Origin of the sequence: Pseudoalteromonas sp. G4, from assembly GCF_028875915.1 — a bacterium.
GTDB lineage: Bacteria > Pseudomonadota > Gammaproteobacteria > Enterobacterales > Alteromonadaceae > Pseudoalteromonas.
This window is the reverse complement of sequence record NZ_JAPEHW010000021.1, coordinates 1-48,469: the sequence shown is the minus strand read 5'-3', so window position 1 is coordinate 48,469 and position 48,469 is coordinate 1. Positions and strand designations below refer to the sequence as shown.

Here is a 48,469-nt window from a genome sequence, read left to right as displayed (position 1 = left end):
GCTCACAACGTTATGGCGGAAGAAAAGTCAGCTGCTGAAGCTGAAATGGAAGTTATTCAGGTTAAAGGTATTCGCGCAAGTACAGTTAAAGCAATTAACGTAAAGCGTTTCGCACCTTCACAAGTTGACGGCATTGCGTCAGAAGACATCGGTAAACTACCAGATGTAACAATTTCAGACTCACTACAACGTATTACTGGTGTACAAGTTGAACGTACAGCTGGTGAAGGTGGTCCGGTACAAATCCGTGGTTTACCTCAAGTAGACAGCACGCTTAACGGCGAAGTATTTTTAAGTGCAACAACTATTGATTCATCAGGCGCTGATTTTGGTGATTTACCAGCTCAGCTTTTCTCTGGTGTTGATGTTTATAAAACAAGTGAATCTAAGCGTTCAGCTGCAGGTATTTCTGGTTCAATCGACCTTAAAACACGTCGTCCATTCGATATGAGCGAAGGTTGGACAACTAACGTTAGCGCCGATGTAACACAGGGCTCTATCAGTGACGAAACTGATCCTAACCTAAACGGTTTAATTAGCTACAACGCTGAGAAATGGGGTGTTTTATTCTCAGCTGTAACGCAAGAAGCAACGCTTGCAACAGACTACAATGGTTACTTTGATACGTCAGAAAATGGCGGTATCGGTGCGGCAAACAACAACTTTACTTGGGGTCAAAACCCACAAGGCAATGACATCCATCACGTTGTACCACAAGGTTTTGCGGCATTTAATAAACAAGAAAAACGTGAGCGTCAAGGTTATCAGTTTGCTTTCCAAGCTGATTTAAGTGAAGGCTTTGAACTCGTATTTGAAGCATTCTACACTGACCAAGAGCGTTTTAATGAGCGTCAAGGCCTTTCTCAAAACAACCGTTGGTATACCTTTAACGATTATGCATACCCTACAGAATCAGGCTGGACAGGCGATACTTTCAAAGATAAAGATGGTAATCCATGGGGTGCAGTAAACGACTTCTACCTGAAGCCATGGCGCTTACAAACCTTCACTCAGGTGAATAATAACTACGAAACGTCGACCAACTTAAATTTAGAACTTAACTTTAATAACGGTGGCCCACTTTCAGGTCAAGTACGTGTAACGCGAGCTAAAGCCGACGCAAGCATGCGTCACGGCTACGGTGAAGGTGATTTACTAAGTATCGACCAAGGCACTTTAGTTACAGGTCCTGGTCAGTTTGCGCCTGCTGAATACTGTTCAGGTCAAGATGCTGTTGGTGACCAAGGCGGTTGTTACGCACAGTTTTCGCCAGGCGGTATTGAAAGCGATTCATTCTTACTGCGTTACGATGCACGCGGCGAATCACCAGTATTTAGTGGTTTTGATCAGATGGTTAACGGTGGTCAGGGCTTAATGAGCATTGCTGATTACATGGGCAGCCTAGATTCATACCATATCGGTGCATTCTCATCAGAAGGCAATACCGATGATGAAGGTGAAATCAATACATTCAGCACGAAATGGAATTATCAATTTGACGATATGCCTTTCGTAACCAGTGTTGATTTCGGTGTACGCTACATGGAGCGTAAGGTAGATCACGACCAATTCACATATACCTCTGAGTTTGGTGATGGCTGTGATATCGCACAGTGGAAAGCAGTTGACCAATACCACACAACATCTACATGTGAAGGTAATCCTGCTGCAGGTGAATACCTAACAGAAGATGTAGGTGATTTAACTGCAGGTACTTGGGTGCCTTATACATTACTTAACCCAACTCGCCTTGACACACATACTACAGTTAGCCAAATTTCTAACTTCGGTAGCGTGAAAGGCATTCCGACAATGTGGGCAATTGATCCGTCTAACTTCCGTGACCCACGTCAGTTCCACTTAGATACTTTCGGTAACGTACAACGTGTTGAAAATGCCGGTGCATCATACGATGTGAAATTAAGTGAGTTTAGCTATTTTGCACAAGCTAACTTTGAATGGGAAATGATCCGCGGTAACTTTGGTATGAAGGTTGTTGAAACAGACCTTTATGTTAAGCAAAACCTTGCTGGTTCAAACTTACCTCACTCAGGCTTAGGTCCAGATATTGGTGACGTGGTAACTGAACGAAGCTACACAGACTACCTACCTTCACTAAACGTTTCAGCTGATATTACAGAAGAAGTGATTGTACGTGGTGCATACTCTAAGAATATGCAATCACTTGACCTAGCTAGCTGGGGCGGTGGTAAAACAGTTGGTAAAGCAATTAACGGTGAGTGTGACTGTTTACGCGTTGTAAATGGTAACCTAACAGGTAACCCTGCTCTTAACCCATGGCGCTCAGATAACTACTCACTTTCAGCTGAGTGGTATAACGGCGACGCGTCTATGATGTTCTTAGCACTATATAAAATCGAAATTGAAAGCTTCACAGAAAGCGGTACAGTTTGGATTGATGAGCCAGATGATGATGGTATCAGCCGTGGTCCATGGCCTTTCAGTACGCAAGTACAAGGTGAAGGTGGTGATGTAAGCGGTTTAGAAGTAGGTATTCGCGCAGCAATGAGTGACTACACTGATATCGCATTCCTTAATAACTTTGGTATTGATGCTAACTACACATATAGTGACAGCTCACAGCAAAATAAAGACGTAAATGGCGACGACTTACCATTCGTTGGTATGTCAAAAGACACTTACAACTTTGTACTTTGGTATGAGCAAGAAGAGTTTTCAACGCGTTTAGCATGGAATTCACGTAGCCCGCGCTTAATCACACAAGGTTCAAGTGCAGTAGGCGGACAGTCACTATACCAAGATACATATACACAACTTGATTTCAGTGCGACTTACCACGCAACTGATTATCTAGATATTTACTTACACGGTTCGAACATTACTGAAGAAGTTCAACAAACTTATCTTGAATTCTCTTCACAAAAAGCGTTCCGTAACGAGTATGAATCGCGTTGGACCCTTGGTGTTAGGGCAACATTTTAATCCTTAGAATTATTAGGATTTAGGTTGAATTAACACTTTCTGCCCAAGACTGCCGTCATTTGGCGGCAGTCTTTTCTTTTGGTTTCATCACGATACAATGCAAATACCCATTTGATTAACTAATTGCTTATTTACTTAATCAAGTTACTTAATCAAATTGGTATTGAAGTAATAGCCTAGAGTGTGAAACATGACAGAAACAACAAAAACAATAAATTCCATCGTCATAGTCGGCGGCGGCACATCTGGCTGGATGACAGCTGCAGCCCTTGCTAATCACGCCCCGCTAAAACACTGTAAAATCACCCTGATAGAATCAAGCAAACTTGGCACGATAGGTGTGGGTGAAGCCACCATTCCAACCCTACGTCGCTTTTATCAAAACTTAGGTCTTAGCGATATTGAGGTATTAAAAGCTACCAAAGGCAGTTGCAAGCTTGGCATTGAATTTCAAGGTTGGGCAGGTGAGAATTCCCGCTTTATTCACCCGTTTGGCATTTACGGGCAAAGTACGCCCACTACCCCATTTCATCATTATTGGTTACGCGCAGAGCGTGCTGGTGCGCACAGCGATTTAACCGATTACTCCCTTGGCGTACAAATGGCAAAGCACAACAAATTTGTGCCACCCAAAATTAAACCACAAAACCAATTAGAAATTTTTGATTGGGCACTGCATTTTGATGCCAGCTTGTTTGCCAAACTGATGTTCGATTATTCAACCAATAAAGGTGTTACACATATTGATAACACCATTTGCAGCATTGAAAATCATCCTGATGGCAGTATTAGCCAATTACAATTTGAAGATGGTTCAAGCATCGCCGCCGATTTATTTATTGATTGTTCTGGCTTTAAGGCAATGTTAATTGGTGAAAACCAAGCTGTTGATTATGAAAATTGGAGCCATTGGCTATTAAATGACAGCGCTGTTGCAGTGCAAACAAGCGCAACGGCTGAGCCCATCACCCGCACCCTCGCTATCGCTAAAAAAGGGGGTTGGCAATGGCGTATTCCACTTCAACACCGTGTTGGTAATGGTTATGTTTATAGCAGCAAATACCTCTCCCATGAAGAAGCAAAGCAAAGTTTGCTTGCGTCTATCGATGGCGACATTTTACAGCCAGCGCGTAAGTTTAGTTTTACTCCAGGAAGGCGTAAAACAGCGTGGCACAACAACTGTGTCGCAATTGGCTTGAGCTCAGGCTTTTTAGAGCCATTAGAGAGCACCAGCATTGCACTTGTGGAAACGGCAATCGAAAAACTATTACTAACCTTCACGAGTAATCAATATTCAGTAAACGATGTCGCTAAATTTAATGATGTGAATGCACAAGAATATGAGCGCGTTCGCGACTTTATTATTTTGCATTATAAGTTAAACGGCCGCAGCGACAGCCCAATGTGGCAGTATTACCGCGATATGGCAATTCCGGCTTCACTTGAAGAAAAAATGCTGACCTTTGCCAAAACCGGCGAACTAAAACGCTTGCCTTGGGAAATGTTTGGCCCTGATAGTTGGTTGGCAATCTATCATGGCTTAAATTTCTTACCTGAAAGCTATCAAGCAAGCGCCGATAATATGCCGCTCAATTACTTAAACGAGCATTTAGCTAAAATGCGTGAAATGGTTTCAAGCCAAGTTAAAAATGCGCCTACCCACAGCGATTTCTTAGAAAAGCATTGTGGCTATCAACCCATTAAACAACAGGAAGCAGTATGCAGTTAACACAAAATCCCATTGAAAAGTTTGTGATTGTTGGTGGCGGCACTGCGGGTTGGCTCGCTGCAGCAACACTTGGCAATATTTTTAAAGACAGTCACACCCAAGTTGAGCTGATCGAATCAGACGAAGTCAATATTATTGGTGTTGGCGAAGCCACTATTCCACCGCTCATTGATACCCTTGAAAGCCTCGGCATTGATCTAGTGGAATTTATAAAAGCCACTCAAGCCAGTTTTAAATGGGGTATTCAGTTTGAAAACTGGTATCAAGAATCGCATAGCTATTTTCACCCTTTTGGTGAAGTTGGCCAAAAGATTGATGGTCACGAGTTTTACCAATGTTGGCTAAAACAAAAAGCCGAAGGCGACAGCACACCATTAATGGCCTATTCGCCAGAGGCGGTATTATCTGAAAAAAATCACTTTTTTGTACCGCATCAGGCAATGAATACACCGCTTGCTGGCGCCCGCTTTGCACTGCACCTTGATGCTGTTCTTGCAGGGCAATATTTGCGTAAATTTTCAGAAAATGTTGGTGTAAAACGCACTGTCGGCCACGTCGAATCAATCAGCAAAACCCTTGACGGCAATATTGCCTCTGTCACATTAAAATCAGGCAAGACAATAAGCGGCGACTTTTTTATTGATTGTACAGGCTTTAAGGGCTTACTGATTGGTAATGCACTTAATACCGAATACCAAGATTGGTCGGAACATTTACCCTGTAACCGCGCGGTTGCAGTACAAACCAAACTCACAGGCGATACCAAACCCTATACCGTTTCGCGCGGCCAAAAAGCGGGATGGAGCTGGCATATTCCGCTACAACACCGCACAGGTAATGGTTATGTATTTTGCGATAAATACATCTCAGATGAAGAAGCGATTAAAACTTTGCTCGAGAATGTTGACGGCGAGCCGCTAACCGAGCCAAGAGTAATCCCCTTTGTTACCGGTGTGCGCGATAAAGTATGGAATAAAAACTGCCTATCACTTGGCCTTGCACAGGGTTTCTTAGAGCCGCTTGAATCTACTGCAATTCATTTAGTGTCTAAATCACTGGCGCTGTTTGTGCGCATGTTTCCAACTAAAACAGCAAACCCAGTATTACAAAATGAATTTAACCGACGCATTATTGGTGATTACGAAGAAATCCGCGATTTTCTAGTGCTGCACTACTGCACCACGCAACGTGACGACTCAGCGTTTTGGCGTGATTGGCAACAAAAACCTATTCCAGCAAGTCTATCTGAGCGTATCGCATTTTTTAAACAAAGTGGTGGTCTAATTCCTGGTGTTGAAGAGCTGTTTCAACCCACCAGCTGGTATGCGGTGTTTGATGGTATGGGTGTGATCCCCAATGGCTACAACCCGACCCTAGATGCCCTTAACAGTGAAACGCTGGCAAAGAGTCTTATGGCTGGCAGAAATGCACTAGACAAGTGCGCGGAAACGCAGCCAACCCATGATGCGTTTTTACAGAAGTACTGCCCTGCCGATGAGGCGATTTTTAACTAAATCGCCCTTTGCTTTTATAACAAGCTCAGTTAAAGTGGCAGAAATTGTTTCACAACCTGTTGGAAAAGGCTTTTATATCATGCGCTTATTAACGGTTATTTTGTTTTTATTATTATCAAATACAGTATTTGCATCGCCAGATACGTTTATTTTATTACGTCACGCCGAGAAAAAAGAAGGGCCAAACCCAAGCCTAACCGAAGCAGGCCAAGCACGTGCAGAGCGCCTTGTAACACTATTGAAGGACTATGATATTAAGCATATTTTTAGCTCTAATTATAATCGTACATTAGAAACAGCTAAGCCCCTTAGCGACAAGCTTGCTATTACCGTAACGCATTACAATCCACGCCAACTCAGTGCATTGGCAACGCAACTTAAAACATTAAAAGGCACTATCGTTATTGTGGGTCATAGCAACACAACCCCTGAAATGGTTAAGCTACTAAGTGGTCTGAACGTCAGTGTTTCGGAATCAGAATTCCACAAAGTGTTTGTTGTGAAAGGAAAATCAGTAACAGAATTAAGCTCGAACTGAGATTAGCTACAACAATAAATGTGTTTACAATTCATCACAAAATCAACACATTATTAAAGGGCGGTAACTTCAAAATAAAACTTCATATAAGTATGATGACTTCCCTTTTAAAATAACAATTACACTTATATGGATATTCATTTAAACAAATCTTGTTTGCTTGTCGTAGCCGCACTCAGCTTAGTTGGTTGCGGTGGGGGCAGTAGCTCAAAACCAGATACAAACACCAATAACGATAATACGGTTCAAAATATCGCACCTATCGTATCACTTACTAATCAAACTGTTATTGAGAAGTCTGAAGTCACCATTTCAGCTTCAGCTTCTGATACAGATGGCACAATTCAGTCTTACCAATGGCAACAAACCAGCGGTATTAATGTTGAATTATCAAATACTACCAGCAATCACCTGACATTTTCTGCGCCATCGATTGTAGAAAATACAGAATTAACGTTTAAGGTAACGGTTACAGATGATGATGGCGCACAAACATCTGAAAGTATGACGCTCACCGTTGAACCTAATATCATTGCTAGCTTTACCCTCTCTGGTCAAGTCACAACAGGTAAAACAATAGCAAATGCTAATATTACGGCGCAATTAGGTGATCTGCAATTTACTACCCAGTCAAATGAAGTGGGCAGTTATCAACTCAACATTAATGTTGATGATGACTACCAAGAGCAGTTGTTGACGTTATCAGCAACAGGTCCTAGCACCAACAGTGTTATCAAATTAGTTTCTGAACTTGGAAATATAGATGATGTTGTTGAACTTGCAGAAAGTCACGAAAACAGGTTATCAGCTAATGAGCATATAGGCTTAAAACTTAGTCATTTTAGTACCGTAGTTGCGGCTTTAATGGTACAGCAAAACAATGATCAAGCAGTTGTTAGTGTTGAACAATATCAAACAGCACTTAATAACCTCAATATCGATATTTTAAAAACCTATGCTGCGATGATGAAATATCTCATTGATAATATAAGTGATCTACCAGCTGAGCTGATGCCGGAGAATTTTGAGAATACCTATCAACTTTTTTCTAATAAACAGGCTATTACACAGTTATTTTATGCATTTAATAATTATCAAAGCACCTTATTGGGTAACCTAGAATCTGAACTTTTAGCGGATAAAGAAACTATTGGAAAGCGTGTAAGCCTTGAAATGGGTTCTCCTTACTATTTAGCTATAGGAAAACTTGTACTTAATGAAAATGGTACAGGAACATTAATTACATCACTGACTAAAGAACAAAACTCTATCTCTTGGGCTGAAAATAATAAAGGGCTAAAACTACAATTTGAAGAACCACTATTTTATAAGGTTGCCTATATATATCCTAAGTACTCATATGAGCAAGTACAAGCAAATGGGTATATTAAGAGTTATAACATTAATAATGTCTATCAAGGTAATAAGCTATCAATACTTCTCATTTCACATGAAATTGAATATAAAGACATTGTCACAAACGATGTGATAGAAACTGAATATCCAGAAACTGATGCATTTTTCAATGTGGCATCTCAGAATAAGAAACTAACCAACGATGTATTAACGCCAATAAAAGCAAGCAAAGATTTCATTATAAGTATGTCTTTACCAAATAACCCTGTCCATTACAATTTACCTGACAACAATTCAGCGGTACCAATTGAAATGACTGCTGCAAAGGTGCGCTTTAATGCTGAGTCGAGCAAAACTGCAACAATTGAATCTGTTATTGATAAAGACTTTAATACCGCTGTGCATAATGCCGAGTGGTCTATTAATAATGATGGTGAACTTGAACTAATGGCTGAAAAGCTTAACGTTAAAATTGCTAAATTACAGGATAAAAGTGATGTGCAAGCAAATGTTATGACATTTACCCATGATTTAAGTGAACCTAATAAAGTGTCACCTGAAATCGGTAAAATCTATGAAATAGATACTTCATTAACATGGACAAATGAGAATGTACCAGGCATATACATTTACGAAAATAAATCTCAAGACTTAAACACTACATATGCAAGCTGGTATGAGTTAAGAGAGGATGGCACATTGTCATATTTTTCGACTTATTCGTGGGACACACCACTTGGTTATATAGATGAGTCGGATATTTACGAATCTGTTGGTTTATGGCGTATCATAAACAATCAGCTAATAATAAGGCGTTACCGTGGCAATGGAACCATCACAGGTACTAGTAACCACTGTCATTCAGAAGTCTGGGAAACAAACGTCGATAGCGAGTGTATAATGTTCATTGAGCGAAAATGGACAAGTGTTCAGCTTACAACTCACCCAGAAGAAAAACATGTGATATTACAAAATGCGCTCTACTTCGATGATCATTGGCGTTCATACATTGACCCTGAAAATAAGGTTCCCAATGATGAGCATCTGTATAGATATATTTCGCAGCTCGTAACTGAATTTACAAGGTCCAATGAAAGGCCGGTTCAATTACCTGAAAGCTATATACCTATAAAAGATCGTACTAACAGTAAAGCGACACCAGTCAAAACTAACGCTTCTCTATTCAATGAGAAGTTAGAACTTGGTTTAAATTAACCCGCTATGGGCAGTTGAATAAATCAGCTGCCCAGTTTTTCTAAAGCGGTACGCATTTCTGAGTATTTTCCAGTACTCGCTTATCCTTAAAAGAGCAAAAAGTTATTAACTCTGTTATCTAGCTCATTTCAATTTTGCTAACTAAGCGAAAAAGACTTCCTGTTATATTAAATTTAAACCATTGTTTTATTGAGTTTAAATATCATCTTTGCAAACTTCAAAATAACAAATTCAAAATTTTTTTGTTTCTTTTTTAAACCTTTTTAGACCCAACTACGACTTAATAAATAACCTAAGCGATAAATGCTTTACTTAACACATTAGGAATAGAGATATGAACACCTCAAATGCATTTGATTTATTATTTACAGCTGGTTTAACTACCTTTGTTGTTGCAAGCCTTATTACTGCGGGTATGTCGATGGCACTTGTAACTGGGACATTGATTGGTGCAACTTACTTGGTATTAAAGTAATGATTTAACAAATAGCCCAACCAATTATAGGAGCGCTTATGCAGCAAAACAGTACATTGTAAAAAAGCACTTAACTAAACAGTAAGTGCTTTTTTATAACTTTTAATAGTTCTTTTTACGTTTAATTTATTCCATACCGCGCACACCACACCTCAGCTAATAGAACCATCAAATTGGTAACAGTTACCCAAACAAAATAAAAATGTTCACAAATTAAACCATTAATAATACTAATAAAATTATTTTTGAATTGGCCTTTATCTGTTGCTAGCACTCTTTAATAAATTGCAGTAGAGTGAAAGATTATTGATATAACACGCACTTAAAATGCAAAAAGAAAAAGTTCGTTTTATGAACTCAAATGCTAAATGCTGTTGTATCAAATTCGCTGCTAAGGATGTGGTTTCGAACACTATTTAAAGCAACTGATTGCAATAATAAGAATATTAGAAATGCAGCTCTTCGTATTAAAAACAAAAACAACGCGATTGGCTGATAAATCTAAAATGTAGTAACTAAATATCGACAAAAATGTCATTCAAATACATGAATTACCAAATCAATGACGCGCTTGGACTGATTATGTGCAAGCCTAATCACGACCTTTGTATTGATGATTTATATACGCATCAACAAGAATTACTAAACGACCCAGCGTTTTCTATGGGCATTAACGCCCTTTACGATTACCGCTTGGTTAATAAAATATCTGGAAATTTAAACGCTTTGATGAAGATAGCTAACACCATGAAAGATAGGCGTGTTATCAGTAAAGCATCTTCTGTGGCAGTGATTATTGACCCGAATAATCACTCTCTAATGCAAGTATTTAAAGGTTATCAATTAATGGTTTCGAACTCGCTGGTGAAATGTGAAATTTTTTCGCCAAAACAATGTGACTTGGCACTTAAGTTTGTTGGTATTGAAAATTTACCGAGTTATTTTCATTAGAGTCTGTTGACCTTTGCTGTTCTATTTTCGTTCTGTTTGAGCGAGTTTTTATCGCGACACTCGGTGTGTGGTCTAGCAATCTAAGCGAATATCGAGCAAAGCTTCCGCATCCTGCTCTCGGCGCTTACCTGCATCCATGTAGGCAACAATTATAAAAGTACGCTCAAAAGAACCCTTCGGCAGAGCTTGATTGGGTTTTCTACTGTGTTATCTGCTGACTCACATAGAATAACTATGCCATGCAGTCTCTGCCTTGTATAAAACCCAATCAAACTGCTGCAAAAACGAAATTGAAAAGTCAACAGACCCTGACCATTGCCTTAAAAACCATTTTTAAATTTTAAATGAAAAGGGACCCAAAGATCCCTTTTCTTTTTATAAAAAGGCTCTTTTATTGACGTTGGTAGACCGATTGTCCACGACTAATGGTTTCAATTACTTGTAAATCTTTTAATGTTTCAGGCGCTACTTTAAGTGGGTTTTTGTCCAAAATGATTAAATCCGCTTGTTTACCCACTTTTAAGCTGCCTTTACTATTTTGCTCAAAGTGCTGATAAGCAGGCCAAAGCGTCATTGATTTTAAACCAGTGTAGGCACCTACGCGCTGATCAGGGCCAAGCACTTTATTGGTGCGCGTGGTACGATTTACCGTAGCATCAAGAACTCTAAACGAGCTTGGCAATGCCACAGGTGCATCATGATGACTACTGAAAATCATTCCTGCATCAAGTATTGCTTTGGTTGGTGAGATAAAATCAGCACGAGGTTCACCTAACACCGAATCGCGATGCCAATCCCCCCAATAAAAAGTGTGCATTGGGTATAAGGCCGGGAATATTCCCGCATCTTTTAGCCGTGCAATTTGATCTTGGCGAATGGTTTGACCATGAATAAGTACAGGTCGACGATCTTGCTTGCCAAGTTTAGTATTTGCTTTTTCTACTGCTGTAATAAATTGCTCAATTGCCGCATCGCCATTGGCATGGGTTAATACCTGCCAATCATTTTTAAATGCTGTTTCTACATAGTTGTAGGCAGCTTCATTTTTAAACGTTGGGTAACCTGCATAATCTTTATTTTGCCCATGAGGCGGATGAAAATAAGGCTGTGTTAACCACGCTGTTTTACCTTGAGGTGAGCCATCAAAGTTCAGTTTTACACCACCAATGCGAAAATGGTTGGTGTAAGTAGGTGCATTGTAAGGCGAGCTCATAAAGTCACTGCTTGATGCCATATCGGCGTATGCAACAACATCAATTAGTAACTCACCTTTATTTGACGCACGCTTAAGTGCTTCATAACCTTCCGTTGTTGTTCGGCCTTCTTGTGCGGTGGTGTAGCCAAATTTAGCATACATTTTTTGCGAGGCTTCAAGCATTACATCTTGCAAGTCTTTATCTATCAGTTTATTTAAACTGAATAACATCGCAAAATGCGCGTTCTCTTCAAGCACGCCGTTAGGTTCTTGGCTACCTTCAATACGACGTATTACACCACCTTGTGGGTTTTGTGATTCAGCGTTGATGCCACTTAGTTCAAGAGCTTTGCTATTTGCCACACTTAAATGACCCGAGGTATGCACAATAAGTACGGGCTTTTCAGTGCTCACCTTATCTAGGTCTTCTTTGGTGGGGTAACGGTCAAGCTGGGCATCGTCATAACCAAAACCTAAGATCCAGCCTGTTTTTTCAATAAATAAACGCTGTGTTTCGTCTTGGTCAGCGGCTTTTAAGATTTCAATAATACTGTCAACGGTATTCGCATTGCCATCTGGTGGCGGTAACACATTTGCAACTACGGCTTGTAAACCTACGCCGTAAACATGACTATGCGGGTCAAAAAAACCAGGTAATAGTGAATTACCATTTAGGTCGACTAATTCTGTTTTACCAAATTTGTGGGCTAACGCATCATCTAAATCTCCTACAAAAATGATTTTTTCACCTAACGTCGCAATTGCTTCTGCGTACTCAGGCTTTTCACCTTCCATTGTTAATATGTCACCGCCAAAGTAAATTTTATCGGCTGCAGTTACTGCCAATGGTTTTGTAACGGCTTCACTTTGTGTTGGCTTTTCTGAAAAACACCCAGTTAGTGAAAGCCCAACAGCACTTGCCATCATCCAATGCCATTTCATAATGTATTCTCCTTTACTTAATCATTTTTGAGTTAACTATTTAAAAAATTGCCTCATCGTTAGTAAAACTCATTTACCCTAAAAAAGGAACAAATTAATTAAGGTATTGTTATTACAGATCAAAAAATTAAACCAATTTATGCTGTAACAATTCAACGAACTTTCTGACCTTTGGCGATAAGTGCTTGCGGCTTGGATAAACTGCGTAAACGTGGACTTCTTTCGCTGGAAAATCAGCAAAAAGCAGAGGGTATTTAGTTGTCTATCAGAATATCAGCTTGGGTACTTTTTCTTCGCTAAACTCAAGTTGAAGTGTTCTTCCTAAAACTTTTATTTCGATTTGTTCATTATCTACTGAAATCATGCTCTTAGATACACTTTGAGGATCTAAAAACTCCGTTAAACTCCAAAATGAACTAGCTGACAAAGAAATATTTAATACAGGCGCTGGCACTTTTTTTGCGTATTGGGGGGTGACCCAGCCCTGCTCTAATCTATCTGTAGTTTCGCCTTGTTGTAAGTTGTATTCTAATAACTCGTTACTTTTTACAACAACATTTACAGATTTGCTATCAGATAATTGAACAGTATAAAAGCCTGGATGACTAGTAACTTGAGCATTTATGGGAAAGTGATAAATCAATTCATAGTTATTAAATAGGTTGCTATCCACATAATCAAAAACAAACGTTTCTTGTTCTCCTTCATTATCAAGACTTAAAATCAGTCTCGTATGTATTGAACCTTGTTGTTTTAACTGCCCCAAAGCAAAACATATTTCTTTTTTACAACCCGCATCATATAACACTGCATCATTGATAACGCTATTCATACCATTGATTACTAATGTATTGTGAGCACGCCTCGAGTTGAAGTACTCTCTATCTGAACTGTCATAAATATACGGGCCTCCTGAATCAATAAGTATTCTGTGATTGTCGCTCCACAATGTAAAGCTCATCGCATCATGGTTTCCATGGGAGAATTTTGTTTTACCAAAATCTGCGAAGATAACAGTCTCATCAATGTTATCTGGTCGTAAAATTACATACCCTTCAATTTGAGCTTTTGTCACTTCATTTAATGCCGTCCCTTCTTCTCCATTTGTTAATAAAAATGAAAGAAAACTCGACTCAATTCCAGCCCCTTTCGCATATTCTTCTAGTTTATTTAAGTATGTGGTGGTTTTATAATTTGTATTCCCAAAAGAAGGAACACTCCCATCCGGATAAGTTAGGTGACTTGCAAAATCAATCATACGTTTTAAATATGATTCAATAATTGGATCTTTATCTCCCGTTAAGTCAGCTATTAATTTATGAGCAGATGAAAATAATTTGATAGCAACTAGTTGATAACTTGCTGCCTGTTCAATAGATACACCATTTTCTGTATTCACCATATTATTAAAAAGCTCAATCATTCGTTCATGAGATCTTTCTGCGTAATCATTCTCTAATACTCTAATAGGGAAAGCATATGCATAGTTAAACAGCGACAGAGCATGGATCAGGCCGTGATTATGCCTTTCATAAATAGGTTTATCGAGGAGGTCACGTAACTCTAATGCATGTAAATCGAGAGCAGTATAAAAAATTTCTTTTTGAGCATCACTCCAACTGAATCGAAAATACTTAGTATAGAAATAAGAAATTACGTCCATTCTGAATGCTACTGTATGATCATTCCAACTCATATAACTCGAAGGGTTACTTCTTGGTGAAGTTTGAAGATAATCTAAAATAGTGTCGCTTATTATCGAAAGGTAGCGTTCATTAAAATCCTGTTCATAAGCATATTCATATGCAAATAACCAAAAAAGTGAATGATAATACAATAACCAAGAATTGTTTTTATAGGGGTCTTCATCCCAAGAAGGTTTCTCAGGTATCTGCCACTCAGGATAATTTAACCAGGACATAGCCAAAGCTCTTCGATTAACCATTGAGTCTGATGCTTGTTTGTTATACCAAGAAGATTTTCGAGGTAAATACATTGATTCTGGGTCTGGAACGTCAAAGTAGGAATAATTCAATGATAACTTTGACTCAAGAATACCCGACAAGAAAATAGTTAATGTATGCTCTTTATGATATTGATATGCACCTTCTATGCTAACTGAATAGGGTAATTCAAAAGTTTGTTTTCCTTTATCAAGTTCCAAATTTTGAACCACATGTTCAAGCTTACCATCAACACCAACGAGCCTAGTAATACTTAACGATGTGTTTTCAATAACAGGAAACAAAGTTTTAATTCTTAATGAATATTGATTTTTCTCTTTTAGTTTATTTTCATTATTGAGAAATGATACGCTCTCTAAAGCATTTACAAGATGGATTGAATGTGACGCATCTTGTGAACGGAGATTATTTTTCTTGATATAGTAAACAATGTTATCTCTTATTATTCCCCTGCTATTTGGTACATAATAATAAACATCATTTTGTAAAACTAATTCGCCAAACTCGGGGGGGGTTTCAATAACAATTTCACCACCATGAGAAATATTATCATTATCAAGAAAGTTGACAGCTATTTTTTCTTGCCAAATAGATTGCTGTACGTCATCGTTTGCGACTAAGTCTATTTTTTGATCTTCACAGGCTGAAAGAAATATTAAAAACAAAATTAAGCAAAATAAAGAGAAAGAACGAAGAATCATATTTACTCCATTAAGTACTATTCTAGTTATCAAATTCTACAACTTAGTTATCATCATAAGAACTAATTATTTTATTTTCATAAATATAACTAACAATAAATACTACGCATTATGACTCAGCTTACTTGTTAATAACTCAACAAACTTTCTGACCTTTGGCGATAAGTGCTTGCGGCTTGGATAAACTGCGTAAACGTGGACTTCTTTTGCTGGAAAATCAGCAAAAAGCACTTCAATATCGTTGTTTTCAAGAGCCTCTGCTAAAAAGAATTCCGGTAAGCGTACGATGCCATGACCATCTAACGCCATTGCTAATTCCATATGGCCGTTATTGCTGCGTACTCGTTCTTTAACGGGTACCGTAAATTCGCTGCCATTTTTATCTATAAAGTCCCATTTATCGGCTTTTTTCAAGTTGCTGTAGCAAATGCAGTGATGATTCGCGAGCTCTCGCGGGTGATGAGGCTTACCGTAACGTTCAATGTATTTTTTGCTGATCACAGTATAAGTTGGATAACTGGTTAAGCGTTTACAAATTAAAGTTGAGTCATCGAGCGCTGGCGTTGCACGAATGGCTAAATCGTACCCTTCGTTGATTAAATCAACTTTTTCATCGCTAATATTCCATTCCAAACTGACATTGGGATAAAGCGATAAATACTCAGACAATACAGGCTGTAACAACCCCTTACTTAAGCCAAGTGGGCAGCTCACTTTTAAACTGCCTTTGGGTTTTTCATCACTTGGAGAGATCGATTGCAATGCTTGCTCTGTATCATTCACCAACTGCTCGCAGTGATTGAAAAACACTTGCCCCTCTGGCGTAAGTGAAATTGAGCGTGTAGTACGGTTTAATAGGCGTACGCCTACACGCTCTTCTAACTTACTGATTACTTTACTTACATGGGAGTTTGAGTGATTCATCGCCTCAGCAGCTGCACCAAATCCACCCAGTTTTACCACTTGCACAAAGATGGGAATACCATCAAATATATTATTAGCCATATGGAAACAGTATTTTAATTTTATAAGTATTAATATCGTAAAGGAATTAATATAACCTTATATCCATCAAGTCAAGGTAACTAACTTTAATAGCATTCATGTCGGAGAGCATTATGAAATTATTAGCATTCGCAGCAACAAACAATAGCCAGTCAATCAACAAGCAACTAGTTCAATACGCATCATCATTAGTCGATGCAGAAGTTGAAATTTTAGATTTAAACGATTTTGAAATGCCAATTTACAGCCAAGATCGTGAACAGCAAGGCGGTATTCCTGAGCAAGCACAAACCTTTTACAAAAAAATCGGTGATGCAGATGCGGTTGTAATTTCATTCGCTGAGCATAACGGTTCTTACACGGCGGCGTATAAAAACCTATTCGATTGGACATCGCGCATTAATATGAAAGTTTACCAAGATAAGCCTGTTGTATTGATGGCATCATCACCAGGTCCTGGCGGTGCAAAAAGTGTATTAGGTGCAGCAACAGGTTCTGCTGGTTTCTTTGCGATGGACGTTAAAGGCAGTTTTTCATTACCAAGCTTTTTCGATAACTTTGATGTAGAAAAAGGCCAAATCACCAATGGTGAACTTGCAGATGAACTTGCAACTATTATGGCGCAGCTTGGTTAATTAATAAGATTAAACCCCCTCCTCTTTAACAGGTGCATTGCACCTGTTTTTTTATTTTTAGCATTTTTATTTCTCGGTCTTTTCTGAGCACAGGATGCCAGTTTTAATATTAACCTCAATGTTAAAAACTGTTAGGAGCAGATTTTCTCTAAACCTGAGATTATTAAACAACCATACCTTTTGCTCATTTTTTAGTTTTTACTACAAAATAGTAAAAACTATTTGCATCTTTTATTTTAAAAACCTATTTTGTAGTAAATTAAGCATTAATGGCTTTTATAGGTGGTTTGTGGGTAAAAGTGATAAATTTTTAGGTGAGTTTGAGCAAATGGTATTGCTCGCTTTATTGCAGCTAAAAGATAACGCGTATGGCGCGGCAATTCGCCAATTGTTAGACCAACAAATTGCACGCACGGTTGCCCTAGGCGCACTTTACGCCACCCTTGAACGTCTTGAAAACAAAGGCTTAGTATCATCAAAATTAGGGGAAGCCACGCCCGAGCGCGGCGGTCGCCCAAAACGTTTTTTTAAAGTGACCAATGATGGATTAAGTGCATTGCAACGGGCAAAAGACGCCATGGATACCCTTTGGCAAAACCTGCCAAACCACCCCTTTGAAGTATAATTGGTGAACACCATGACTAAACATCATAACCCACCTAAGCTTGCTGCATGGCTAATTGAGCGTTTTACTCCCAAGCACCATCAAGATGCATTATTAGGCGATTTATACGAAGAGTATTTTGAACTAAAAGAACAAAACCTTTCTATTGCTAACCGCTGGTTTTGGCTGCAAACCTACCTTAGTGGCAAGGCCGCCTTTTATTGCCTGTTAACGAATGCACATGTGATTAAGACCCTTGTTTTTAGTATCGGACTTGGTGTTTTTACCATTATAGCCCTACTAGTAATGTGGCTAAGTAGCATGGATAACGTTGATGGGTTTAGTGACGGATTTTGGCAATCACTTTTAAATGGCAATGTTCACCTTGCCTTACTTGAAGGTGCATTTTGGTCAGGCACTCCCGATTACATAATGAAAAGTACCAATGAGGGTATTTGGCAATTTATTGGTCTGTTTATTCACTTACCTGCGCTTATTCTCGCATCCGCATCACTTATTGCCATTCACTATTTAAGTAAAACTGCGAGTTTAAAATCACTTATTTTTAGTAGCGTCTCATTGGTTTTAATGCCCTATCTGTACGGGTTACTTTTACTTAATAACTATGATTATGCCGCAACCCAAACAGGCCCTATTCTCGCTAGCATGTTGCTAAGTGTGTTCTATTTAGTGTTACCCAGTTGCTATTTTATTGCCAAACGGTTTCGCACAGAGCACAGCCAAATCTGGCAATCTGATAGTTAAATAAAGCAAGAAGTATCATCATGGAAAACCACGACTTTATTGATGAAAAAGCCAAAGGTGCGCCAAATTGGATGACGACGTTTGCCGATTTAATGTCACTGCTTATGTGCTTTTTTGTGTTGCTATTATCTTATTCCGTAATGGATGTTGAAAAGTTTAAACACATCGCAGGTTCAATGAAAAAAGCCTTTGGTGTGCAATCTGAAGTGGTATTAGAAGAGATACCAAAAGGCACATCTGTTATCGCTACTGAGTTTTCACCAGGAAAGCCAGAACCAACACCTTTTGAGTCTGTAAAGCAGCTCACAACAGAACGCGAACAGCCTAATCTACAAACGCAAAAAGCGGAGAATGAAGCAGCTAAAATCAATCTCAAATTAAAAGAAACGCTCGAACACTTGCTTAAAAGCGAAATTGAAAACGAATTAATTGAACTTGAAATGCTTGGCCAACAACTGATTATTCGATTAAATGAACGCGGCAGTTTTCCCTCTGGTTCTAGTTTTTTACAGCCGCGATTCAAACCTGTTTTAACAACTATAGCCGAGCAGCTTGCTCGTATTCCGGGGCAAATTTCGGTTTCGGGTCACAGTGATGATTTGCAGGTTAGTAACGAACTGCATAGCAACAATTGGGAGTTATCATCAAAGCGGGCAAATGCCGTGCTGCAAACCTTACTCGGTTCAAATCAGCTTAACAGCAACCGTTTGCATATAGCGGCCTATGCTGACACTAAGCCCTTGCTACCAAATACATCGCAGCAAAACAGAGCTAAAAATCGCCGCGTTGAAATCGCAATTTCACAAGGCAATGCCTTCGAACTTCAACCTTCTCACGCTTTCTAGGAGTTTCTATGGATTCAGCAAGTGGCTTTGGCCTTTCAATCATTATTTTGGCACTGATATTTGGTATTTTTGCCAGCGGCGCTGCACCTGAAGCTTACGCGAATTTATCATCCATTTGTATTGTGCTTGGCGGCACCTTAGGTGCGGTGATGCTAAGTTACCGTTTATCCAAATTCGTTGCAGCCATCAAACACATTAAATGGGTGTTTAGTAAATCCACGCCCGATTTATTTAGTACTATGGATGAATTGGTAGAACTGGCTGAAATTGCGCGTAAAAGCGGCTTTTTGGGCTTAGAAGAAAAACCCATTAACGACCCATTTATGGCCAAAGCAATTAATTTATTAGTGGATGGCCACAGCCCAGAAGCCATTGAATTTACGATGAATCGCGATATTTTGCATACTCGGCAAAACAATAACGATGCCATTAAAGTGATGAACAGCTTTACTGAGCTTGCCCCCGCCATGGGCATGATAGGCACATTAATTGGCTTAGTGGCGATGCTCATCGCTATGGATGACCCAAAAACCATTGGCCCTCAAATGTCTGTTGCGCTATTAACGACCCTTTATGGTGCACTGATTGCCAATGGCATTACAGGGCCTTTTGCTAACAAACTTGGCGAGCGCGCAGAAGAGATAAAACACCATATGAGCTTAGTGCGCGATGGCGTAATGCATATTGCCAAAGGCGATAATCCTAAAACCATGATGAATTTATTAGCGGGCTATTTAGGTGAAGATTTAACATCTAACTCGGAATTGCTCGATGAAAAAACAGAGGTTAGCCAGTAATCATTTAAGTAAAACAAGGCATGCTGTATATCTTTAGCATGCCTCACTTTTAACGTATTCTCGCTTTATTTATCACTCCACACGGCAAACTCGTTACCGCATGGATCACTAAAATGAAAACAAACGTTTCAACCACAACTTTACCACCAGCAGCGATTATTTTGCCTTGTGTTTCAGCTAAGTTGGCACTATAAAACACCACCAGTGCCGAGCCCGTAGTTGTTGCCATCACATTCTTTGAGTAGTAAAAGCCGCCATCAATACCTGCGTTATTAAACGCCGTATACTCAGGGCCATAATCGGTAAATTCAAAAGCAAATACCGCGTTAAAAAACGCTTTAACCTTTGCTAAATCGCTTGCTGGAAACTCAAGATAATTAATTTTTTCGTGTTGCATACGGCCTCCGTGTCTTACTATAAGTTTACGTTAAATAATAACGCTGCCAACCACAACGTAAAGCACTAAACTCACTAGCGCAATCGCCAAACAATATGGTAATTGCGTTTTAACGTGTTCGATATGGTCGCACCCACTGGCAATAGATGCCACAATGGTTGAGTCTGAAATTGGTGATGCATGGTCACCAAATACCCCTCCACCAAGCACTGCGGCTAATAAAAACGCCGGTTCAATACCTGTTTGTAACGCAATTGGCAGTGCAATTGGGAATAAAATCGCAAATGTGCCCCACGAAGTACCCGTAGCAAACGCCATAATACCAGCGGTAATAAACAGTAGCGGTGCAATCCAAAGTAGAGATACTTCAGAGCTCATTAACCCGCTGACATAAGTACCTGTACCAAAGGCTTTTACTGCATCGCCAAAAGCAAATGACAACACTAATACCATCACAGCTGGCACCAGATTTTTAATGCCCTTAATGCTGTGCGTTAGCACCTCTTTGCTAGAAAACACATTATCTTTTAACAGCATTAAAATTAGGATTAGGTAACTTGTTACCACCGCCCAAAGCACCGAAAACGAACCGCTACCACGGCGTAAGTCGCCATCACCTGTGTAATAGAGTAAGCCCAAGGTAATAAAAATAATGCCAATCATCGGCACCACAAGGTAACTTGCTTTGCCAACGGTATCATTCTTTTCAAATTTTGATTCGACCATGCTATTGGCGTCTTTTAATGGGCCAAATACACGGCCGCTCAGCGCTGTGTAATACACCACACATACCACAATAATCGGGTAAAAATTATAACCAATCGTGCTTATTAAAAGGCGCCCCAGCCATTTATAAGCAGTAATATGCTAATCGGCGAGCAGGTAGAGTCGAGAATAAACGCAAGGCGCGCACGTGATAATTTGTATTTATCAAAAATGCTCTGCGATGCAAGTCCAGCGGTAAACATACTTAAGTTGGTATCTGTAAAAATCGATGAACCAATTAAGGTCGGAACCATCGCCGCTTTTCTGTCATTATCAACCCAGTGCTTTTTATTAAGGGCATGAATAAACCCCGATACACCGCCACTGGCATTAACCAGCGCAAGCACGGCACCAATTAATAAACTAAAAATGATAATACGTTGGTTATAAGTGGATGTAGCGACATCTATCACCCCTGTTGTCATCGCTGTAACACTCGTAACTGGCGAAAAACTTGAAGACATAAAGTAGGTAAGTACTAACCCCACCAGCAACGCTTGAATCGCGCTTTTACGCCAAATGGCAACTAAAATGGCCACAATCGGCGGGATAATGGTATATATTGAATCGTTCATTATTATTCTCAGGACGCATTAAGCGGCTTATTTTGAACAGTAAAAATCATAATTGCAAAAAAATGCTTTAAGTGAAAGTACCGTAATAAATTAGCTGATTATTGTTGATTCACAAAACAGACTATTCTGCCCCTTGCTGTAAACCGCTAATTTATAAAAGTGACAAAAAAACACCTTAGTTGTTAGCTTTTAATTATTTTATCTTAACGTAACAAGCTGATATAAAACACGCTTTAAAATCAATAAATAAGTGAATGTATTATGAAAAAATATTGGTCACTTTGGCTCTGTTGCTGCTGCTTGGCTGTGACATGAAAGATGAAGTAACGGCAGCGAATGCTAACTTACAAGAAAATCAAATTTGGGTTTTTGCGCAATTTAATGTGCCTGAAGAAAAAGAACAGATGGAAACCTATTATTACTATGGCTTAGTGTCTGAACCTCTCTACAACGCCATCGCCAACAACGCACTTTCAAGCGGTTTTATCCAACTTAAAAATGTTAAGTTTTGGGGTGATAACAATTTAATCTACGATTACAAAGATATTGAGCGCAGTGGCCAACTTATTTTCCGCATTGAACACATTGTAAAATTAAACCCAGTAAATGTAGAGCCAATAGTAGGTAAAGGGTTTGAACAATTTGAAGATCCAGAAAACATTACGCCCCCTGTATTTGAGGAAGATAAAAGCACTGAAGAATCAAACTAGTGCTTTAATTAAGCTGAGTTAATATTTATGAAAACATTAACTCAGCTTACTCATCACTTTGCTTATTCAACCCCTTGGTTGCCACAAAAAGCATTAAAGGTATGTGAGTCATTTTCAAATTGCTCAGTTTTTGCAAGCTCCCAAGGTCGTTCACACTGTTGGGTTTTAGTACACCACTTGTACCCTGCCGACGCCTTACATCCGTGTTTATCTAAATCACCGCCAACCACATTGGTATTTGTTTTGTCGGCTGTTGGCTTACTTTCACCACACCCAATAACGATTGTTATACAAGCAAGTATAATAAATAACGTTTTCATGATTTTAAGTCCTATTTTGAATCACTACAGTGTTAATAAATCTTGGTATAAATTTTATAACATGCTACTACTGCACTTCATTGCAACATTTTCCTTTGCTTGAATATACAGCATTACCTAATCGTTACGACAAACTAGCAAGCCATTGCTGATAGTTAAAATCAATTGGAATGTGCGCTTGCTGCCAATCTATATCGTAATAGGTATTTAAATAGCGCTCGCCGCTATCGCAAATTAAACTAACTATTGAACCAAACTCGCCAGCCTCTTGCATTTTTTTGGCTAGATGTAACATACCGACAAGGTTAGTGCCTGTTGACGGCCCTACTTTACGACCAAGTAAATTGCTCAACCAAAACATTGCCGCAATACTTTGTCCATCTGGTACTTTTAGCATCTCATCAATCACACCAGGAATAAACGAAGGTTCTACCCTCGGCCGTCCAATACCTTCTATACGGCTGCCGGTTTTGTTAGTTAGCGAATTATCACCGCTTTTATAAAAGTCATAAAAAACCGAATTATCAGGGTCTGCCACGAGTAGTTGTGTATCAACGCCTTGATATCTTACATAACGGCCGATGGTTGCTGAAGTGCCGCCAGTGCCTGGACTCATTACTATCCAGCGAGGTATAGCAAATGGTTCCTTCGCCATTTGCGAAAAAATACTCTCTGCAATATTGTTATTGCCACGCCAATCTGTGGCTCGCTCAGCATAGGTAAATTGATCCATATAATGACCGCCAAGTTGATCAGCTAAACGCTGTGATTCGGCATAAATTTGCGTAGTGTTATCAACTAAGTGGCACTTACCACCATAAAACTCAATTTGTTTTATCTTTTCTTTCGCAGTGGTTTTTGCCATTACAGCAATAAACTCTAAACCAAGTAGTTTTGCGAAATAAGCCTCTGACACCGCCGTTGAGCCACTTGAAGACTCAATTATCGGCGTGTTTTCGTTTATCCAACCATTGCTAAGCGCATACAAAAATAGCGAGCGCGCTAAACGGTGTTTTAATGAGCCTGTAGGGTGCGTGCTTTCATCTTTTAGGTAAAAATGAATGTTTGGAAATGCACTTAAATTAAACGGGATTAAATGAGTGTCGGCAGAGCGGGTATAGTCAGCCGCAATTTTAGCAAACGCCTGTTTTGTCCAATTGGTATTCATTTATTCCCCATTCATTATTTATTAAGGTAAAAACTGTAGTCTTTACCTGCGTATAGAGATTACAGTTCTCAAATTCTATGTTATCTTTTCCTAGCAAAACACAAATTCGTTCGCTAGCCAAGGAGCTTGATTATGAAAAACTTATTATTAGCATGTGGCGTTTTACTACTAGCTGCCTGTGCAAAAACCCCGGATTGGGATTATGACCGCACAGCCAATTTTGCAAGTTATAAAACGTTTGCATTTGTTGATAATGCAAACCTTGCAAAAAACACAACAAATTATCAAATTAGCCCTTTGATGGAGCAGCGTGTTCGCGAAGCGGTAACACGTGAATTAAAAGCTAAAGGTTTTTCACAAGTAGCCTCAAACCAAGCTGACGTGTTAATCAATTACCATGCATCGGTTGAGAAGAAAATTGATGTAGATACTATTTCATACAATGCAGGAATGGGTCACCCTTACAGTGCTCGTTGGGGTTACTGGGGTGTAGGTTATGAAACGCATACCTCAACGCGTGAGTACGAAGTTGGTACATTGGTACTGGATGTTATCGATCGCAATGAAAAAGCCCTAGTTTGGCGCGGTGCAAAAGGTGGCAAACTTAAAAAGAACCAATCACCTGAACAACGCACTCAAGTTGCGAATGAGCTTATTGCTGAAATTTTATCAAACTTCCCACCAGAACTTATGTAAGTCGGTTCAGGTATCATAAAAAAGCCATCATTTAGATGGCTTTTTTGTGTCTTCTCTTAATATGGCGTATCAAGTAGCGCCTTCTAGATAGCTGATGATTTTCATCGCTTCATCGTTGGTTTTACCACACACATCAAGTGTTGGTTTGAAGTCTAAACAAACTTTAGGACGGGTTTTGTCACCAAATAATCGGCATAGGTTGTTTTCGTCTAATTGCACACAACGCACACCAGCTGGTTTGCCAAATGGCATTCCTGGAATTGATGATGAAATACTTGGCGCAATGCAACACGCACCACAACCTAATCGACATTCCACTTTTAAAAGCCCCTTTTTTTGCTCAGCGTGCATTATAAAACATTCTGCTTATGCTTGCGATAAGTCGACTAATTGTGCAGTTAAATCGTTTAATTGTAAGAAATTATGAATTTACATAATATTTAGGTTAAGTTTAGATTTATTGTATTTCATACACTTACAGCGTTGTTAATAACAGTTATCAAGTAATAAACACAGTTTGTTACATCTGGTTCATCTTCATAAACATTCTTTTTCCTATAGTAGGCTCGTCATCAATAGAAAAATGTAGGGATTTACAATGGCGAGCAAATTAAAAATGACCGGGATCACCCTAGCTGTTTTGCTAGCGTCTGTAGGCGTTGCAGCAGGTTTAGGTGCAATGAAAAAACCACCGGAAAAGAAAGAAGAAAAAGAATCAATACCTGTAGTTGTGGTAGAAGATAACAGTGTTGAAACGATTACACTAAACGTAAACTCTTACGGTTTAGTTAATCCTAAATACAATACCTCACTTAAAGCACAGGTAACTGGGCAAGTTACTGAAATTTCAGATGCGTTTGTAAAAGGTGGTTTCGTAAACCAAGGTGACGTGCTAGCACGCATCGACCCAAATGATTACGAAGCGGCTTTAACTGAAGCTGAAGCAAGCCTTGCTCAAGCACGCGCGGCTCTTGAATTAGAGCGTGCACAAAAACGCGTTGCCGAATCAGAGTGGGAGCGCATTAAAGAAAGTGCGAAAAACGAATTTGTACCAACTGAACTTTACTTGCGTAAACCTCAGTTAGCTGAAAAAGTAGCGCGTTACCGCGCTGCAGAAGCCGGTGTTAAGCGTGCAAAACGCAATTTAGAGCGTACTTATATCAAAGCGCCTTACGATGCAATTATTACAGCACGCTCAGTAGCACTTGGCTCTGTGGTTAATTCAGGCAGTCCAATTGGCGAATTAAGTAGCACTGATTTTGCTGAAGTACGCTTACCTGTTGCAGATAAAGAATTACAATTTTTAATGCAAGGCGGCATTGATGCTGATGTGGATTTGGTAACAAATTTCCAAGGTAAATTACATCACTGGCAAGCAAAAGTGGTGCGCAGCGAAGGCCAAGTTGATAGCAAAAGCCGTATGTCGTACTTAGTTGCTGAAGTTAAAGATCCATATGGTTTAGAGTCAAACAACACGCCTCTTCGTTACGGTTCATATGTTAATGCTTCAATTGCCGGTTTATCAGTTGAAGGGGTTAGCCGCGTTAAGTCTCACCTTGTAAATAATGGCAAAATTGCCGTTTTAGAAGACGGTGTTTTAGCGTATCGCACGGTTGAAATACTGCGTGAAGAAGGTCGCGAGTTAATTGTTAAAGGTGAGCTTGCCAATAATGAGCAAATCATTGCATCAAATATCAAGCGTCCAAAAGCTGGTATGAAGCTTTCAAATGCCGCCTTAACGACACAAGAAAAACCAGCTCAACCAGTTGCAGAACTGGCAATGAAAAAAGAGGACTAAACCATGATTGATACGAAAAAAGGTATCATCGCATGGTTTACCCGCAACCCAGTTGCTGCAAACCTGCTGATGATCATCATTCTGATCGGCGGTTTATTTACTGCCATGACCATTCGCAAGCAAATGTTTCCGCAATTTGAAAATAGCTGGATGTCAATTCAAGTTGCATACCCTGGTGCTGCCCCGCAAGAGGTAGAAGAAGGGATCACCATGAAAATTGAAGAAGCATTAGAGGGTATGCAAGGCCTAGAACGCCTAATTACCTATTCTAATCGCGGCTTTTCACAAACATGGATCCGTATTGACGAAAGCTACGATGCCAAAGAAGTATTAGATGAAGTTAAAATGCAAATTGACTCTATCTCAACCTTCCCTGATGGCATGGAGCGCCCTATTGTCGCGAAAGAAAAATACCGCCAAGAAGTAATGTATTTATCACTGCATGGCCCGCTTTCTCAACGCGAACTAAAAGACTTAGGCTCAAAAATTCATGATGAGTTACTAGCCTTACCAGGGATTAATATTGCGGAGTATTTTAGCGGACTTCGCTATGAAATCGGCATTGAGATAAGCCCTGATAAACTACGTGAATACGGCTTAACGTTTAGAGATGTTGCCAACGCGGTACGTGCATCATCGGCGAACATGTCAGCAGGTCAAATTCGCGCTGAAAATGGCTATATTTCAATGCGTGTTGAAAACCAAGCTTATCATGGCAATGAATTTGAAAAGTTACCTCTACTAAGCCTGCCGGATGGTAGCCAAGTATTACTCGGTGATGTTGCAAACATTAACGATGGTTTCCAAGAAGGTATTCAATTTTCTAAGTTCAATGGTGATAACTCTCGTACTTTCTTTATTGGTGCATCAGAAGAGCAGGATATTACAAAAGTAGCCGACACCATTAATCAATACCTAGACAAAAAAGCCAAAGAACTTCCTGAGGGCGTAACACTTGAATCATTTGTTGATATGACCTACTACCTTGAAGGTCGTTTAAATATGATGATTGAGAATATGGCTTGGGGTGGCTTACTGGTTATTTTAAGCTTAGCTTTATTCCTTCGTATAAAGCTGGCCTTTTGGGTAATGATGGGTTTACCAGTATCTTTCTTAGGTGCGTTATTCATAATGCCTTTAGGCGGTCTTGATATCACCATCAATATTATGTCGCTGTTCGCATTTATTTTAGTACTGGGTATTGTGGTGGATGATGCCATAGTGATAGGGGAATCTGCCCACAGCGAAATTGAAAAACACGGACACTCAACTGACAATGTTATTCGTGGCGTAAAACGCGTTGCAATCCCAGCTACTTTTGGTGTTTTAACTACCATTGCGGCTTTCTTGCCAATGATGCTAGATACAGGCCCTGAAGCTGCGGTATCAAAGTCGATTGGCGGCGTAATTATTCTGTGTTTAATTTTCTCGCTAATTGAATCAAAGCTTATTTTGCCTGCGCACTTAGCGAAAATGAAGCTATCACCACACAACCCTAAAAACCCTCTTCACCGCATGCGTGAAGGCTTAGATGGTGGTTTAAAACGTTTTATCGATAATAGCTATCGCCCAATGATTGTGAAGTTCATTGAATTTCGCTATCCGGTAATCTTTGCCTTTGTTGGTTTAATGATTATCAGTGGTGGATTATTCGCTGGCGGCTTTGTTAAGTTTGTTGCAAACCCTAAAGTGCCGCATGATTTTGCCAATATCAATATTGATATGGAGCAAGCTACTGCCGAGCGCACAACGCTTGAAACAGCACTGCAAGTTGAACAACTTATCTTGAATGAAGACAAACTTATTGAGCAAGAGTTTGGTCAAAAAATGGTAGAAGACATCTCGGTTCGCCTTCAAGGTCGTACCGGTGCGCGTATTATGGCAAAACTTGTTGACCCAGATTTACGCCCAATGGATACCTTTGAGCTTGCTGATCGCTGGCGCAGTAAAATGCCTGATTTTTCTGCCGTTAAAACCCTCAACATTCGCGATAGTATAAGTGGAAATGACCGTGACGATGGCGATATCAGCTTCCGTTTGGAAGGTAAAGATATGGCAGAACTTCGCCTTGCCGCCGCTGATTTAAAAGCGCATCTAAACACTATCAAAGGCGTAGGTGATGTAAATGATTCAATGCAAACTGCAACCGATGAAGTACAGTTCGAACTTAAACCTGTAGCGTATAGTTTAGGCTTAACGCTTGCTGATGTTGCTCAACAGGTAAGCTTTAGTTTCTATGGCTTAGAAGCGCAGCGTATTTTACGTGATGGTGAAGAAGTTCGCGTGATGATCCGCTATCCAGAGCTAGAACGTAACGCAATCAGCCACATTCATGATGTGCGTATTATTACGCCACAAGGTGCTGAAGTACTTCTTTCTGAAGTGGCTGAAGTAAAACTTGTTGATGGTGTAAGCAGCATTCGCCGCGAAAATGCGCGCCGTACAATTAACGTATGGGCTAGCATTGATGCAGAGCAGGTTGAGCCATTTAAAGTCGCAAAAGATATTCGTGAAGAATATATTCCAACATTACTTGAGAAATACCCAAGTATTACTACCAACCTATCGGGTCGCGTGCAAGAAGAAATGGATTCCATTTGGGAACAAATGAAAAACTTTATTATCTCGCTATTAGTTATTTATAGCTTGTTGGCCATTCCACTTCGCTCTTATTCGCAGCCACTACTGATTATGTCGGTGATCCCATTTGGTATTATCGGTGCAATGTTCGGTCATATGTTCTTAGGCATGACCATGAGTGCACTCTCAATGTTCGGTATCATTGCTGCAGCAGGTGTAGTAGTAAACGACTCCCTTGTAATGGTGGACTTTGTAAACCGCGCCCGTAAAGAAGGTGTAGCAATTAAAGAAGCTGTTGTGGAAGCCGGTTGTAAACGTTTCCGTGCAATTTTATTAACATCAGCAACGACATTTATTGGCTTAATCCCAATTTTAAGTGAGACCAGCTTACAAGCGCAGCTTGTAGTGCCTATGGCTGTCTCACTGGCATTTGGTGTGTTGTTTGCCACTGTTATTACATTAGTGTTGATCCCTTGCCAATACGTTGCATTGGAAGACATTAAAGGCCTTATTAGACGAGACAAAGGGAAAAAGGAAATTTCTCAATCAGACATTGATGACGACGCTACTGTAAAAATCTGATTACTTGTCTAACCTACCAAAGCCCACACTCTGTTGTGGGCTTTTTATTTGCAGAAACCTTTGTTTGCATGTTAAAAAATCAAAATACTCCATATAATTAAAAGTGTTACTGGAAGGCTTAAATAGCTACTTCGTTAAATTTGTATTGTCATAGCTAATGGAATTTGTGTGATAAAGAAATATTCAATTATTGTTGTTCTTATATTGCTACTGGCTTGCCTTATTTGGTTTGCAAATTTCCATTCAACGGCTGAATTTCAAGTCCCCCCTGCTAATGCACAAAAACACATAGCTGACGAACCAAGCGTCACACTGACCGAAAACCAAATTCAAAAGCCTGAAAAAACAAAAAAGACAAGTACTGTATTAGAGGATGAACAACAAAGTTATTGTAAAGATCAGCCGCGCTTTTTCGCGAAGTTTGAACGAGATAAGCAAAGTTATTTGAGTCAAATTGCAATTGCTTGGCGTATACAAGGAGAATCGCCTTTTAGAATAATGCATGCGCTAGAAAATGCCGTATCAAAAGATGCAGCCGAACGCTTTATGCGAGAAGTAAAACTGGTTTCTCTCAATTCAGAGGCAAATCAGTTAAAAAGCCAAAAATACATAAATAAAGGGTTAGACTTTAGCGACTACATTAAAGAAAAGCACCGTTATAGCTTTAAAAAATTTCGCCAATCGGTAATTACCAAAGATTTTGTTGAAAGTTACCGCAAACAAGTTGAGCACAACCAAGATATTGCTATTGATATTTTGCAGCATGCATTTGTACAGGCTGTGAATATTGATAATCCTAGACCTGATTTCGATGCCTTGTTGTTGCTTTACGATAGTTATTATTCCCTTAACCCTAGTATTAATAAATTTATTACCTCACAACAGTTGCCATATGTACTCAATCGCTTACCAAAAGATACCGCAGCAAAAGTGCTTTCACGGTTACTATTGATTGAACAATTACCTTCTAACACCAGTAAGTCAGTATTACTCGCGCGTGTTGGCGGCATTGACAAACAATTTGTAGATATCATTAATGGCGCACCAATAACCCCGCCTGCGCCTATAGAAAGCGATGAGCTGCAGTCTCAATTACACGAGATAATGGCTGAACAAAAATTATTTATTGATGATCAAGACGTTTGTCAGCTTTATGATGTCGCACCGATTGATAGTAATGTCACTGTAAATTACATTGATGCAAATAGCCTTGATTACCCTCACCCAAGTTGTGACCGACTACTCTCAGAACAAGCTAAAGAAATTGGCATGTTGGCGCTATTTTCTGAAATATCGTCGCAGTTTTTAGCCGCAGGCATTGATCTCAATAATTTAAATGATGCCGAACAAGTTAAACGCGCTGACCTAGTGCAAGTTCATGAGTACCTTGATAAAAAACCTGAGTTTGAACGAGAGCTTGCGTATTTACTTCTCTATTCAAGACCCATGCACAGCAAACGAAACGAAATTATCGAGGCCTTAGTAACTCAAGGGCTATACCCTAAAAATGCTAACGCAGTTGCAGTTATACAACGCCTTAATCAAGATGATGCCATTAAAATGCTAGAGCGAATGGGTAATGTCGATTTACCAAACCAACGTGGTGAAAGTATGGTGTATAACTTAATGTTTATTAATCCCGAATTGACTAGTGAATTAATAAACCGCGGTTTCAGCCAAAAGCATAGCCAGCAAAGCCCTGATCCTTTATTAAAAATGCTGCACTTTTTAAAAGAAAATCGCGAGTCAGAAAAATGGATTGGAGTAATAACCGCACTAATCAATAACGGGGCAAAAATTGAAGCTCAGCACCTTAATGAAGTATACCGATTGCAATTAACCGTACCTGAACTTTACCAGCAATTAACTGAGCGTCATCCTGAGCTTATTCCTCATAATGTCACAGCACTCAATATTGTGCAGTGTCAGACCTCTGAATAGTTATCGATTGATTGCGTTTCAAGCGCATTTGATTGATTTTGAATTTTACTAAGCAAAGGCGCCATAATCCAAGTGACTAGTACAATGTAGCCACATGCCATGGCGATTTGAAAAATGCACATGTAAAACTTACTTGATGCCCCACCGTCTTTAAACGTAGAACCCGATATAATAATAATCACAGTAGTAAGCGCCATGGCGTAAATAGGCGATAATTTTCTTTTTATCGCGATAGCTATTCACTTTAATTCCTTTTATGTGTCTGATTGTTCGAGTAATTTTGATGCAAAATATTGAGCCTAGCACCAACAAGGCTAGCAACTAAAATCGTTAAATATAATTGACCTACAACCGCTTCAAAATAAACAAATACCCTTGAAAGAGGGATACTTGGAGAAATATCGCCGAAGCCTAATGTTGTTAATGTGACAAAAGAAAAATAGATAAATTCTGGAAACAAAACATACCATTTAGTCGTTTCAGGTATGTTGTTAAACGCCGGGGTAAAATTAATTTGCAATAAACAATAAATATTCGCCCATATCACCCCCATCATAAAATAAAGGCAAATCGCGCCAAGAATTTTGTTACTATCGATAACACCGGAAAACAGTACTTGCTTTGCCGTTTTGAATGCAGTGAAGAGGAAAAATACCAGCATCAGTATCAGTGTGACATTATCACCCATGCTGTTATCGATAAATAGGGTAAACCAAGACATTGCAATAATAACAAAAGGAAACAATAGCTTATATTTAAAAAACTGACTTTGCGAATCAATACCCCAAACAGAAATAAGCAAGGTAAACATCGTGCTAGCCTGCATTACATGCTGTAATTTTGCACTAAAAAACTGATGACAAAGTGCAGTGCCAAACAGCAATAATGTCAGTGCAATGGTGAGATGGAGAAAGTTATCTCGATGGCTCATCAGCTCATCCTATGAGAAAATATTATTATTTTTAAAATCCATTCTACGTGCTTAACTAAGAAAAGCCAGCGATATACAAACTATTAATAGGCAAAGACAAGACCAAAAAAACTAATTCAGAAGCAAATAAATGCAATTTGGATTTAAAAAGCCATCTCGCTTTAGAAAATAAATTTTATTAAAAAATTACATTTTCGTTGAGTATTACAACCATTTTGCTTGGTTAAAATCACTCGCAACACGAATATAAGGCATAGCAATATTGTGTTTTTCTATCAAGTCTTCAGCCTTCTTTTTAGCTGCTATGTAGCTGTCAAAGCCAAAGGTTAAAACAAAATAAAAGTCATTGCTTTCAACTATTTCTGCATTTAAACGCTGAGCTATAATTCGTGCATTAGCTTGCTTTGAAAACTTACCAAATTGCAAAACAAAACCACTTAAATTTTTACTTTTAAGTTGCGCTACTGACTCAACATCGGTTGATGGAGTAGTGATTGGTTGTTCGCTGATTTTCGGCTTTGAGTTAGCAGTATTTAACAAAAATATCTCAGCTTGAGGCACACCATTTTTGATAGCAATTTCAGCATATTCATGGGCCTTTGTTTTATCTTGGCTAAAATACTCACCGTTAAAATAAAGCGACGAAAGATTATGTGCTGCAAAACCATTACCTTGCTCTGCGGCATTCTGGTAATAACTCACTGCTTCATCAGGGTTATTTTTAAATATCAGTGTGGCGTAAATAAATTGGGCTTTATCATAACCACTATCTGCGGACTCTTTTATTAAACTTAAGCCCTGACTTTGATTACGTTTAACCCCTTCCCCTTTTAAATAGAGCGCGCCTAATTCGAGCTTGGCTTTTTCATCACCAAGCTCTACCGCTTGAGATAACCATTCAACCGCTTTTTCAGGTTCATAAACCAAACTTGTGTCGTCACTATAGCGGTTTGCAATTTTACGCTTGGCATTTAAAGAGCCATTGCGCGCAGCTTTTAAGTAATGTTCAAATGCAAGGCGCTTACTTTTTTCAACATCCACACCTACAACTTTGCCCAGTTCATAAGCTAAAGCGAGATTAAATGAAGCCTCTGCATGACCTTGCTCATCTGCCAAAATAAGAAACTCAAGGGCTTTTCGTTTGTTTTTAACAACACCTTGCCCTTTGGCATAAAGGGTTGCCAAAATAAAACTCGCTTCACCATTATTTTCTTCAGATAACTCTGCACACTCATAACGCGCATTAACAAAATCGGCATTATTAAATGCTGTTGAACAATTGTTATCTAATTCTGTCACATACTGCGCATGTGCACTTATAAAAGGTGCTAGTAGCGTTAAAAATAAGAGAAAGCGTATTTTCATAATTTACAAACAAAAAAGCTCGGTAATAACCGAGCTTTTGTAGATTAAATGTATTCTACTTCAGTAATTTCGTACTCAACCGCACCATTTGGGGTTTTAATTGTTACTGCATCATCGATTTCTTTGCCGATTAAACCACGAGCAATTGGTGAGTTAAATGAAATCAGATTATTTTTAATGTCTGCTTCATCATCACCAACGATGCGATAAGTCGTTTCTTCGTCAGTATCTACGTTAACGATAGTAACAGTTGCACCGAAAATCACTTTGCCGTTATTTTGCATTTTAGTAACGTCAATGATTTGAACCGTTGATAGTTTTGCTTCAATCTCTTGAATACGGCCTTCACAAAAACCTTGCTCTTCACGCGCTGCGTGGTATTCAGCATTTTCTTTTAGGTCACCGTGTTCACGCGCTTCTGCAATATCAGCGACAATTTTAGGACGGCGTACCGTTTTTAATTCATTTAACTCGTCACGCAGTAATTGTTCACCACGTACTGTCATTGGTGTTTGTTGCATTATTCTTCCTAGAACTCTTTCACAATAAAAGCCCGGATTAACCGGGCTTTTTATCATTTCTACTTTAATTGTCTTAGTCTATATCAAAAAATATAGACGGGGCAATTAATTTACACGCTTGTGTAGCTCTTGTACCGACGATACCGTTGAACGGTCATCAGCAGCATGCGCTTTACAGTTAGCAAATGCGGCATTAAGCGTTGTTGTGTAGTTTACTTTACCTTGTAGAGCACCACGACGAAGTACTTTAGAATCTTCAATCGCTTGACGACCTTCAGTGGTGTTTACAATGTAGCTGTACTCACCGTTTTTGATGCGGTCAAGAATATGAGGACGACCTTCGTAAACTTTGTTTACACGACGCGCTTCAATGCCTGCTTCTTCAAGTGCTTTTGCTGTGCCGCCAGTTGCGTCAAGCTCAAAGCCTAAATCACGCATGGTACGTGCTAATTCAACAATACGCTTTTTATCGCTGTTACGAACAGATAGTAACGCACGACCACCACGTGGCATAACGTTACCTGCACCAAGCTGTGCTTTAGCAAATGCGTCAGCGAATGTGTCACCCACACCCATAACTTCACCTGTTGAACGCATTTCAGGACCACGCATTGGGTCAACGCCAGGGAATTTAGCGAACGGAAGTACTACTTCTTTTACGCTGTAGTATGGAGGAATGATTTCTTTCGTTACGCCTTGGCTTGCAAGAGACTGACCCGCCATACAACGTGCCGCTACTTTAGCAAGTGCAACACCTGTTGCTTTTGACACAAAAGGAACAGTACGTGCAGCACGTGGGTTCACTTCAATTAAGTATACTTCGCCATCTTTAACAGCAAACTGCGTATTCATTAAGCCAACAACGCCAAGCTCTAATGCCATGCGAGTTACTTGGTCACGCATGCGGTCTTGGATTTCAGGGCTTAGTGAGTATGCTGGTAGTGAACATGCTGAGTCACCTGAGTGAACACCTGCTTGTTCGATGTGTTCCATGATACCACCGATGATCACTTGCTCACCGTCACAGATAGCATCTACGTCGATTTCGATTGCGTCATCTAGGAAGCGGTCAAGTAGTACTGGCGCTTCGTTTGATGCTGATACTGCTTCTGTCATGTAACGACGTAAATCGTCTTCGTCGTATACAATTTCCATCGCACGACCACCCAGTACATATGAAGGACGTACAACTAGTGGGAAGCCGATTTCAGCAGATTTAGCTACCGCTTCTTCTAGAGAAGTCACTGTTGCGTTTTCAGGCTGAAGTAGATCTAAACGCTCAACCATTTGTTGGAAGCGCTCACGGTCTTCTGCACGGTCGATTGCATCTGGTGAAGTACCAATGATTGGCACGCCATTCGCTTCAAGTTCACGCGCAAGCTTAAGTGGTGTTTGACCACCGTACTGCACGATTACGCCTTTTGGCTTTTCAACACGTACGATTTCTAATACGTCTTCTAGCGTGATTGGCTCGAAGAATAAACGATCTGATGTGTCGTAGTCGGTAGAAACTGTCTCAGGGTTACAGTTAACCATGATTGTTTCATAACCATCTTCACGCATTGCAAGGGCTGCGTGTACACAACAGTAATCGAATTCGATACCTTGACCGATACGGTTAGGGCCACCGCCGATAACCATAATCTTGTCTTTGTCAGACGGGTTCGCTTCACACTCTTCATCATACGATGAATACATGTAAGCTGTGTCTGAGCTAAATTCTGCCGCACAAGTATCTACACGCTTGTAAACTGGTAAAACTTCTAACGTGTGACGCTTCTTACGTACTTCAGCTTCGCTAACACCAAGTAGTTCAGCAATACGTGCATCCGCAAAACCTTTACGCTTTAAGCTGCGTAGGAAGTCTTTGTTAAGACCAGCCATGCCGCCTTCAACGATTTTTGCTTCGTCTTTGATGATGTCTTCGATTTGAACTAGGTACCAACGGTCGATCTTAGTCAGTTCGAATACATCTTCTACGCTCATACCGTGACGCATTGCATCAGCAACGTACCAAATACGCTCAGCACCTGGTTCACGTAATTCACGTACGATTTTTTCTTTCGCGTTCGGGTCATCAAGTGCCACAACTGGGTTGAAACCTGTTGCGCCAACTTCTAAGCCGCGAAGTGCTTTATGAAGTGATTCTTGCTGGTTACGGCCAATCGCCATTACTTCACCAACTGACTTCATCTGAGTCGTTAGACGATCGTTAGAACCTGCGAATTTTTCGAAGTTGAAACGAGGGATCTTAGTAACAACGTAGTCGATCGACGGCTCGAACGATGCAGGTGTTGCGCCACCTGTGATGTCATTTTGTAGCTCATCTAGCGTGTAACCTACTGCTAATTTTGCAGCGATTTTCGCGATTGGGAAACCTGTTGCTTTTGATGCAAGTGCAGATGAACGAGATACACGTGGGTTCATCTCAATGATAACCATACGGCCATCAGCTGGGTTAACACCAAACTGTACGTTTGAACCACCTGTTTCAACACCGATTTCACGAAGAACAGCCATCGATGCGTTACGCATTAGCTGGTATTCTTTGTCTGTTAGTGTTTGTGCTGGTGCTACTGTGATTGAATCACCTGTGTGAACACCCATTGGATCGAAGTTCTCGATAGAACATACGATGATACAGTTGTCGTTTTTGTCACGAACCACTTCCATCTCGTACTCTTTCCAACCTAGTAAGCTTTCATCAATAAGAAGCTCGCTAGTCGGAGAAAGGTCAAGACCACGGGTACAGATCTCTTCAAACTCTTCCATGTTGTAAGCAACACCACCACCGGTACCACCCATAGTGAAAGAAGGACGAATAATACATGGGAAGCCGATACGCGTTAACGTGTCACGAGCTTCATCCATTGAGTGTGCGATTTCTGCACGAGGACACTCAAGGCCGATCGCCTTCATTGCCGCATCAAAACGCTCACGGTTTTCTGCTTTGTCAATTGCATCAGCGGTTGCACCGATTAGCTCAACGCCGTGCTTAGCAAGAACGCCGTGCTTATCTAAATCGAGTGCACAGTTAAGTGCAGTCTGACCACCCATAGTAGGTAGTACTGCATCTGGCTTTTCTTTTTCGATAATGCGCTCAACAACTTCCCAGTGAATTGGCTCGATGTATGTTGCATCTGCCATTTCTGGGTCAGTCATGATAGTAGCAGGGTTAGAGTTAACTAAGATTACGCGGTAACCTTCTTCTCTAAGTGCCTTACACGCCTGCGCGCCTGAATAGTCGAATTCACATGCTTGACCGATAACAATCGGGCCCGCACCTAAAATCAAAATACTTTTTATGTCATTACGTTTTGGCATTTTAGTCTCAGTCCTAATTATTTACGTTCTTGCATTAAGTCGATGAAATGGTCAAATAGCGGTGCCGCATCATGAGGACCAGGGCTCGCTTCAGGGTGACCTTGGAAGCTAAACGCTGGCTTATCAGTGCGGTGAATACCTTGTAATGTGCCGTCGAATAATGAAACATGCGTTGCACGTAAGTTTTCAGGAAGAGTGTCTTGATCCGCTGCAAAACCGTGGTTTTGCGCTGTGATCATAACCACATTTCGGTCTAAATCTTTAACCGGGTGGTTACCACCATGGTGACCAAATTTCATTTTTACTGTTTGCGCACCAGAGGCAAGTGCAAGTAATTGGTGGCCTAAACAAATACCAAAAATTGGTGTATCTGTTTCAAGGAAGGTCTTAATAGCGTCAATCGCATAAGTACATGGCGCTGGGTCACCTGGGCCATTTGATAGGAAGATACCATCAGGGTTTAATGCAAGTACATCTGCTGCAGGAGTTTCAGCAGGTACTACAGTTAATTTACAACCGCGGTCTACTAACATACGTAAAATGTTACGTTTTACACCGAAGTCATAAGCAACTACGTGGAATTTTGCATCTTCATCGCTCAGAGTTTTAAACCCTTCGCCTAACGTCCAACTTGTTTCATTCCATGTGTACTGCTCTTTTGTACACACTACTTTCGCAAGATCCATACCTTTAAGGCCTGGAAATGCTTTCGCCGCCTCAAGTGCTTTCGCTTCGTCAATTTCACCTGCGATGATACAACCGTTTTGCGCACCTTTATCACGTAAAATACGTGTTAGTTTACGCGTATCGATATCAGCAATACCTAAGATATTGCGAGATTTTAAATACTCATCAAGTGAAAGTTCGTTACGGAAGTTGCTCGCAAGCAGTGGAAGGTCACGAATTACTAAGCCTTTCGCCCAGATTTTATTCGCTTCTTCATCTTCGCTGTTGGTACCTGTGTTACCGATGTGTGGGTAAGTTAAAGTAACAATTTGTTCAGCATAAGATGGATCAGTTAAAATTTCTTGATACCCAGTCATTGAAGTATTAAAAACTACTTCACCAACTGAGATACCCTCAGCACCAATGGCAGTACCGCGAAATACCGTGCCGTCTTCTAGGACTAACAAAGCGGATTTAGACAAGTTGACCTCCTAACAGTAAAAAACGGGCGAAATTTGCGTAAATTTCAACCCGTTCAATCGATCTAACACCCCAGAGAAAGCGTTAGATTATAAAATTCTGGCAAATTCCAAGTATTTTAGATGAATTCTCAAAAAAGGTCTAATAAAAAATAAGAAAAAATTAAAAATAACGCTTTTAACAGAAAATTTACTTTAAACAGCCAAAAAATTCAGTTTTCTATCTAAAACCCAGCACATCTTGCATAGTATAAAGTCCAACCGGTTTATTATGTAACCACGCTGCAGCCCTTACAGCACCTTTAGCAAAGGTCATTCTTGAACTCGCTTTATGAGTAAGTTCGAGTCTTTCGCCTTCAGCTGCGAAATAAGCCGTATGTTCACCAACTATATCGCCACCTCGCATTACTGAATAGCCGATTTCTTTTTGACTTTTGGCCTGCTCATCTTTTGAACGGTCAAAAACTGCGACTTCATCATGCTGCCAACCTTTTGCTTCTGCAATGGCTTCACCAATCATTAATGCTGTACCAGAAGGCGCATCAATTTTATGTTTGTGGTGCAGCTCAAAAATTTCAATATCAATGTCATCAGCTAACGTCTGCGCAGCCGTTTTAACAAGGTTTTCGAGTAAGTTAATTCCTACTGAGTAATTGCGTGAAAACACAATTGGGATTTCCTTTGCAGCCAATTCAAGTTCTGCCATATCAGCTGCAGTTAATCCTGTGGTACCAATCACCATCGGAATTTTGTTTGCTACTGCGAAAGCCAAGTGCTTTTTCATGCCAACCGGTAATGTAAAATCGATTATCACATCAGGCTGATGCTCAAGGGTATTTTCGTTTGAAAATAGTACTGGCGTATCACCCAAATTAATAAAATGCTTTACAGCTTGACCGAGCAGTTCGTTATTTTCACGCACTAGAGCGCACACTAATTCTGTTGTTTCGCTATTGATACTGGCTTCACAAAGTGCACGACCCATTCGGCCATTAGCACCATACACAGCAATTTTAGTCATACTATTCTCTACTATATTTTAAATTTTAACGCGTTATACCTGACACTTTTGTAAGGTCAGTTAGAGTTTGTTGTAAATATCCCATTGAAGAAAGCCAACCTTAGCACTTTTTAACGCTAATTTTTATCCGTTTGGCGATTATAGCAAGTTCAGTTTGACAAAACATCTAGACATCTATACATTCGCACATCCATTTTTATTCATGCCATTTTTACGAAATTTGCTTAAAACTTGCGCTCAAGTGCAAAACGTGGAACTAATAGTGATGAATAAGAAGAAGAAATTTCAGTTTCGTGCACTTGTGCACGCAACCTATAAGGTTTCCGTTTGAGGTTTTTATGGATACTCATATTAATAAAACGGCGGCAAAATTATCATTGCTGCCATTATTAACATTTGTTGGTTTATTTTTAGGTGCAGGCCTTTATTTGCAATCGCAAGGTATTGACTACGCGTTTTACCAGTTGCCTGCACCTGTAGCTATTTTGCCTGCAATTCTTTTGGCTTTTCTTCTCAATAAGAAGTCCATTAACGAATCGGTAGAGACCTTTATTAAAGGTGCAGGTCACAGCAATATCATCACAATGTGCTTGATATATTTGTTAGCCGGTGCATTTTCGACTGTTGCAGGGGCTACAGGTGGTGTTGATGCAGTTGTAAATGCAGGCCTAGACCTAGTGCCACCCGCATTTTTACTGCCAGGCTTATTTTTAATTTCAGCTGTAGTATCAACCGCGATGGGCACTTCAATGGGTACCATTGGTGCAATTGGCCCAATTGCTTATACGCTTTCAGTCAAAACAGGCCTTGATCCAGCACTTGTAGCCGGTACGGTTGTCTCTGGTGCCATGTTTGGTGATAACTTATCAATTATTTCAGACACCACCATTGCTGCAACGCGCACGCAAGGCTGTGAAATGAAAGATAAATTCCGCGAGAATTTAAAAATTGCATTACCAGCTGCAGCATTAACCGTATTACTTTTGGCATTTTTAACGCCAGAACCAGAAATTATCGATGTTAAAGATTACGACTTACTCTTAGTACTGCCTTATGCCTTTATTCTAGTGCTCGCAGTTGCTGGTTTTAACGTATTTGTGGTGCTGTTTAGCGGTATTGTATTTGCGGGATTAATGGGCTTTACCGGTGACTATCAAGGTGGTCAATTCGTTAAAGACATTTATGAAGGCTTTAAAGGCATGCAAGAAATATTCTTGTTATCAATGTTTATTGGCGGCCTTTCTGAGTTTATTCGCCTTAATGGAGGCCTTGATTATATTGCGCATAAAATCCAAAAAGGCACCAAGGTAATTGCTAAATGGAATCGTAAAGTAGCAGACCAATTTGGTATTGCTGCGTTAGTACTTACTTCTAATTTATGTATTGCCAATAATACCGTTTCGATTATTGTTGCAGGCCCAATTGCGAAAAAACTCGCTGAAGACGGCAACATTCCTGCTAAGCGCTCAGCAAGTTTATTGGACATCTTTGCTTGCGTAATGCAAGGCAGTTTGCCATACGGTGCACAAGCGTTATTACTTGGCGCGACTTTCCATATTACCCCTTGGGATGTGGCTACAAGCTCATATTACTGCTTTATTTTAGCGTTCGTCGCATTGGCAATTATCGCATTTTATAAATCAAAAGATGCTTAATATTGTTTAAAACGATTCCGTGTTTGGCGCTCAATTGAGCGCCTTTTTTGTACACTTTTTAACAGTTTGAATTAAGCTAAGTTATTGTAAAATATTTTAACTCGTTTTATTTTTATTGTCGTAGGTTTATGTAAAAGGGCGATAATCGTAAGCAGAATTGCTCAAAAGTGCAGCCAATACAGCATTGAAAGGATTTTATTATGACTAGCCCTATTTTATTAATACTTTTTATATTTCTTCTTGGGGCTTGCTCTGGGAGTTTTTCAACAAACTTTGGTCAATTTGCTGTTGACTCTACCAAGAAAAATATCGCTAAATCTGAAGTAAAAGAACTTACATTTAAACAACTTCATGCTCGTTATTTTCAACCTTTAGGTGCTGTAGAGACTGATGTATGTCTTAAAGAGAGAGAACAACCTATGCCTAGCGAAAATGAAATGAAAAAGCGCCTTAAACTTCAAGCATTTGAATATGGTGCAAATGCGATGGTTTTCGATCAGTGTAAACGATATTCTGACTTTAGACATTGTAAACGATACCAAATTTGTAGAGCACAAATCTTTGATGCTGACATCTAAATTTACTAGAAAAATCTAATTCTTAAAGCTTAAATACAGAAGTTAGCAATCACATTTATGTGATACTTTTTTCAACAGACTCTCAACTACCTCAAATACCAATGGACTCTGTAAACCTAAAAATACAGATAAATACACTCACTAAAGTAATACCAATTTTATTAATGCAATTGGTATAAAGCCAGTAATAAAGAGAGCACTCTTTTTACTTGACACATAAAAAGCACTTGCCAACAATTGTTATAATATAACATAATGCAAGTGTTACTTTATAACATTACAAGGATTAGATATGATTCGTAAATAAGCGCCTGTGGTTCTGATAGCCATACAGTGATAAATAAGACACCAGAAGTTGATACTCCCTCTGAGCCGCATCAACCGCTTGAATTGCCTGAAGGTCGTTTAGCTTATAGCTCACCTGACTCAAATGAAATTCATATTTTTGACTTAGCGACAAAGCAGGTAATCAATAGTTTCCCACTCACAAATACACCATCGGCTCTTTATACAAGTCCCAATGGCCGTTATGTTGTCGCTATTCAACGTAATGAAAGCCTTGTTGAATTTATTGATGGCGGTATATATTTAGAAGAGCATGGTGATCATCATGACCTTCATGAAGACGCACCAACAACCAACACTTTTGAATTATTAGACGTAAAACCAACCCATTACGTTCCAGTCGGCGAACAAGCTCTGGTATTTTTTGATGGCGATAAAGACGCTTCTGCTGATGCAGGCTTTGCCATTATTTCAGATGAAAGCATTAGCGAGACACGCATTATTGCTGAACATCATTATGAAACGTATCAACACGGTACAGGCCAAATTCGTGATAATTTTGTACTTGCCACCATTCGCGACGTAAATAGTGAGACTTCTTTACCTGAATCAATAGGTTTATTTGAAGTTCATGGTGATCACTTTCATCAAGAGCAAACCTTTGAACATATGTGCCCCGATTTACACGGCAGCTTCCAAACCGAAGACTACATTGCCTTTGCTTGTAGTGATGGCGTTGTAAAAATTAAACAAGAAGGTGAGTTGTTTACTTCAAGCAAGATTGCTAACCCAACGACTATGCCTCAAGGCGTTAGAATTGGTAAATTTATCGGCAGCGAAGAAAACAACACCATTATTGGTCTATCACGAGGTGGTGTATTTACTGTCAATCTAGAGACAAACGAAATTGCGCCATTTGCATGGCAATCTGAAGGCGTAACCAACTATTTGGCTTACAGTGTAAGCGGTGATAAAGAAGCTGTGTTAGTACTTGATGATGCTGGCTTTATCAACGTCTTCGATCAACATGAACAATGGCAACGAACAACTCGATTTCAGGTTATAAATCAAATTGATGAAGAAAAAAGCGCTAAATTAATCGCCAATAGAGCACATGATATTAGCTACCTTGTTTATGGTAACACAGTGTATCAAATCAACTTTGAGAACCAGAGCGTAAACGAGTTAATCACTGTTGAGCAAGGAATTACAAACCTAACTTGGTTAGGTGCATTTGAAGAGGAAGCGCACGAACACTAATCCCTTTTTTCAAAAATCACTTTGGTTTCCCATTTAAGTGAACTTCATGCCGGCAACGCTACATTGCTGGCATTTTTTATTTTTTCGTCGTCTTAATATTAAATTATTCTTCGACGCACTAGGATTAAAGCAAGTAAGACCATTATTAAGTATGAAAATGTACCTCCACTACTGCTGATCGTTTTATCTTTTTCAGGTTCACTTGGTATCGGAGTTGCTGTTGCACTGAAATTTGCTGTTAATTCAATACTTGAACCTTGTGCAACACCACACTCAACGTAACTGTTCGCAGCATGATAATAAAAGCGCTGAGTATTAAACTCACCGGTAGCGATATCTTGATAACCATCCAAATTATAATCAGCAACTTGCACTGCAGTTAACCCTTCATTACCAGAGCCTATTTCCACAGCAGCAGTGTAGCTACCAGCATTATTGTAAATAATACGTAAGCTATATGGTCCGTAGTGTGCAGTAACAATATCCTTATCACCATCGTCGTCAACATCGGCAAAGCCTACGCCATAAGGAGCGTTACTCTGGTCAACTACATTCCCTGTAAAATCATCAGATGCACGATACAAAGAGATATTACCAGTATCAATCTCTGCTGAAACGATAGTGAGACCATGTTCATCATCAAGATAGCTATCGAGTGTCACAGCTGCAGTATTTGAGATGACTTTGGTCTTTGTATAGCCATCTGGTAATTTAGAATAAATTGCTATTTCTTGATTTTTGATTGAATCTACAAGCTGGAATAAATCACCAGAAGTATCGGCAGTAAAACTCGAAATGATTAACTCAGCGCTGCCATCTTGATCAGGATCTTCAACGGTAATGGCATAAGGAACGGTGCCCGGGATTTGAATGATTTCGGATTCTGCGAGTTGACCAGCACCATCATTATTATAAACACGTACTTGCCTTGCACCGTATTCGGCAACCAATAGATCAGAAAACCCATCCGCATTTACATCATGGGTTGCCATCGCTGACGGATAGTTTAATGAAGAAATGAAGTTACTCGAAGTAAATGTGCCATTACCTTGATTTTGGTACTTAATAATTTGCCCTCTAAAAAGGCTAATTCCCAATAAGTCTTTATCTCCATCATTATCAAGATCCAATGTCGCCAGTGTTTTAGCTCCTCCGCTAGCACTGCCTATCGTTGTTCTGTCAGTACTTGTTTGAACCCCTTGACCAAAGTCACATTGCTGACCGCTCCAATGCATAAAACGACCACCAGCATTTACGTTTGGTGACAACATCACACTATTATTCTCTGTACTTATCGTACAAGAATCAGAACACGTTTCATTGCCATACTTAACATTTCCGTTCCCTACCACCTCTAAAGTTATTTGGTTCGCAATTGCGCTAACAGGCAGACTTAATAAAATTGCACAGAGTTTTTTGTTCATTTTTTTCTCCTTAAAATACAACTCAGTGCAAAGTGACGACAATACTTCACAATTGCAATTTAGAAGTTATCTCGATACTATTTTAAAGTTATCTTTATTATTTTCAGAAGGTTATAGTGAGAGTTTTTTATATAGGGAAGTTTAAAGTTGAGCCTGAAAAGAATAAGGTAAGTTTACCTAAGGCAGAATTTCGCTTAGAACCTCGTGTAATGTCTATTTTATGTTACTTGGTGCAGCATCAAGGCCAAGTGCTAAGTAAAGAAAAGATTTTAGCGTCACTTTGGCCAAACCAGGCGCTTGAACCTGAGCTCGTCACAAAAGCCGTTTTTGAAATTAGGAAAATACTTAACGATAACCCTAAACAGCCTCGTGTTATTGAAACAATTCCTCGTAAGGGCTACGTATTTATTGGCAAAATTGAAAAAGAAACACGCAAAATACATGCCTTTTATCTTGTGTGCCTGAGTATGTTTACAGTTATCCTCATCGCATTATTTTTACACAATACGAAATCACAGCATGAGCTTGATTTATCTAGTGTAACGACAAAAAAAACCATCAGACACAATACCAATGGAGAAATTAATACAATTAGCGTTAATAACAGCAAACAACTCTTGTTTGCTTACCAAAGAGAAGTCTTTTCCGAGCTTTATTCACACAATGATAAGACCCTTAAAAACACGTTAATAGATACACAATTTACTGAAATTAAAGATATATTTTCAACTGAAAAATCTGATTATATTGTTAACTGTGATGACAAGTGCGAAGTAATTAAACACAAGAATAACAGCTTCATACCTGTTTTAACGATTAACGAACGAATCATAAAATTAAGTGTTTCTCCCGATGAAAAATGGCTGGCATTACAGATCACCAAACAAAATAGACATAATATTGGGTTGATCTCGTTAGTAGAAAAAGACGCTAAACTATTTTATCTACCACTTGATGGGAATGAAGCACATCCAGTATTTTCGAATAACAACAACCTTTATTTCATTTCGCTGTCCGCTGATAGAAAAAACCTTTTAACAAATTACAATTTAGAAACACAGCAAATTAAAACAAATCCAATTCCGATTGATAGAGTTGGCAGTTTATCACTCTATGCAGATTCACAATTCGTTGTAACTGGGCGTTATAATGGGCAGTATGCGTTATGGCTTTTAGCTTTAGATCCTTTATCATTGTCTGTATTAGCTAACATTGATCCACAACAGAAAGTCAAAGACATCACTGTTGATAAAACAAACAAAACAATAAATTACATTGCACAAAATAGGCCTATCAAGATTCAAAGTAAAGGCGCGCTCTCCATTAAAATTGAGCACCCAAGTCTCAATCTAGATGGGGTATACCTTGCTAAAAAAAATGCCCTTATTTTCAGTTCTAACCGCTCAGGAAGCTACGAGATCTGGATGGAAGATCAGGGCCAACAATCAAAATTAACCGACCTTAACGCCAGTTATATTCATACCATTAAAGTTGATAACAGCGAAAGCAAGGTTGCGTTCTCTTATACCAAAGGTAAAACCAAAAGAGTATTAATTTATTCTTTGTTAAACAATAAGATAATAGGAGATATCAGACTAAAAAATGATAGTTACTTACTGAACTTTGATCATACCTCAACGAATTTATTTATTAGTCAACGCGCAACTCAGAATTATGATTTAGTGAGTTTAAATATCAAAAGCCAAACACACTCTAAAATCGCTCACAATGCTGGAATTACAGCGATCAGCGATGCAAATGGGGTTTATTACTATTCTTTCAATAACCAAAATCTACAATATCAGGCTAACAGTGGTAATACGAATGCGCTTTTCGATTTTAAAGACAAATCATTGCAAGTTAGAGCAAGCGCTATAAAATTGACACAAGACGGTTTTTTCTACTTGAGTAAAGTCGATAAACAACAGGTTGTTAGTTTTTATAACTTCAATACCAAAACAATAAAGCCACTATTTATGCTTGAACAAAATCAGTTTGTTACAGACTTTGGCTTTATCAACGCAGGACCTTTCATTATTTATGATCAGGATACTGATGTAACAAGCCAGATAATCAGTTTAGAACACATTAAGTTAAACTCTGCTTTAGAAGCCAACTAAACCATTGGACCAATGCGAACTGATTGCTTATTTCTACAAGCGAGATAGGTACTCTTAGAAAACACAATTAAGTCTATGTTTTGAGCCTGCTAAAAACGAAATTTAACTATGTAATGGGCAAAAAGAGTACTGCAATGCACTTTGTTACCTCAGGCCAAGCTCGCTAACGCACCACACGCCAGTTTCAAACATTATATAACTACGGTAATTTTAAAGCTGACTTAAAATACTTTTGACAAAAGGTGATTTGGCTTTGCCGTAATCATCTTGCACAGTTATACCATCAGCCAGTATTTTGCGCTTTTGCGCTTCGTAAGCTGCTCTGTCATCTGGATTATTTAGCATATGCTCTTTGTAGGTGACTTGCTTTTTATGCTCTTCGCTATTTTTTTCAATCACATGCATATGCACATTAAACACTTCATTGTTATATAAAACGGCTATATCTTTTCGTGGTCGGGTAGCTGGGAAGGGATTTCCGCTATGTTGGTCAACAAAACCAAAGTTTTTAAGATAAGCGACAGCATCTTGTAAATGGCCTGCTTGATATAAAATCGAAATATCAATAATACCTTTGCCTGCCACTTTAAAAGACGAGGAACCAAAGTGAAGAAAATCAAATCGTTCGTCTGAAAGTTCAGCCATTACTGCCTCGGCAACATCTAAAAACACTGCTCGCCAAGGGTTAAAGCTTGCAGGTACTAAACTGTAGTTACAAAACGATATCATTTAAAAGCCAATTTATAGTTTTGCTAAATAGTAACCGTTTGTTTAGCCAAATTAAATCTGAATTAGTTTATTGTGAAATAATTTGTACCAAAACAACAAGCAGTATTGCGAATCATTATCGTTTAATATAAAGTTGCTATCACTAAGTACATAGCTTATTCGCTAGATACTTAATAAATAACAATAAACGTGCGCTTTTTATGATGACAATTAAACGCCCATAGTTTCAGCCAACTTAAAAAGTTAAACGGGTTCCCCTGGTATGTTAGTAATGTTTGACCAATTTTGGTCATTTCCCCTACTAAGTTAACCTGAGCTCGGGATAATAAATTACTTTCTAGCAGCTAATTTTACTTATTACTGCGTTAAATTTGTTTGCAATAG

At 39.3% G+C, this 48,469-nt stretch carries 38 protein-coding genes and 1 pseudogene; 21 read left to right on the top strand and 18 right to left on the bottom strand.

What is annotated here, in order from left to right:
* From ON073_RS08740 to ON073_RS08710, 7 genes are all read left to right on the top strand, one after another.
* Window positions 1-2,964 (top strand): TonB-dependent receptor (locus ON073_RS08740; RefSeq protein ID WP_274761504.1); only part of this gene is annotated, 2,964 nt, incomplete at its 5' end.
* 190 nt (window positions 2,965-3,154) lie between these two features.
* Window positions 3,155-4,693, top strand: a complete 1,539-nt coding sequence (locus tag ON073_RS08735) for a tryptophan halogenase family protein (protein WP_274761503.1) — start codon at window positions 3,155-3,157, stop codon at window positions 4,691-4,693.
* Entirely contained in the window at window positions 4,684-6,207 is a 1,524-nt protein-coding gene (locus ON073_RS08730) for a tryptophan halogenase family protein (RefSeq protein WP_274761502.1), read from the top strand. Before ON073_RS08735 ends, ON073_RS08730 begins: the two co-directional genes overlap by 10 nt.
* Before the next feature lie 34 nt (window positions 6,208-6,241).
* Complete coding sequence (locus ON073_RS08725; protein ID WP_274761501.1) at window positions 6,242-6,745, top strand: SixA phosphatase family protein; 504 nt, start codon at window positions 6,242-6,244, stop codon at window positions 6,743-6,745.
* A gap of 156 nt (window positions 6,746-6,901) precedes the next feature.
* Window positions 6,902-9,316, top strand: coding sequence for a carboxypeptidase-like regulatory domain-containing protein (locus ON073_RS08720; protein ID WP_274761500.1), 2,415 nt, complete (start codon window positions 6,902-6,904; stop codon window positions 9,314-9,316).
* A gap of 334 nt (window positions 9,317-9,650) precedes the next feature.
* Complete coding sequence (locus tag ON073_RS08715; RefSeq protein ID WP_274761499.1) at window positions 9,651-9,791, top strand: hypothetical protein; 141 nt, start codon at window positions 9,651-9,653, stop codon at window positions 9,789-9,791.
* Window positions 9,792-10,373: 582 nt separating this feature from the next.
* Window positions 10,374-10,742: a hypothetical protein gene (locus ON073_RS08710; RefSeq protein WP_274761498.1), complete on the top strand. Its 369-nt coding sequence runs from the start codon at window positions 10,374-10,376 to the stop codon at window positions 10,740-10,742.
* A 391-nt stretch (window positions 10,743-11,133) separates the two neighbouring features.
* On the opposite strand, the gene ON073_RS08705 is transcribed toward ON073_RS08710, so the two are convergent.
* The 3 genes from ON073_RS08705 to ON073_RS08690 all read right to left on the bottom strand — a co-directional run bounded on the left by ON073_RS08705 (window position 11,134) and on the right by ON073_RS08690 (window position 16,549).
* Window positions 11,134-12,879, bottom strand: coding sequence for an amidohydrolase (locus tag ON073_RS08705; protein ID WP_274761497.1), 1,746 nt, complete (start codon window positions 12,877-12,879; stop codon window positions 11,134-11,136).
* Window positions 12,880-13,144: 265 nt separating this feature from the next.
* Window positions 13,145-15,544 (bottom strand): heparinase II/III domain-containing protein, encoded by a 2,400-nt coding sequence (locus tag ON073_RS08695; protein ID WP_274761496.1) that lies wholly within the window; start codon window positions 15,542-15,544, stop codon window positions 13,145-13,147.
* Window positions 15,545-15,646: 102 nt separating this feature from the next.
* Window positions 15,647-16,549, bottom strand: a complete 903-nt coding sequence (locus ON073_RS08690) for a LysR family transcriptional regulator (RefSeq protein ID WP_274761495.1) — start codon at window positions 16,547-16,549, stop codon at window positions 15,647-15,649.
* A gap of 113 nt (window positions 16,550-16,662) precedes the next feature.
* Here ON073_RS08690 and ON073_RS08685 point away from each other — a divergent pair, with 113 nt between their 5' ends.
* The 5 genes from ON073_RS08685 (at window position 16,663) to ON073_RS08665 (ending at window position 20,195) form a co-directional block, all read left to right on the top strand.
* The gene (locus ON073_RS08685; protein ID WP_274761494.1) at window positions 16,663-17,184 is read left to right on the top strand and encodes an NADPH-dependent FMN reductase; all 522 of its coding nucleotides are present in this window, start codon (window positions 16,663-16,665) and stop codon (window positions 17,182-17,184) included.
* A 289-nt stretch (window positions 17,185-17,473) separates the two neighbouring features.
* Window positions 17,474-17,809, top strand: a complete 336-nt coding sequence (locus ON073_RS08680) for a PadR family transcriptional regulator (RefSeq protein ID WP_274761493.1) — start codon at window positions 17,474-17,476, stop codon at window positions 17,807-17,809.
* Between the two features lie 12 nt (window positions 17,810-17,821).
* On the top strand, window positions 17,822-18,553 hold the full coding sequence (locus ON073_RS08675; protein WP_274761492.1) for a hypothetical protein: 732 nt from the start codon (window positions 17,822-17,824) through the stop codon (window positions 18,551-18,553).
* 20 nt (window positions 18,554-18,573) lie between these two features.
* A complete protein-coding gene (locus ON073_RS08670; RefSeq protein WP_274761491.1) occupies window positions 18,574-19,398 on the top strand; it encodes a flagellar motor protein MotB in 825 nt (274 codons plus the stop codon).
* Between the two features lie 8 nt (window positions 19,399-19,406).
* Window positions 19,407-20,195 (top strand): motility protein A, encoded by a 789-nt coding sequence (locus tag ON073_RS08665; protein WP_274761490.1) that lies wholly within the window; start codon window positions 19,407-19,409, stop codon window positions 20,193-20,195.
* A 65-nt stretch (window positions 20,196-20,260) separates the two neighbouring features.
* On the opposite strand, the pseudogene ON073_RS08660 reads toward ON073_RS08665, so the two are convergent.
* The 3 genes and pseudogenes from ON073_RS08660 to ON073_RS08650 all read right to left on the bottom strand — a co-directional run bounded on the left by ON073_RS08660 (window position 20,261) and on the right by ON073_RS08650 (window position 21,932).
* A pseudogene (locus ON073_RS08660) lies at window positions 20,261-20,592 on the bottom strand (VOC family protein).
* 30 nt (window positions 20,593-20,622) lie between these two features.
* On the bottom strand, window positions 20,623-21,378 hold the full coding sequence (locus ON073_RS08655; protein WP_274761489.1) for a Na+/H+ antiporter NhaC family protein: 756 nt from the start codon (window positions 21,376-21,378) through the stop codon (window positions 20,623-20,625).
* A 44-nt stretch (window positions 21,379-21,422) separates the two neighbouring features.
* Window positions 21,423-21,932, bottom strand: coding sequence for a hypothetical protein (locus tag ON073_RS08650; RefSeq protein ID WP_274761488.1), 510 nt, complete (start codon window positions 21,930-21,932; stop codon window positions 21,423-21,425).
* A 311-nt stretch (window positions 21,933-22,243) separates the two neighbouring features.
* On the opposite strand from ON073_RS08650, the gene ON073_RS08645 reads away from it, so the two are divergent.
* Window positions 22,244-22,642 (top strand): hypothetical protein, encoded by a 399-nt coding sequence (locus ON073_RS08645; RefSeq protein WP_274761487.1) that lies wholly within the window; start codon window positions 22,244-22,246, stop codon window positions 22,640-22,642.
* Window positions 22,643-22,704: 62 nt separating this feature from the next.
* Here ON073_RS08645 and ON073_RS08640 read toward each other — a convergent pair whose 3' ends face one another.
* Window positions 22,705-22,962 (bottom strand): hypothetical protein, encoded by a 258-nt coding sequence (locus ON073_RS08640; protein WP_274761486.1) that lies wholly within the window; start codon window positions 22,960-22,962, stop codon window positions 22,705-22,707.
* 124 nt (window positions 22,963-23,086) lie between these two features.
* A complete protein-coding gene (locus ON073_RS08635; protein WP_274761485.1) occupies window positions 23,087-24,130 on the bottom strand; it encodes a PLP-dependent cysteine synthase family protein in 1,044 nt (347 codons plus the stop codon).
* Between the two features lie 132 nt (window positions 24,131-24,262).
* Here ON073_RS08635 and ON073_RS08630 point away from each other — a divergent pair, with 132 nt between their 5' ends.
* Window positions 24,263-24,826, top strand: coding sequence for a DUF4136 domain-containing protein (locus ON073_RS08630; RefSeq protein WP_274761484.1), 564 nt, complete (start codon window positions 24,263-24,265; stop codon window positions 24,824-24,826).
* 69 nt (window positions 24,827-24,895) lie between these two features.
* On the opposite strand, the gene ON073_RS08625 is transcribed toward ON073_RS08630, so the two are convergent.
* A complete protein-coding gene (locus ON073_RS08625) occupies window positions 24,896-25,177 on the bottom strand; it encodes a YkgJ family cysteine cluster protein (RefSeq protein WP_274761483.1) in 282 nt (93 codons plus the stop codon).
* A gap of 247 nt (window positions 25,178-25,424) precedes the next feature.
* On the opposite strand from ON073_RS08625, the gene ON073_RS08620 reads away from it, so the two are divergent.
* From ON073_RS08620 to ON073_RS08610, 3 genes are all read left to right on the top strand, one after another.
* Entirely contained in the window at window positions 25,425-26,624 is a 1,200-nt protein-coding gene (locus ON073_RS08620) for an efflux RND transporter periplasmic adaptor subunit (protein WP_274761481.1), read from the top strand.
* A gap of 3 nt (window positions 26,625-26,627) precedes the next feature.
* Window positions 26,628-29,786 carry an efflux RND transporter permease subunit gene (locus tag ON073_RS08615; protein WP_274761480.1) on the top strand — a complete coding sequence of 1,053 codons (3,159 nt, stop codon included), beginning with the start codon at window positions 26,628-26,630 and terminating at the stop codon, window positions 29,784-29,786.
* Window positions 29,787-29,954: 168 nt separating this feature from the next.
* Window positions 29,955-31,727, top strand: coding sequence for a hypothetical protein (locus tag ON073_RS08610; RefSeq protein WP_274761479.1), 1,773 nt, complete (start codon window positions 29,955-29,957; stop codon window positions 31,725-31,727).
* On the opposite strand, the gene ON073_RS08605 is transcribed toward ON073_RS08610, so the two are convergent.
* The 7 genes from ON073_RS08605 to dapB all read right to left on the bottom strand — a co-directional run bounded on the left by ON073_RS08605 (window position 31,712) and on the right by dapB (window position 40,034).
* Window positions 31,712-31,909, bottom strand: a complete 198-nt coding sequence (locus tag ON073_RS08605) for a hypothetical protein (RefSeq protein WP_274761478.1) — start codon at window positions 31,907-31,909, stop codon at window positions 31,712-31,714. The two genes, ON073_RS08610 and ON073_RS08605, sit on opposite strands and share 16 nt — an antisense overlap.
* Before the next feature lie 62 nt (window positions 31,910-31,971).
* A complete protein-coding gene (locus ON073_RS08600; protein ID WP_274761477.1) occupies window positions 31,972-32,658 on the bottom strand; it encodes a potassium channel family protein in 687 nt (228 codons plus the stop codon).
* A 204-nt stretch (window positions 32,659-32,862) separates the two neighbouring features.
* Complete coding sequence (locus ON073_RS08595; RefSeq protein WP_274761476.1) at window positions 32,863-34,023, bottom strand: tetratricopeptide repeat protein; 1,161 nt, start codon at window positions 34,021-34,023, stop codon at window positions 32,863-32,865.
* A 44-nt stretch (window positions 34,024-34,067) separates the two neighbouring features.
* Window positions 34,068-34,544 (bottom strand): transcription elongation factor GreA, encoded by a 477-nt coding sequence (gene greA, locus ON073_RS08590; RefSeq protein ID WP_010558849.1) that lies wholly within the window; start codon window positions 34,542-34,544, stop codon window positions 34,068-34,070.
* 105 nt (window positions 34,545-34,649) lie between these two features.
* Window positions 34,650-37,868 carry a carbamoyl-phosphate synthase large subunit gene (gene carB / locus ON073_RS08585; RefSeq protein ID WP_274761475.1) on the bottom strand — a complete coding sequence of 1,073 codons (3,219 nt, stop codon included), beginning with the start codon at window positions 37,866-37,868 and terminating at the stop codon, window positions 34,650-34,652.
* 17 nt (window positions 37,869-37,885) lie between these two features.
* Complete coding sequence (gene carA / locus ON073_RS08580; protein WP_274761474.1) at window positions 37,886-39,016, bottom strand: glutamine-hydrolyzing carbamoyl-phosphate synthase small subunit; 1,131 nt, start codon at window positions 39,014-39,016, stop codon at window positions 37,886-37,888.
* A gap of 217 nt (window positions 39,017-39,233) precedes the next feature.
* Window positions 39,234-40,034 (bottom strand): 4-hydroxy-tetrahydrodipicolinate reductase, encoded by an 801-nt coding sequence (dapB, locus tag ON073_RS08575; RefSeq protein WP_274761473.1) that lies wholly within the window; start codon window positions 40,032-40,034, stop codon window positions 39,234-39,236.
* Between the two features lie 338 nt (window positions 40,035-40,372).
* Between dapB and ON073_RS08570 the strand changes: the two genes are divergently transcribed.
* From ON073_RS08570 to ON073_RS08560, 3 genes are all read left to right on the top strand, one after another.
* The gene (locus tag ON073_RS08570; RefSeq protein WP_274761472.1) at window positions 40,373-41,689 is read left to right on the top strand and encodes a Na+/H+ antiporter NhaC family protein; all 1,317 of its coding nucleotides are present in this window, start codon (window positions 40,373-40,375) and stop codon (window positions 41,687-41,689) included.
* A gap of 200 nt (window positions 41,690-41,889) precedes the next feature.
* Window positions 41,890-42,267 (top strand): Rcs stress response system protein RcsF, encoded by a 378-nt coding sequence (gene rcsF / locus ON073_RS08565; RefSeq protein WP_274761471.1) that lies wholly within the window; start codon window positions 41,890-41,892, stop codon window positions 42,265-42,267.
* 333 nt (window positions 42,268-42,600) lie between these two features.
* Window positions 42,601-43,812, top strand: coding sequence for a hypothetical protein (locus ON073_RS08560; protein ID WP_274761470.1), 1,212 nt, complete (start codon window positions 42,601-42,603; stop codon window positions 43,810-43,812).
* A 98-nt stretch (window positions 43,813-43,910) separates the two neighbouring features.
* On the opposite strand, the gene ON073_RS08555 is transcribed toward ON073_RS08560, so the two are convergent.
* Complete coding sequence (locus ON073_RS08555) at window positions 43,911-45,236, bottom strand: FG-GAP-like repeat-containing protein (RefSeq protein ID WP_274761469.1); 1,326 nt, start codon at window positions 45,234-45,236, stop codon at window positions 43,911-43,913.
* A gap of 116 nt (window positions 45,237-45,352) precedes the next feature.
* Between ON073_RS08555 and ON073_RS08550 the strand changes: the two genes are divergently transcribed.
* Window positions 45,353-47,356, top strand: a complete 2,004-nt coding sequence (locus ON073_RS08550) for a winged helix-turn-helix domain-containing protein (RefSeq protein WP_274761468.1) — start codon at window positions 45,353-45,355, stop codon at window positions 47,354-47,356.
* A 210-nt stretch (window positions 47,357-47,566) separates the two neighbouring features.
* On the opposite strand, the gene ON073_RS08545 is transcribed toward ON073_RS08550, so the two are convergent.
* Complete coding sequence (locus ON073_RS08545; protein ID WP_274761467.1) at window positions 47,567-48,085, bottom strand: GrpB family protein; 519 nt, start codon at window positions 48,083-48,085, stop codon at window positions 47,567-47,569.
* Window positions 48,086-48,469 lie beyond the last annotated feature (384 nt).

Bases quoted from the DNA above. Each gene is read 5' to 3' on its own strand.
- ON073_RS08735 (WP_274761503.1), top strand. From the start codon at position 3,155: ATGACAGAAACAACAAAAACAATAAATTCCATCGTCATAGTCGGCGGC.
- ON073_RS08730 (WP_274761502.1), top strand. From the start codon at position 4,684: ATGCAGTTAACACAAAATCCCATTGAAAAGTTTGTGATTGTTGGTGGC.
- ON073_RS08715 (WP_274761499.1), top strand. From the start codon at position 9,651: ATGAACACCTCAAATGCATTTGATTTATTATTTACAGCTGGTTTAACT.
- ON073_RS08710 (WP_274761498.1), top strand. From the start codon at position 10,374: ATGTGCAAGCCTAATCACGACCTTTGTATTGATGATTTATATACGCAT.
- ON073_RS08705 (WP_274761497.1), bottom strand. From the start codon at position 12,879: ATGAAATGGCATTGGATGATGGCAAGTGCTGTTGGGCTTTCACTAACT.
- ON073_RS08695 (WP_274761496.1), bottom strand. From the start codon at position 15,544: ATGATTCTTCGTTCTTTCTCTTTATTTTGCTTAATTTTGTTTTTAATA.
- ON073_RS08690 (WP_274761495.1), bottom strand. From the start codon at position 16,549: ATGGCTAATAATATATTTGATGGTATTCCCATCTTTGTGCAAGTGGTA.
- ON073_RS08685 (WP_274761494.1), top strand. From the start codon at position 16,663: ATGAAATTATTAGCATTCGCAGCAACAAACAATAGCCAGTCAATCAAC.
- ON073_RS08675 (WP_274761492.1), top strand. From the start codon at position 17,822: ATGACTAAACATCATAACCCACCTAAGCTTGCTGCATGGCTAATTGAG.
- ON073_RS08670 (WP_274761491.1), top strand. From the start codon at position 18,574: ATGGAAAACCACGACTTTATTGATGAAAAAGCCAAAGGTGCGCCAAAT.
- ON073_RS08665 (WP_274761490.1), top strand. From the start codon at position 19,407: ATGGATTCAGCAAGTGGCTTTGGCCTTTCAATCATTATTTTGGCACTG.
- ON073_RS08650 (WP_274761488.1), bottom strand. From the start codon at position 21,932: ATGAACGATTCAATATATACCATTATCCCGCCGATTGTGGCCATTTTA.
- ON073_RS08645 (WP_274761487.1), top strand. From the start codon at position 22,244: ATGAAAGATGAAGTAACGGCAGCGAATGCTAACTTACAAGAAAATCAA.
- ON073_RS08640 (WP_274761486.1), bottom strand. From the start codon at position 22,962: ATGAAAACGTTATTTATTATACTTGCTTGTATAACAATCGTTATTGGG.
- ON073_RS08635 (WP_274761485.1), bottom strand. From the start codon at position 24,130: ATGAATACCAATTGGACAAAACAGGCGTTTGCTAAAATTGCGGCTGAC.
- ON073_RS08630 (WP_274761484.1), top strand. From the start codon at position 24,263: ATGAAAAACTTATTATTAGCATGTGGCGTTTTACTACTAGCTGCCTGT.
- ON073_RS08625 (WP_274761483.1), bottom strand. From the start codon at position 25,177: ATGCACGCTGAGCAAAAAAAGGGGCTTTTAAAAGTGGAATGTCGATTA.
- ON073_RS08620 (WP_274761481.1), top strand. From the start codon at position 25,425: ATGGCGAGCAAATTAAAAATGACCGGGATCACCCTAGCTGTTTTGCTA.
- ON073_RS08615 (WP_274761480.1), top strand. From the start codon at position 26,628: ATGATTGATACGAAAAAAGGTATCATCGCATGGTTTACCCGCAACCCA.
- ON073_RS08600 (WP_274761477.1), bottom strand. From the start codon at position 32,658: ATGAGCCATCGAGATAACTTTCTCCATCTCACCATTGCACTGACATTA.
- ON073_RS08595 (WP_274761476.1), bottom strand. From the start codon at position 34,023: ATGAAAATACGCTTTCTCTTATTTTTAACGCTACTAGCACCTTTTATA.
- greA (WP_010558849.1), bottom strand. From the start codon at position 34,544: ATGCAACAAACACCAATGACAGTACGTGGTGAACAATTACTGCGTGAC.
- carB (WP_274761475.1), bottom strand. From the start codon at position 37,868: ATGCCAAAACGTAATGACATAAAAAGTATTTTGATTTTAGGTGCGGGC.
- dapB (WP_274761473.1), bottom strand. From the start codon at position 40,034: ATGACTAAAATTGCTGTGTATGGTGCTAATGGCCGAATGGGTCGTGCA.
- ON073_RS08570 (WP_274761472.1), top strand. From the start codon at position 40,373: ATGGATACTCATATTAATAAAACGGCGGCAAAATTATCATTGCTGCCA.
- rcsF (WP_274761471.1), top strand. From the start codon at position 41,890: ATGACTAGCCCTATTTTATTAATACTTTTTATATTTCTTCTTGGGGCT.
- ON073_RS08555 (WP_274761469.1), bottom strand. From the start codon at position 45,236: ATGAACAAAAAACTCTGTGCAATTTTATTAAGTCTGCCTGTTAGCGCA.
- ON073_RS08545 (WP_274761467.1), bottom strand. From the start codon at position 48,085: ATGATATCGTTTTGTAACTACAGTTTAGTACCTGCAAGCTTTAACCCT.